This window comes from Janthinobacterium sp. JF4 (assembly GCF_059617925.1).
The window spans coordinates 55038-108389 of sequence record NZ_JCAQAV010000015.1; the positions used below are offsets into that span (position 1 = coordinate 55038).

General features: G+C 62.3%; 50 protein-coding genes and 1 riboswitch (1 of these 51 cut by a window edge). Of the genes, 16 read left to right on the forward strand and 34 right to left on the reverse strand.

Annotation, left to right across the window (positions count from 1 at the left end):
- The 3 genes in view from AC54AF_RS13785 to AC54AF_RS13795 are tightly spaced (at most 59 nt apart) and all read left to right on the forward strand, a layout consistent with a single transcriptional unit that may run on beyond the window.
- On the forward strand, positions 1-95 hold the 3' end of the coding sequence (locus AC54AF_RS13785; RefSeq protein WP_131688332.1) for an SRPBCC family protein. 1006 nt of this gene lie to the left of the window's left edge; the window shows 95 of its 1101 coding nt (coding positions 1007-1101); the start codon falls outside the window, past its left edge; it ends in the stop codon at positions 93-95.
- Positions 96-154: 59 nt separating this feature from the next.
- On the forward strand, positions 155-1078 hold the full coding sequence (locus AC54AF_RS13790; RefSeq protein ID WP_496636980.1) for a DMT family transporter: 924 nt from the start codon (positions 155-157) through the stop codon (positions 1076-1078).
- 13 nt (positions 1079-1091) lie between these two features.
- Positions 1092-1943, forward strand: a complete 852-nt coding sequence (locus tag AC54AF_RS13795) for a sulfurtransferase (protein ID WP_496636981.1) — start codon at positions 1092-1094, stop codon at positions 1941-1943.
- 46 nt (positions 1944-1989) lie between these two features.
- Here the strand turns inward: AC54AF_RS13795 and AC54AF_RS13800 are convergent, their stop codons facing one another.
- The 4 genes from AC54AF_RS13800 to polA all read right to left on the reverse strand — a co-directional run bounded on the left by AC54AF_RS13800 (position 1990) and on the right by polA (position 8767).
- Positions 1990-3726, reverse strand: a complete 1737-nt coding sequence (locus tag AC54AF_RS13800) for an ABC-F family ATP-binding cassette domain-containing protein (RefSeq protein ID WP_496636982.1) — start codon at positions 3724-3726, stop codon at positions 1990-1992.
- Positions 3727-3989: 263 nt separating this feature from the next.
- Entirely contained in the window at positions 3990-4748 is a 759-nt protein-coding gene (locus AC54AF_RS13805) for a ZIP family metal transporter (protein WP_131688328.1), read from the reverse strand.
- Between the two features lie 245 nt (positions 4749-4993).
- A complete protein-coding gene (locus AC54AF_RS13810) occupies positions 4994-5878 on the reverse strand; it encodes a dienelactone hydrolase family protein (protein WP_496636983.1) in 885 nt (294 codons plus the stop codon).
- Positions 5879-6007: 129 nt separating this feature from the next.
- On the reverse strand, positions 6008-8767 hold the full coding sequence (polA, locus tag AC54AF_RS13815) for a DNA polymerase I (protein ID WP_496636984.1): 2760 nt from the start codon (positions 8765-8767) through the stop codon (positions 6008-6010).
- A gap of 302 nt (positions 8768-9069) precedes the next feature.
- Between polA and AC54AF_RS13820 the strand changes: the two genes are divergently transcribed.
- The 3 genes from AC54AF_RS13820 to AC54AF_RS13830 all read left to right on the forward strand — a co-directional run bounded on the left by AC54AF_RS13820 (position 9070) and on the right by AC54AF_RS13830 (position 11298).
- Positions 9070-9465 (forward strand): hypothetical protein, encoded by a 396-nt coding sequence (locus AC54AF_RS13820; RefSeq protein ID WP_496636985.1) that lies wholly within the window; start codon positions 9070-9072, stop codon positions 9463-9465.
- Positions 9466-9547: 82 nt separating this feature from the next.
- Positions 9548-10504, forward strand: a complete 957-nt coding sequence (locus AC54AF_RS13825) for a homoserine kinase (RefSeq protein ID WP_496636986.1) — start codon at positions 9548-9550, stop codon at positions 10502-10504.
- A gap of 2 nt (positions 10505-10506) precedes the next feature.
- Positions 10507-11298 (forward strand): BPSS1780 family membrane protein, encoded by a 792-nt coding sequence (locus AC54AF_RS13830; RefSeq protein ID WP_131688323.1) that lies wholly within the window; start codon positions 10507-10509, stop codon positions 11296-11298.
- 155 nt (positions 11299-11453) lie between these two features.
- On the opposite strand, the gene AC54AF_RS13835 is transcribed toward AC54AF_RS13830, so the two are convergent.
- Positions 11454-13757: a UvrD-helicase domain-containing protein gene (locus tag AC54AF_RS13835; RefSeq protein ID WP_496636987.1), complete on the reverse strand. Its 2304-nt coding sequence runs from the start codon at positions 13755-13757 to the stop codon at positions 11454-11456.
- A gap of 115 nt (positions 13758-13872) precedes the next feature.
- Between AC54AF_RS13835 and AC54AF_RS13840 the strand changes: the two genes are divergently transcribed.
- Both AC54AF_RS13840 and AC54AF_RS13845 read left to right on the forward strand, forming a co-directional pair.
- Positions 13873-14148, forward strand: coding sequence for a hypothetical protein (locus tag AC54AF_RS13840; protein WP_496636988.1), 276 nt, complete (start codon positions 13873-13875; stop codon positions 14146-14148).
- A complete protein-coding gene (locus AC54AF_RS13845; protein ID WP_496636989.1) occupies positions 14145-14669 on the forward strand; it encodes a GNAT family N-acetyltransferase in 525 nt (174 codons plus the stop codon). Before AC54AF_RS13840 ends, AC54AF_RS13845 begins: the two co-directional genes overlap by 4 nt.
- Positions 14670-14682: 13 nt before the next feature.
- Here AC54AF_RS13845 and AC54AF_RS13850 read toward each other — a convergent pair whose 3' ends face one another.
- The 12 genes from AC54AF_RS13850 to AC54AF_RS13905 all read right to left on the reverse strand — a co-directional run bounded on the left by AC54AF_RS13850 (position 14683) and on the right by AC54AF_RS13905 (position 26460).
- Positions 14683-15537, reverse strand: a complete 855-nt coding sequence (locus AC54AF_RS13850; RefSeq protein ID WP_496636990.1) for a hypothetical protein — start codon at positions 15535-15537, stop codon at positions 14683-14685.
- Between the two features lie 185 nt (positions 15538-15722).
- A complete protein-coding gene (locus tag AC54AF_RS13855) occupies positions 15723-16829 on the reverse strand; it encodes an S-(hydroxymethyl)glutathione dehydrogenase/class III alcohol dehydrogenase (protein WP_102120082.1) in 1107 nt (368 codons plus the stop codon).
- Positions 16830-16929: 100 nt separating this feature from the next.
- Positions 16930-17562: an ANTAR domain-containing response regulator gene (locus AC54AF_RS13860; RefSeq protein ID WP_034749164.1), complete on the reverse strand. Its 633-nt coding sequence runs from the start codon at positions 17560-17562 to the stop codon at positions 16930-16932.
- Between the two features lie 79 nt (positions 17563-17641).
- Positions 17642-18253 (reverse strand): thiamine phosphate synthase, encoded by a 612-nt coding sequence (gene thiE / locus AC54AF_RS13865; RefSeq protein ID WP_496636991.1) that lies wholly within the window; start codon positions 18251-18253, stop codon positions 17642-17644.
- A 10-nt stretch (positions 18254-18263) separates the two neighbouring features.
- The gene (locus AC54AF_RS13870; RefSeq protein ID WP_496636992.1) at positions 18264-19019 is read right to left on the reverse strand and encodes a hydroxymethylpyrimidine/phosphomethylpyrimidine kinase; all 756 of its coding nucleotides are present in this window, start codon (positions 19017-19019) and stop codon (positions 18264-18266) included.
- 8 nt (positions 19020-19027) lie between these two features.
- A complete protein-coding gene (locus AC54AF_RS13875; RefSeq protein ID WP_496636993.1) occupies positions 19028-19822 on the reverse strand; it encodes a thiazole synthase in 795 nt (264 codons plus the stop codon).
- 25 nt (positions 19823-19847) lie between these two features.
- Positions 19848-20051, reverse strand: coding sequence for a sulfur carrier protein ThiS (thiS, locus tag AC54AF_RS13880; RefSeq protein ID WP_131688356.1), 204 nt, complete (start codon positions 20049-20051; stop codon positions 19848-19850).
- A gap of 20 nt (positions 20052-20071) precedes the next feature.
- On the reverse strand, positions 20072-21985 hold the full coding sequence (gene thiC, locus AC54AF_RS13885; RefSeq protein WP_496636994.1) for a phosphomethylpyrimidine synthase ThiC: 1914 nt from the start codon (positions 21983-21985) through the stop codon (positions 20072-20074).
- A gap of 79 nt (positions 21986-22064) precedes the next feature.
- Positions 22065-22180, reverse strand: a riboswitch (TPP riboswitch).
- A 105-nt stretch (positions 22181-22285) separates the two neighbouring features.
- A complete protein-coding gene (locus AC54AF_RS13890) occupies positions 22286-22543 on the reverse strand; it encodes a hypothetical protein (RefSeq protein ID WP_131688314.1) in 258 nt (85 codons plus the stop codon).
- Positions 22544-22596: 53 nt separating this feature from the next.
- Complete coding sequence (locus AC54AF_RS13895) at positions 22597-23403, reverse strand: response regulator (protein ID WP_131688313.1); 807 nt, start codon at positions 23401-23403, stop codon at positions 22597-22599.
- Between the two features lie 28 nt (positions 23404-23431).
- Positions 23432-25675 (reverse strand): PAS domain S-box protein, encoded by a 2244-nt coding sequence (locus AC54AF_RS13900; RefSeq protein WP_496636995.1) that lies wholly within the window; start codon positions 25673-25675, stop codon positions 23432-23434.
- Positions 25676-25719: 44 nt separating this feature from the next.
- A complete protein-coding gene (locus tag AC54AF_RS13905; RefSeq protein WP_131688311.1) occupies positions 25720-26460 on the reverse strand; it encodes a helix-turn-helix domain-containing protein in 741 nt (246 codons plus the stop codon).
- Positions 26461-26697: 237 nt separating this feature from the next.
- Between AC54AF_RS13905 and AC54AF_RS13910 the strand changes: the two genes are divergently transcribed.
- Complete coding sequence (locus AC54AF_RS13910; protein ID WP_496636996.1) at positions 26698-28782, forward strand: putative bifunctional diguanylate cyclase/phosphodiesterase; 2085 nt, start codon at positions 26698-26700, stop codon at positions 28780-28782.
- A gap of 9 nt (positions 28783-28791) precedes the next feature.
- On the opposite strand, the gene AC54AF_RS13915 is transcribed toward AC54AF_RS13910, so the two are convergent.
- Positions 28792-29841: a porin gene (locus AC54AF_RS13915; protein ID WP_496636997.1), complete on the reverse strand. Its 1050-nt coding sequence runs from the start codon at positions 29839-29841 to the stop codon at positions 28792-28794.
- A gap of 508 nt (positions 29842-30349) precedes the next feature.
- Between AC54AF_RS13915 and AC54AF_RS13920 the strand changes: the two genes are divergently transcribed.
- From AC54AF_RS13920 to AC54AF_RS13935, 4 genes are all read left to right on the forward strand, one after another.
- On the forward strand, positions 30350-33169 hold the full coding sequence (locus tag AC54AF_RS13920; protein WP_496636998.1) for a valine--tRNA ligase: 2820 nt from the start codon (positions 30350-30352) through the stop codon (positions 33167-33169).
- Positions 33170-33283: 114 nt separating this feature from the next.
- Complete coding sequence (locus AC54AF_RS13925; protein ID WP_496636999.1) at positions 33284-33739, forward strand: DUF2147 domain-containing protein; 456 nt, start codon at positions 33284-33286, stop codon at positions 33737-33739.
- Positions 33740-34016: 277 nt separating this feature from the next.
- Entirely contained in the window at positions 34017-36317 is a 2301-nt protein-coding gene (locus tag AC54AF_RS13930; protein WP_496637000.1) for a beta strand repeat-containing protein, read from the forward strand.
- 13 nt (positions 36318-36330) lie between these two features.
- The gene (locus AC54AF_RS13935; RefSeq protein WP_496637001.1) at positions 36331-37470 is read left to right on the forward strand and encodes an OmpA family protein; all 1140 of its coding nucleotides are present in this window, start codon (positions 36331-36333) and stop codon (positions 37468-37470) included.
- A 39-nt stretch (positions 37471-37509) separates the two neighbouring features.
- Here AC54AF_RS13935 and AC54AF_RS13940 read toward each other — a convergent pair whose 3' ends face one another.
- The 11 genes from AC54AF_RS13940 to tyrS all read right to left on the reverse strand — a co-directional run bounded on the left by AC54AF_RS13940 (position 37510) and on the right by tyrS (position 46768).
- On the reverse strand, positions 37510-37986 hold the full coding sequence (locus AC54AF_RS13940) for a YaiI/YqxD family protein (RefSeq protein ID WP_496637016.1): 477 nt from the start codon (positions 37984-37986) through the stop codon (positions 37510-37512).
- 35 nt (positions 37987-38021) lie between these two features.
- The gene (gene ruvB / locus AC54AF_RS13945) at positions 38022-39077 is read right to left on the reverse strand and encodes a Holliday junction branch migration DNA helicase RuvB (protein WP_496637002.1); all 1056 of its coding nucleotides are present in this window, start codon (positions 39075-39077) and stop codon (positions 38022-38024) included.
- A 6-nt stretch (positions 39078-39083) separates the two neighbouring features.
- A complete protein-coding gene (gene ruvA / locus AC54AF_RS13950; protein WP_034784779.1) occupies positions 39084-39662 on the reverse strand; it encodes a Holliday junction branch migration protein RuvA in 579 nt (192 codons plus the stop codon).
- Positions 39663-39709: 47 nt separating this feature from the next.
- Complete coding sequence (ruvC, locus tag AC54AF_RS13955; RefSeq protein ID WP_496637003.1) at positions 39710-40249, reverse strand: crossover junction endodeoxyribonuclease RuvC; 540 nt, start codon at positions 40247-40249, stop codon at positions 39710-39712.
- Positions 40250-40444: 195 nt separating this feature from the next.
- A complete protein-coding gene (gene purH, locus AC54AF_RS13960) occupies positions 40445-42031 on the reverse strand; it encodes a bifunctional phosphoribosylaminoimidazolecarboxamide formyltransferase/IMP cyclohydrolase (RefSeq protein WP_496637004.1) in 1587 nt (528 codons plus the stop codon).
- Between the two features lie 96 nt (positions 42032-42127).
- Complete coding sequence (locus AC54AF_RS13965) at positions 42128-42361, reverse strand: helix-turn-helix domain-containing protein (RefSeq protein WP_008445162.1); 234 nt, start codon at positions 42359-42361, stop codon at positions 42128-42130.
- 168 nt (positions 42362-42529) lie between these two features.
- Positions 42530-43582: a tRNA dihydrouridine synthase DusB gene (dusB, locus tag AC54AF_RS13970; RefSeq protein ID WP_496637005.1), complete on the reverse strand. Its 1053-nt coding sequence runs from the start codon at positions 43580-43582 to the stop codon at positions 42530-42532.
- Between the two features lie 162 nt (positions 43583-43744).
- On the reverse strand, positions 43745-44389 hold the full coding sequence (locus tag AC54AF_RS13975; protein ID WP_496637006.1) for a histidine phosphatase family protein: 645 nt from the start codon (positions 44387-44389) through the stop codon (positions 43745-43747).
- A 3-nt stretch (positions 44390-44392) separates the two neighbouring features.
- The gene (locus AC54AF_RS13980; protein WP_496637007.1) at positions 44393-45037 is read right to left on the reverse strand and encodes a YbhB/YbcL family Raf kinase inhibitor-like protein; all 645 of its coding nucleotides are present in this window, start codon (positions 45035-45037) and stop codon (positions 44393-44395) included.
- A 19-nt stretch (positions 45038-45056) separates the two neighbouring features.
- Positions 45057-45506 (reverse strand): D-aminoacyl-tRNA deacylase, encoded by a 450-nt coding sequence (gene dtd / locus AC54AF_RS13985; RefSeq protein WP_496637008.1) that lies wholly within the window; start codon positions 45504-45506, stop codon positions 45057-45059.
- Entirely contained in the window at positions 45503-46768 is a 1266-nt protein-coding gene (gene tyrS, locus AC54AF_RS13990; RefSeq protein WP_496637009.1) for a tyrosine--tRNA ligase, read from the reverse strand. Before tyrS ends, dtd begins: the two co-directional genes overlap by 4 nt.
- 154 nt (positions 46769-46922) lie before the next feature.
- On the opposite strand from tyrS, the gene AC54AF_RS13995 reads away from it, so the two are divergent.
- Together AC54AF_RS13995 and AC54AF_RS14000 are read left to right on the forward strand one after the other, a co-directional pair.
- Positions 46923-48290: a peptidoglycan DD-metalloendopeptidase family protein gene (locus AC54AF_RS13995; RefSeq protein ID WP_131688297.1), complete on the forward strand. Its 1368-nt coding sequence runs from the start codon at positions 46923-46925 to the stop codon at positions 48288-48290.
- A 138-nt stretch (positions 48291-48428) separates the two neighbouring features.
- A complete protein-coding gene (locus AC54AF_RS14000; RefSeq protein ID WP_496637010.1) occupies positions 48429-49520 on the forward strand; it encodes an anhydro-N-acetylmuramic acid kinase in 1092 nt (363 codons plus the stop codon).
- A 65-nt stretch (positions 49521-49585) separates the two neighbouring features.
- On the opposite strand, the gene erpA is transcribed toward AC54AF_RS14000, so the two are convergent.
- From erpA to rplM, 5 genes are all read right to left on the reverse strand, one after another.
- Entirely contained in the window at positions 49586-49948 is a 363-nt protein-coding gene (erpA, locus tag AC54AF_RS14005; RefSeq protein ID WP_029496047.1) for an iron-sulfur cluster insertion protein ErpA, read from the reverse strand.
- Positions 49949-50046: 98 nt separating this feature from the next.
- Positions 50047-50436: a bactofilin family protein gene (locus AC54AF_RS14010; RefSeq protein ID WP_071079490.1), complete on the reverse strand. Its 390-nt coding sequence runs from the start codon at positions 50434-50436 to the stop codon at positions 50047-50049.
- A 90-nt stretch (positions 50437-50526) separates the two neighbouring features.
- Positions 50527-51564: an N-acetyl-gamma-glutamyl-phosphate reductase gene (gene argC / locus AC54AF_RS14015; RefSeq protein WP_496637011.1), complete on the reverse strand. Its 1038-nt coding sequence runs from the start codon at positions 51562-51564 to the stop codon at positions 50527-50529.
- Between the two features lie 170 nt (positions 51565-51734).
- Positions 51735-52127 carry a 30S ribosomal protein S9 gene (gene rpsI / locus AC54AF_RS14020; protein WP_010393285.1) on the reverse strand — a complete coding sequence of 131 codons (393 nt, stop codon included), beginning with the start codon at positions 52125-52127 and terminating at the stop codon, positions 51735-51737.
- A gap of 9 nt (positions 52128-52136) precedes the next feature.
- Positions 52137-52565: a 50S ribosomal protein L13 gene (gene rplM, locus AC54AF_RS14025; protein WP_010393282.1), complete on the reverse strand. Its 429-nt coding sequence runs from the start codon at positions 52563-52565 to the stop codon at positions 52137-52139.
- Positions 52566-52790: 225 nt separating this feature from the next.
- Between rplM and AC54AF_RS14030 the strand changes: the two genes are divergently transcribed.
- Entirely contained in the window at positions 52791-53213 is a 423-nt protein-coding gene (locus tag AC54AF_RS14030) for an OsmC family protein (protein WP_496637012.1), read from the forward strand.
- Positions 53214-53352: the final 139 nt, after the last annotated feature.

Genomic DNA, 53352 nt, shown 5'->3' on the forward strand with positions numbered 1-53352 from the left:
CGCGCGGCGAAAACGAAGTGGGCCCTTACCAGTCCCCCATGGAAGACGGCATGCAGCACTTCCACGAGTGGTACCGCAACAATATCGAGCTGTAACTTGCAGAAGGGCCGCATTGCGCGGCCCTTTTTTTATCCTCTCATTTCCCAGGAATCCAATGCAATCATTGTGGATGCTGTTTGCCAGCTTTATGTTCGCCATCATGGGCGTGTGCGTGAAACTGGCGTCGGAGTTGTATTCGACGTCCGAAATCGTCATGTACCGCGGCATCATCGGCATGACCGTCATGAGCTGCACGATTTTGTACCAGGGCGGCAGCTTTAAAACCACGATGCCGGGCCAGCATCTGTGGCGCGGCGTGGTGGGCGTGATCGCCCTGTGGCTGTGGTTTTATGCCATCGCCATCCTGCCGCTGGCCACGGCCATGACCCTGAACTACATGGCGCCCATCTGGATCGCCGTGATCCTGCTGGCCGGCGGCTGGTGGAAAGGCATGCAACAGGTCGAGTGGCCGCTGGTGGCGGCCATTGCCATGAGCTTTGTCGGCGTGACCCTGCTGCTGCAACCCGTGTTCGAGACGGACCAGGCGGCTGGCGCCATCACGGCCTTGATTTCCGGCATGCTGTCGGCCCTGGCCTACCTGCAGGTGCGCAAGCTGGGCTTGCTGGGCGAACCCGAATACCGGGTCGTGTTTTATTTCTCGGTCGTCAATTTCCTGGCCGGCGTGATCGGCAACGTGGCCAGCGCTGGCGGCGGCCCCGTCGTCTGGCATACGCACACGAGCAGCTACGGCATCGGCTTGCTGGCCGCCATCGGCCTGTGCGCCACCATGGCGCAGATGGCCATGACGCGCGCCTATCGCCTGGGCAAGACCCTAGTTGTTGCGAATTTGCAATACACGGGCATCGTCTTCTCCAGCTTCTGGGGCGTGGTGATCTTTGGCGACCTGTTCGACTGGCACGGCTGGGCCGGCATCGGCATCATTCTCGCCTCGGGCATCGCGGCAACCTATTACAATACCCGCAACACGGCCCGTGGCGCCGCGATAGCGCGCACGGATCCCATCGCCAGCGAAGTATAAAGGAGCGTTCCTGATGTACACCACCTTGATCCAGGCCAGCGAACTGGCCAGCCACGTGAATGACAGCCACTGGGTCATCCTCGATTGCCGCCATGAGTTGCTCAACCCCACTGCCGGCAGCGATGCGTTTGCCGCCGGCCACATCCAGAACGCGCAGTTCGCCGATATCGACACGGCCCTGTCCGGCCCGAAGACGGCGCGCGGCGCGGACTTTACGGGTCGGCATCCGCTGCCCGACCGCAATACCCTGCTGGCCGCCTTGCGCGGCTGGGGCATCAATGACGACACGCAAGTGGTCGCCTATGACGGCCAGGGCGGCATGTTCGCCGCGCGCCTGTGGTGGCTGCTGCGCTGGGTCGGCCACCCGAACGTTGCCGTGCTCGACGGCGGCCTGGCCGCCTGGCAGGCGCAAGGCTTGCCCCTGGTCACGCCCTTGGCGCCCCGCCCTGTCGGCAACCTGACGGAAAAAGCCAGCCTGACGCGCAAGGTCAGCGTGCAGGACATCATCGCCAACCTGGAAACACAGGCGTTGACGGTAATCGACGCGCGCGCGCCCGACCGCTATCGCGGCGAAAACGAAACCATCGACCCCGTGGGCGGCCATATCCCCGGCGCGAAAAACCGTTTCTTCAAGGACAACTTGCAGGCGGACGGCCGTTTCAAGAGCGAGGAAGAACTGCGGCGCGATTTCGGCGCCCTGTTTGATGCACCGCAAGCGGCCATCATGCAGTGCGGCTCCGGCGTAACGGCTTGCCACAACCTGCTGGCACTGGAAGTGGCGGGTTTGCCTGGCGCAGCCCTGTATCCCGGTTCGTGGAGCGAATGGTGCGCCGCCCCGGCGCGGCCTGTGGCGACGGGTAACTAAAAAAATGGCGGACCATCTGGTCCGCCATTTTCTTACCGGTGGATAACTACGACGTTATCCCCAGCACCTGATTCAAGCGTTCCAGCTCCGCCTGCCACGCCTGCTGGCTGGCCGGCTTCTGGTGGCGCGGCTTTCTCGCCAGGTCTTCCGCCAGCAATTGCTCGAGTTCGCACAAGCGTTCCAGCTGCACGTCGATGTCCATCGGTACGGCAGACGCATGCTCCACGCGCGGCGCAGGCGTCAACGCCTGCCCATCCTCAAGACTCAGCCGTGCATACGCGCTGGCCGCGTCCGGCCACTCTTCCAGCTGGCCATCGGCTACCACCCAAAAACGGTTGCAAGCCGTCTCGATCAGGTCGCGGTCGTGCGACACCAACAGGCAGCCACCGGCAAAGCCGAGCAGCGCTTGCCCCAGTTCCGCCTTGCCCTGCATGTCCAGGTGGTTGCTGGGCTCGTCCAGCAGCAGCAAGTGGTAACTGGCCAGGGACAGTCCCAGGAACAGCAGCCGCGCCCGCTCGCCGCCGCTCAGGGTCGCCACCGTCTGGCCATGGCGCGCATACGGAAAGCCGGCCGCAATCAACGCCTGCTTGCGCGCCACCTGGCTGCGCGCGGCCTCGTTCTGCACGGCGAACGGATACAGGGCGTCGGACAGGTCGGCCGTATCTGCCAGCTGCTTGAGCGACTGGTCGTAGTAACCGATGTTTGCCGCCTTGTGGTAACGCAGGTCGCCGCGCTCCTCCTGCGCCTGTATCGCTTGCCAGCACAGGCGCAGCAGGGACGACTTGCCGCTGCCGTTGGCGCCCAGCAAGGCGACCCGGTCGCCCGGTTTCAGCCACAGCTGGCCGACCTGGAACAGCAGCGGCGAGGCGGGCACGGCGCGCACGTCGAGCCCGTCGAGCGCCAGCAACTGGTCGGCCGCCAGCGCCTTGCCGCGCAGGCTCAAGCGCCAGGGTGCGCCATCGCTGACGAACGACTGTTCATCCTGCAGCTTGTCGATGCGCCGCTGCATGCTTTTGGCCTTGCGCGCCATGCCGACGTTATCGTAGATCTTGCCCCACAGGGCCAGACGGGTGCTGCTGACGGCCAGGCGGTCGATTTCCTTCTGTTCGGCCGCATGCCGCGCAGCCGCGGCCACGTCCGCTTCGGCCAGCGCCGCCAGCGCGGGGCCGCACGGCAAGTCGAAATCGTACAGGCGGCTGTCGCGCAAGATCCAGCTGCGCGTGGCCACGTTGTCGAGCAGGCGCTGGTCGTGCGAGACGAGGATGAAGGCGCCGCGCCAGGCCAGCAGGAATTGCTCCAGCCACAGCAAGGACGGCAAGTCCAGGTGATTGCTCGGTTCGTCGAGCAACAGCACGTTCGGCTCCTGCAGCAGGGCACGCCCCAGCAGCAGCCGCGTGTGCTGGCCGCCGGACAAGGAATGCACGGGCACTTGCGCCGTCTCGTGCTCGAAGCCTAACTCGGCCAGCAGGCTATCGACCCGCCAATGCACTTCAGGCTGGTCCAGCACGGGCGCCAGCAAGGCGTCGTACAGACTCAGGCTGGCAAGTTCTGGCGGTAAATGCTGCTCCACGTGCTGCAAGCGGCAGGCACGGGCGTAGTGGATGGTGCCGGCGGTGGCGTCGCGCGTGCCGCCGAGCAAGCCCAGCAAGGTGGATTTGCCGCAGCCATTGTGGCCGATCAGGCCGATGCGGTCGCCCTGGCGCAAGGTAAAGGCGAGTTCGTTGAAGAGGAAACCGTCGTGGGTATCCAGTTGTAAAGCTTGTGTCGAGATAAGGGTAGTCATGGCTCTTGTCTTTGTTCGGGATGCAAGCATCCGCGTTAACAGGAGCGCTAACGACAACGGAGTACCAGGAAAGGACTCGTCTGGGAGGGTGACTTTGCTCTGGCCAGGTTATCGCAGCGCGATAGAACGTGGGCAAGAGCTGGCAAATGCGCTTAAAGAGCGTGCGCGCCACAAGGCGAGCAACAAGTTTTCTTCCATTATATTTTCCTCCTTTCTGTTCAAGTTGGTCAGAAAAACAATACTACACGCACACAGTCCGCACATCAACCGCCGTGTTTGTGCCGCGTCAAGAACAGCACGATGCACACGCCCAGTGCGATCAACAGCACTTGCGGAATGGTTTCGCGCAAGGTGGCACGGCGCTGCATCTGCGGCATCAGGTCGCTCAAGGCAATATAGATGAAGCCGGACGAGGCGAACACGAGCACATAAGGAATCAGGTTGCTGGCGCGGTCCAGAGTGAAATAGCCGAGCAGGCCACCGGCCACGGCCATCAGGCTGCACAGCAGGTTGAAGATGTAGGCGCGCAGACGCGAAAAACCGGCATTGAGCAGCACGATGAAGTCGCCGATTTCCTGCGGGATTTCATGCGCGATGATGGCCAGGCCCGTCACCAGGCCCAGCTTCGGGTCGGCCAGGAAGGCGGCGGCGATCAGGATGCCGTCCGTAAAGTTGTGCATGCCGTCGCCGACGAGGATCATCCAGCCGGCCTTGCCCGCCTCATGCTTGTCGTGGCCGTGCGCATGGTGGTGGCCATCGCCTTCGTGGTGGTGCGAATGGCGCAGGATGGCAAATTTTTCCAGCATGAAAAAGGCCAGCAAGCCCGCCAGCAGGGTGGCGAACAGGCTGCGCGGGTCGGCCTGCGATTCGAACGCTTCGGGCAAGGCGTGCAGCAGGGACGTCGACAACATGATGCCGACGGACAAGCTGACCATGCGCTCGACCACTTTGGACAGGAATGCAAACGAAAAGATCGCCGCCGCGGTAATGCTCAACACGCCCGCGATCGTGGTCGCGAGCAAAATGGATATAAGGACGGGATCGATGATTTTCTTACCTCAAAATGGCGCCGGGTCACTGGCGCCCGCGATGCCGGCGTCTGGCCTGATGAATGCGTTGTTATCTATTATTTAATTTTTTGCGCGTTTGGCGGCAGCGTAGCGCGATGAAGATGCAATTGTACTGCATTGGCGCGCAGCGGGCATTTTACAGCCCGCTGCGCCTTTCGCGCCAACTTCTGGAAAATGCGGTATTTTTCTGTTGCAGATCACGCCACGCCGTGCTGCCTGAACCAGGCCAGGCAGCGCGCGTAGCCGTCTTTCGCATCGGCCGCCACATAGCTGGGGCGGTAATCGGCATTGAAGGCGTGGCCCGCATCGGGATACACGACAAACTCGGATTGCTTGCCGCCCTTGGCCAGCGCCTCTTTCATCTTCGCGATCGATTCCTGGCTGATGCCCGTATCCTTGCCGCCATACAAGCCCAGCACGGGAACCTTCAAGGTGGCGGCGATATCGATGGGGTTCTTCGGCTGCAATGGATTGGGCTCGCCCACCAGGCGGCCATACCAGGCCACGCCCGCCTTGACGGCCGGATTGTGCGCCGCGTACAGCCACGTGATGCGCCCGCCCCAGCAAAAGCCCGTGATGCCCAGGCGACTCGTGTCGCCGCCGTTCTGTTTCGCCCACGCCACCACGGCATCAAGGTCCGTCATCACTTGCGCGTCCGGCGTCCTGGAGATGATGCCTTTCATCAACTCCGGGATGCTGGCCACCTTGGTCGGATCGCCCTGGCGCACGAACAGGTCGGGCGCCAGCGCCAGATAGCCCTGTTTGGCAAAGCGGCGCGCCATGTCGGCGATATGTTCATGCACGCCAAAGATTTCCGAAATGACCAGCACCACGGGCAAGCCCGTCTTGCCTTCCGGCTGCGCCGCATACACGGGCACGGCCTGGCCATCGACCATCACCGACATGCTGCCCGTGACGAGTCCGGCGGAATCCGTCTTGATGACGTTTTGCGCCGCCACGGGCAAGACGGCCACGGCAAAGCCCGTGCCCAACGCCACCTTCAGGAAACCACGCCGGCCATCCGGCCCGGACAGGCTGCTCTGGCCCAGCAAACTCTCACAATCGGTGATCATGTCGCTCATGCGTTTCTCCTGAAAGGTGTGTTGACAAACAATGTCGGCTTACGCTGCGCTAAGCCGACCTACGGTCATTGCTCAAGTAAACATGTAGGTCGGCTTAGCGGGGCATGCCCCGCGTAAGCCGACGCACCATCAATGCGCTTCGTCCCAGTTTTTACCGATACCTACCTCAGCCGTCAGCGGCACCTTCAGATCGGCCACGCCGGCCATCAGTTCCGGCAGCTTGCGCTTGACCAGTTCCAGTTCCGCGTCCGGCACTTCCAGCACCAGTTCATCGTGCACTTGCATGATCATCTTCGTCTGCAAGTTGTCCGTTTCCAGCCAGCCTTGCACGGCGATCATGGCCAGCTTGATCAGGTCGGCGGCCGTACCCTGCATCGGTGCGTTGATCGCCGCCCGTTCGGCGCCCTGGCGGCGCGGGCCGTTCGGCGAATTGATTTCCGGCAACCACAAACGGCGGCCGAACACGGTTTCCACGTAGCCGCGCGCCTTCGCTTGCTGGCGCGTGTCTTCCATGTACTGTTTCACGCCGGAAAAACGGGCGAAGTAGCGGTCGATATAGCTTTGCGCGGCCGTGCGGTCCACGCCCAGGTTGCCGGCCAGGCCGAACGCGCTCATGCCGTAGATCAAGCCAAAGTTGATGACCTTGGCGTAGCGGCGCTGTTCGCTTTGCACTTCCGCGGCCGGCACGCCGAAGATTTCAGCGGCCGTGGCGCGGTGAATGTCGATGCCGTCGGCAAATGCGCGCAGCATGGCTTCGTCGCCCGAAATGTGCGCCATGATGCGCAATTCGATCTGCGAATAGTCGGCCGAGACGATGTGGCTGCCGGGCGGCGCGATAAAGGCTTCGCGGATGCGGCGGCCTTCCGCGCTGCGGATGGGAATATTTTGCAAGTTCGGGTCATTTGACGCCAAACGTCCCGTCACGGCCACGGCCTGCGCATAGTTCGTGTGCACGCGACCCGTGGTGACGTTGATCATCTTCGGCAATTTATCGGTATACGTCGACTTCAGCTTGGCCATGCCGCGGTATTCGAGCAGCACTTTGGGCAATGGATAATCCTCGGCCAGCTTTTGCAGCACTTCTTCATCCGTCGATGGCGCGCCGGTCGGGGTTTTCTTGATCACCGGCAGTTTCAGCTTTTCAAAGAAAATTTCGCCGATCTGCTTGGGCGAACCCAGGTTGAACGGCTGTTCGGCCAGTTCATATGCCTTCTTTTCCAGTTCCAGAATTTTCACGGCCAGCTCGGCCGACTGGATGTTGAGCAACTCATCGTCGATCAGCACGCCGTTGCGCTCGATCTTTTGCAAGACCACGGCCGTCGGCAGCTCGATCTTTTCATAGATGAAGGTCAGCTTGTCATCGTTGGCCACGTTGCCCCACATGGCATTGTGCAAACGCAAGGTGATGTCGGCATCCTCGGCCGCGTATTTCGCCGCCTGCTCCACCTCGACCTGATTGAACGTGATCTGCTTGGCGCCCTTGCCGCACACGTCCTCGAACGGGATCGTCGTGTAGTTCAGGTGGCGCAGGGCCAGGCTGTCCATGTCGTGCTTCTTGTGCGATTCGAACACATACGATTCGAGCAGGGTATCGTGGGCGATGCCGCGCAACGTCACGCCGTGGTTGGCGAAGATGTGGCTGTCGTATTTCAGGTTCTGGCCCAGCTTGGGCTTGGTCGCATCTTCCAGCCACGGGCGCAGCTTCGCCAGCACGTGTTCGCGCGACAACTGTTCCGGTGCGCCCGCATAGTCGTGGGCCAGCGGGATGTAGCAAGCGGCGTGCTCGGCGACCGACAGGGAAATGCCGACCATCTGCGCCGTCATCGGTTCCAGCGAGGTGGTTTCCGTGTCCACGGCGCTCAAAGGCGCTGCATCGATCAGGGCGATCCATTTGTCGAGCTGCTCATCCGTCAGCACGGTTTCATATTCGGCGGCAGGCGCTGGCGTCGCATCGGCGAACATGTCGCCCGTCGTGTTGGCGGCAGCGCCAGCGGCCACGGGTGCACCGACGGGCGACATCGGTGGCGGCGTGGCGCCCAGTTCGCGCAGCAGTGCCTTGAAACCGTAGCGCTGGAAGAAGGCCAGCAGCGCTTCCTTGTCTTCGTGTTGCGCCACCAGCGAGTCGGCGATGCTCGTCATGTGGCCGGACAAATCGCAATCGGTCTTGACGGTGATCAAGGCGCGCGCCTGCGGCAGCCATGGCAGGGCCGTGCGCAGATTTTCGCCCACGGCCCCGCCCACACTGGCCGCGTTTTGCATGATGCCTTCCAGGCTGTCATATTGCGTCAGCCATTTGACGGCCGTCTTCGGGCCGCATTTCGATACGCCCGGCACGTTGTCGACCGTATCGCCGATCAGCGACAGGTAATCGATGATACGGTTGGGCGGCACGCCGAACTTGGCCAGCACGGCCGCTTCGTCGAGCTTTTCATTGCTCATGGTATTGATCAAGGTTACCTGGCTGTTGACCAGCTGCGCCAGGTCCTTGTCGCCCGTCGAGACCACCACGTTCATGCCGGCGGCCGCCGCCTGCACGGCCAGGGTGCCGATCACGTCATCCGCTTCCACGCCGTCGACCATCAGGATGGGCCAGCCCATGGCGCGCACGGCTTCGTGGATGGGTTCGATCTGCAGGCGCAGGTCGTCCGGCATCGAGGCGCGCGTGGCCTTGTACTCGGGATACATGTCGTCGCGGAAAGTTTTACCCTTGGCATCGAACACGCAGGCGATGTAGGCGGCCGGGTAATCGGCGCGCAGGCGGCGCAACATGTTGACCATGCCGTGCATGGCGCCCGTGGGATAGCCATCCGGGCTGCGCAGGTCGGGCAGCGCATGGAAGGCACGATAAAGATAACTGGAACCGTCGACTAACAGCAGGGTGTTTTGCATAATGCCAATAAAATAAGGTGAGCCGCGCCAGCCGGGGAAAGAGCGGCAGACGGGTGAAATATCGCCCAATTATCGCAGAGTTTAGGCCCGCGCCACCGGCCGCAACGCGTGCCGTTCCCGGCGTTTTTGCCGCCCTGGCGGCCCCGTGAGGGCGCGCGGGCCGCCGCTGCGGGCCTTTCGGCGCATTTAATCGGCCGTATTAAACAGCATTGCCTACCAGTTTGTTACAATGCCTTATAGATAAATTGACGGCATTACACCACTGCACGCGCTGCAGTCCCACACATGGAAGCGAACCCATCATGATGCGTACATCGACACTCTGGACATTCCTCGCCCTGCCCCTGCTGGCATGTTCAGCCATTGCCAGCGCCCAGACGCCGGCCAAACCGAGCGACGCGCCGCCGCAGCTGGAACGCATCGAGGAACTGGGCGAAGCGCCCATCACCGTGGCGCCGGCTGCGGCCAAGCAGCAGATTACCGAGAAACGCGAAGCAGGCGTGACGTCCGAAGTGAAAGTCACCAGTGGCGGCAGCACCTATTACATGAAGCCGGCCGCCGGCGCCGACCAGGCCCACGGCGGCGCCCTGCGCGGCCCGCAATGGAAAGTGCTGGAATTCGACCTGGGCAAGAAGAAACAGAAACAACGCGATGAAGAGGCAGCGGACGCGCCAGCACCGCCCGCACCAGCGAAGTAAGCAGCCACTCTCTTCTGCCCTGCCCCGGCCACCTGCGGGGCGGCCGGCTTTTTTTGACCTTTTGATCATTCCACTCTTCCCCATGGCAGTTTTTACCGCGCTACATCTGGACGATATCGGCCAGTGGATCACGCAGTTTCCACTCGGCAAACCTCTGGCGCTCAAGGGCATCGCCTCCGGCATCGAAAACAGCAATTTCTTCCTGAGCACGGAGCGCGGCGAGTACGTGCTGACGATCTTTGAAAACCTCAGCTTCGAGCAATTGCCGTTCTATCTGCAACTGATGCGCCATTTGGCGGACCGGGGCGTCCTGGTGCCGGCACCGATCGCCAATGCCGATGGCGAACTGGTGACGGCCTTGCAAGGCAAGCCGGCGGCCATCGTCAGCAAACTCGACGGCAGCTCTCAGATGGCGCCGCAAGCCGTGCATTGCGCGGCCGTGGGCGCCATGCTGGCGAAGATGCACCTGGCGGCGCAGGACTTCCCCCTGCAGCAGCCGAATTTGCGCGGACTGGACTGGTGGAACACCACCACGCCGCTGGTCTTGCACCACCTCGATGATGCCAAGGCGCATTTGCTGCGCGCGGAAATCCACTTCCAGGACGCGTTTGCAGCCTGCGCCACCTACAAGGCCATCCCGCGCGGTCCCGTGCATGCCGACTTGTTCCGCAACAACGTCATGTTTGACGGCGAGCGCCTGACAGGCTTTTTCGACTTTTACTTTGCCGGCTGCGACACCTGGCTGTTCGACGTGGCCGTCACCGTCAACGACTGGTGCGTGGACCTGGACACGGGCGTGCTCGACACGGCAAGAGTGCGCGCCCTGCTGGACGCCTACCACGCCGTGCGCCCGTTCACACATGAAGAAAAGACGGCATGGCAGCCGATGCTGCGCGCCGCCGCGCTGCGTTTTTGGCTGTCGCGCCTGTACGATTTTTACCAGCCGCGCGAAGCGGAAATGCTGACCCCGCACGATCCCACGCATTTCGAACGCATTCTGCGCGAACATATCGCCACACCTGCTCCGGAACTGTTTTAAACATGGAAAAATTACCTGCAAGTACAGGTTGGCAATGGGTGAAACAGGGCTTCGCCCTGTTTCGCAAGCAACCTGGCGGCATGTCGATGCTGTTTCTCGGCTATATGTTCTGCATGCTGGCCGTCAGCATCGTGCCTGTGCTCGGCCAAATGCTGCCCGTCATCCTCGTCCCCGTATTTTCTGTCGCCTTCGTGCAAGGCTGCCTGCATATCGACCAGGGCAAGCGCGTCTTGCCCAGCCTCTTGATCTCGGGTTTCCGCAAGCCGGCGTTTCCCTCCCTGTTCGGCCTGGGCGTGCTGTACATCCTGATGGCCATTGTCGCCATCGGCGCGTCGACCCTGGTGGACGACGGCTTGCTGTGGAAACTGGTCACCGGGCAGCTGACGGAAGAAGCGGCGCGCGCCGCCATCCCCGAATCGCGCCTGGGCCTGGGCATCCTGCTGGCCATCGTGCTGTACGTGCCGGCCGCCATGGCCTTCTGCTTTGCCGCGCCGCTGATCTACTGGAGAAAAACCGGCCTGGGCAAGTCGCTGTTCTTCAGCTTTTTCGCCGTCTGGCGCTCGCTGTCGGCCTTCATCGTCTTCGCCGCTACCTGGTTCGCCATCAGCGTCGTCACCAGCCAGTTGCTGGCCGTCATCTTTGGCCGCACGCCGCTGATGATGCAGCTGATGATGCCGCTGTCGATGATACTCACCATCATCATGCATTGCTCGTTCTACGCCGCCTACCGCCAGATCTTCGGCTTGCCCGTCGATGAGAGCAAGACGGTGTCGCTGGACAAGACCGGCGAGTGATCGCCGGCCATATGTGAAAAGGGCAGCCTGCGCAGGCTGCCCTTTTTTTATTTGCCGAATGCCTTGCAATGCCACACGAAGGTCGGATTAGCGGGGCCGAAGGCCACGCGTAATCCGACAACATTGTTAGCGCCCGCGTTGGTGTCGGATTACCTTCACAGCCGTTCCAGCTTGGCGATGCCGAGATCGAGCACCTTCATGCCGTGCTGGCCAAAATTGATTTGCGCGCGCGCATTGCCGCCACCGCCTTCGATGTTGACGATCACGCCTTCGCCGAACTTGGCGTGCGCCACCGATTCGCCGATGCGCCAGCCGGAACCGGGGGCTTTTTGCGCGATCTTTTGCGCAATCGCATTGTCCGAACCGAGGCTGGCCACCTTGGGCGCCTCGTCCCAGGCCGACTTGCGGTTGCCGAACCAGTTCGCCTGCACCTTCGGCGACAGCCATTTCAGCGACTCTTCCGGCAATTCGTCGAAGAAGCGCGATTTCATGTTGTAGCGCGTCTGGCCGTGCAGCATGCGCGTCTGCGAAAAGCTCATGTACAGCCGCTTGCGCGCGCGCGTGATGGCCACATACATCAGCCGGCGTTCTTCTTCCACGCCATTGTCTTCCTTCGAGCTGCTTTCGTGCGGGAACAGGCCTTCTTCCAGGCCGGTAATGAACACGTTGTCAAATTCCAGGCCCTTGGCCGAGTGCACCGTCATCATCTGCAGCGCATCCTGGCCCGCCTGCGCCTGGTTATCCCCCGCTTCCAGCGACGCGTGCGAGAGGAAAGCGGAGAGGGGCGACATCACGGCCGGCAGCGGCGCGTCCGCATCCAGAATCTCGATGCCATCCTGGTTGACGACGGGCGCGCCCGACTGCGCCTGGGCGGCTGGCCCCAGGTGGGCCGGTGCCGCCTGGCCGAAACCTTCTTCGGAAACGAACTGGCTGGCCGCGCTGACCATCTGCTCCAGATTCTCGATGCGGTCGGCACCTTCCTTTTCATTCTGGTAATGCTGCAGCAAGGTACTCGCTTCCAGCACCACGCGCACCATTTCCGGCAAGGATAGTTGCTGCGTTTCGAAGCGCACGCCTTCGATCAGTTTCACGAAGCCGGCCAGCACGCTGCCCGCCTTGCCCGCCACATACGGCACGGATGCGTATAGCGAGATGCCGTACTGTTCCGACGCAGCCTGCAATTGCTCGATCGAGCGCATGCCGATGCCGCGCGTAGGGAAATTGACCACGCGCAAGAAGGCCGAATCGTTGTGCGGATTGTCCATCAATTGCAAATAGGCAATCGCGTGCTTGACCTCGGCGCGCTGGAAGTAGCGCTGGCCACCATACACGTGGTACGGAATGCTGGCTGAAAACAGCGCATGTTCGATCACGCGCGACTGCGCATTCGAGCGGTACAAAATCGCGATTTCGCTGCGCGAAGCGCCATCGGCGATCAGGCTTTTCGCCTCTTCGATGATCCACTGCGCTTCCTGCAAGTCGGAACTGGCTTCGTACACGCGCACCTGCTCGCCATGGCCCGCGTCCGTGCGCAAATTCTTGCCCAGGCGCTTGCTATTGTTCGCGATCAACACGTTGGCGCTGTCGAGGATATGGCCGTGCGAGCGGTAGTTCTGCTCCAGCTTGATCAAGTTCTTTACCTGGAACTCGTGCTCGAAGGCGCTCATGTTGCCGACATTCGCACCGCGGAACGCGTAGATGCTCTGGTCATCGTCGCCGACGGCAAACAGGGCGCCGCCATCGCGGCTGCCGTGGCCGGCCAGCAATTTCAACCAGTTGTACTGCAGGTTATTCGTATCCTGGAACTCGTCCACCAAGATGTGGCGGAAGCGCGCCTGGTAATGTTCGCGCAGCGGCTGGTTGCGGCTCAGCAATTCATACGTGCGTAGCAGCAATTCCGCAAAATCGACGACGCCTTCGCGCTGGCACTGGTCGTCGTACAGCTGGTACAGCTCGACCATCTTGCGCTCGTGCGCGTCGTACGCTTCCACGTCCGTGGCGCGCAAGCCCTGGTCCTTGGCATTGTTGATGAAATACATCACCGTCTTCGGCGGGAATTTTTCATCATCGATATTGTTTGCCTTCAACAAGCGCTTGATCACGGACAACTGATCCTGCGAATCGAGGATCTGGAAGGTCTGCGGCAAGGCCGCATCGCGGTAATGCGTGCGCAGCAAGCGGTTGCACAGGCCGTGGAAGGTGCCGATCCACATGCCGCGCGTATTGATCGGCAGCATGGCCGACAGGCGCGTGAGCATTTCCTTGGCCGCTTTATTGGTAAACGTCACGGCCAGGATGCCGGGCGGCGATACCTGCTGGGTCTGGATCAGCCACGCGATGCGGGTGGTCAGCACGCGGGTCTTGCCCGAACCGGCGCCCGCGAGGATCAGCGCATGCTGGGCCGGCAGCGTCACGGCGGCCAATTGTTCGGGATTGAGGTTGTGAAGAAGATTTTGCATGCCGTGATTATACCGGCATGGCTAAAAATACTGTGCATTTGTCCAGCGGTCGCGCCGTATGCGCCGCGTGCGCGCTACAATCGGCATCACTGCACAGCTGACGAAAACGATGCCCATGACACCTCCCAGCCACCTCGATGGCGCCCGCGTACTGGCCTGGGCCTGGTCCGACCAGCCCTTCGGCCACGTCACCAGTGAACACGGCGCCGTCCCCATCGCCATCCACGGCCTGGCCATGTGCCGCTACGGGGACGAAGCGCACGTCTACCGTTTCAGCTGCGATGCGCGCTGGGAAACCGTGCAGGATGACGTGCATGCCAGCGAGGACGACGCCAGGGGGCAGTTGCCGGCGCAATACCGCGCCGTGGCCGCCGTGTGGAACACGCCATGAGCGACGCCATCCGCGCGGCCACCCGCGCCGACCTGCCGTTGCTGGCCCAGGTCGAGCGCAGCGCAGCGGCCCTGTTTGCCCAGGCCGGCCCCGAACTGGCGTGGCTGGCGCATGGTGAACCCTTGCCACTGGACACCTTGCAGGCGCTGCAGCAGGATGGCGGCGTGTGGGTGGCAGCCGATGGACAGGATGCGCCAGCGGGTTTCCTGGCCGCCCAGCCGCTCGACGGCCAGTTGTTCATCGTGGAATTGTCCGTTGCACTGGCGCAGCAACGGCAGGGACTGGGCGCGCGCCTGCTCGACACGGCGGCGGCCCATGCCCGGGCGCTGGGCTGCGCCAGCCTGACACTGAGCACGTATCGCCACCTGCCTTGGAACGCGCCCTACTATGCGCGCCACGGTTTCAGCGAAATCGAGGCCGCGGCGCTGGGCGCGGGGCACGCGCTCAAGCTGGCGCGCGAAGCGCAGGACGGACACGACCCGGCGCGGCGCTGCCTGATGCGCAAGCCACTGGCCCGCTGATTCAGCACATTCTTCAGCGCACGAGCTTGGCCTTGCCTTCGCTGAGTGCCTGGGCGATCACCTGGCGCGTGGTCTTGTCGGCTGCCTTGCTGGCCTTTTCCTGCTGGCGTCCCAGCGCTTCCATTTGCTTGCTCAGGGTTTCCATCGGCTTGCCGCGCTGATCCATCTGGCGCGACAGCGCATCCACCTTGTCCGCCTCGCGCTCATGCACGTCGGCGATGCGGTCGTTGATCTCTTCCATGGCGTCCTGCGCATCTTCCATCTGCTGCTGCAAGCGTTCCACCTCGCGCCCGGCCGCGCGGCGCGCCGTCTCCGTGCCCGCCTGCGCCTGGCGACGCGCCGCCGCTCCCATCTTGCGGCCCAGTTCCTGCTGCTGGCGGCCCAGCGCCTGCAACTGCGCCACATCGCGCGCGCCGCCGTTCGCCTGCGCCGCGCCATGGGCGCCCATCTTGCTGCCCAGCTCACCCATCGCCTTGCCATGCTCACTCATCTGCTTGCCCAGGCCGCTCATCTGCAAGCCCCGCTGCTGCGACGGCTTCCAGGCGTCGCGCACGCGGGCCAGCAGCGCGGCATCCTGCGTCACATAACCCTTGCCCTGGTCGCGGAACCACAGGAACTGCCCCTTGAGCGAGCGCTGCAGCTGCTTGATCTGCTGCCCATCGACATCGGTGCCGGCCATGGTGACGCTGTCCTCGCTGCTGTCGACGAGCGCATAGCCGTCGCCGCTGCCCATGGAAATATTGATCTGCTTGCTGGGTGCGGCCGGCGACGCGGGCGGCTGCGGCGGCTGCGGCGGCTGCACGGCCAGTGCGCTGCCGCCAAACAGGATACCGGCCAGGCTGAGGATCAAACGGTGGGAAGTGGACATGGCTGCCTCGTCGCAAAAGTAGTGGAGCGTTGACTCTAGCGGCAAGCGAACCTGGCCTCCAGCGCGGTGCGACAGGCTGCAAAAAAGCCTGCCTGGACGGCCAACACAGACGATGGATGGAAGCCGGGCAAAAAAAAAACGGAGGCCGCAGCCTCCGCAAAAACGCCGTGGTACGGCGTAAATTATTAGTACAGCACGACGGAGCGGATCGATTCGCCGCTCTTCATCAGGTCGAAGCCCTGGTTGATGTCGTCGAGCTTCAGGCGGTGCGTGATCAGGTCGTCAATGTTGAGCTTGCCTTCCATGTACCAGTCGACGATCTTCGGCACGTCCGTGCGTCCCCGCGCGCCGCCGAAAGCGGAACCTTTCCACACGCGCCCCGTCACCAGCTGGAACGGGCGCGTGGAAATTTCCTGGCCCGCCGCGGCCACGCCGATGATGATGGACTGGCCCCAGCCCTTGTGGCAGCACTCGAGCGACTGGCGCATGGTGGTGGTATTGCCGATGCATTCAAAACTGTAGTCGGCGCCGCCGTCCGTCAGCTGCACGATGGTATCGACAACGTTGTCCACCTCGTTGGCGTTGACGAAATGCGTCATGCCGAACTTGCGCGCGATGGCCTGGCGCGCCGGGTTGATGTCCACGCCGATGATTTTATCGGCGCCGACCATCTTCGCCGCCTGGATCACGTTCAGGCCGATGCCGCCCAGGCCGAACACCACCACGTTGGCGCCCGCCTCGACCTTGGCCGTAAACAGCACGGCGCCCACGCCCGTCGTCACGCCGCAGCCGATGTAGCAAACCTTGTCGAACGGCGCATCTTCGCGGATCTTGGCGAGAGCGATTTCCGGCACGACGATGTAGTTCGAGAAGGTGGAGGTGCCCATGTAGTGGAAAATGGGTTTGCCGTCGATGGAAAAGCGCGACGTCGCGTCCGGCATCAGGCCGCGGCCCTGCGTGGAACGGATCGACTGGCACAGGTTCGTCTTTTGCGACAGGCAGAATTTGCACTGGCGGCATTCCGGCGTGTACAGGGGGATGACGTGGTCATCCTTTTTCAGGCTTTTCACGCCCGGGCCCACGTCGACGACGATGCCGGCGCCTTCATGGCCGAGAATCGAGGGGAAGATGCCTTCCGGATCGGCGCCTGACAGGGTGTAGTAATCGGTGTGGCAAATGCCGGTGGCCTTGATCTCGACCAGTACTTCGCCCTCGCGCGGGCCGGCCAGGTCGACTTCCTCAATGGTCAAAGGCGCGCCCGCCTTCCATGCAATCGCTGCTTTGGTTTTCATGTGTGTCCTGTGTATGGTTGAACCAGGCGCGCCAGCGCGCCGTATCGCCACATCATAACAAGGCAGGCGCCGACGTGCCACGCCGACGCCGGTGCAACGCTTACTTGGTTTTCGCGCGATTGAGGAAGGCGCCGTGCAGGCCGTTCAGGGTTTCCTCGGCCAGCAGCAGCTGGCTGGCGATTTCATTGATCTTGCGGCGGCTGGAGCGGGCGTGGTCGCGCAGCACTTCGAACGCCGTGTTGCGGTCCGTCTGGAATTTTCCCATCAAGAGGCCCACGGCCAGACTCGTTTCGCGGCCGGCGGCCAGGGCCGCGTTCAGGTTCAGTTCGGTACGCCGCAGCTGGCGGATTTCATCGGCGCGCGCCAGGCCCGCTTCGAACGCCGGCATCAAGCGGCCCTCGTCGACGGGTTTCACCACATAGCCGACGGCGCCGTAGGCGGCCGCCTGCTTACCCGATTCGCTGTCGCCGCTGCCGGACAGGAACATGAACGGCACGGCCGTTTCGCCGTGCAGGCGCTTGGCCAGTTCCAGGCCGGACATGCCCGGCATATGGATGTCGAGCAAGGCTAAGTCGGGCTCGCGCTGGGCGATCAGCTGCAGCGCCACTTCGGCCGAATGGGCCAGGGCCGTCTCGTAGCCGGCATGGCGCAGGACTTCGCCGAGGAATTCCAACAGGAGCTGGTCATCGTCAACGATCAGGATAAGGCGTTTCGCGGCGGCTGGCTGGCTCATGGGTAAAGGGACCTCGGTAATGAATGATGTTCTTATTATATGCCGATTATTCTCCCAAACCAGCCTTGCACGCCCATGCTCATGCCGCGAACAAGTGATTGAATTGCTGCACCGCAATATCTATATCGTCTGCTTGATAGACGCTAGTGATGGCCGCCACCATGTCGGCCCCACGCGCCACCAGCGGCGCCGCGTTCTCGGGTGTCATGCCGCCGATCACCACGCAGGGCAAGGCGATCTCGCGCTTGGCCTGCAGCACGATATCGAGCGGCGTCGTCACCGGATATTTTTTCACCAGCGACGGATAGAAGCCGCCGAAGGCCACATAGCTGGCGCCGCCCGCCTCGGCCGTCCGCGCCAGGGCCAGGTCGCCATAGCAGGAGGCGCCGATGAGCTTATCCCTGCCCAGACGCGCGCGTACCTGCGCCACGGACGCATCCGTTCCGCCCACGTGCACGCCGTCCGCGTCGAGCTCTTCGCACAGTTCGATAAAATCGTTGATGATGAAAGGCACGCCATACTTGCGGGCCAGCGCCAGCAAGGCGCCAGCCTGTTCACGCCGCTGCTGCGCCTCGGCGCTCTTGTGGCGATATTGCAGCAGGGCCACGCCGCCGTGCAAAGCCTGTTCCGTGATATCGAGCAGGCGGTCGGTGTCATCCCAGTTCGGGGTGACCAGATACAGTCCACGCATGATGTTTTCCTTATTGAATGAATCGTTGCGGCATCAGCTGGCCTGGCGCAATCGCGTATGCGCCGGCCAGGGCCGCATGGCAATAGCGTTGCGCGCCATCGAGCGCCTCCTGCATCGGCAGGCCTTGCGCCAGGCGCGCGGCGATGGCCGACGCCAAGGTGCAGCCACTGCCGTGGAAGGCGCCGGGCAGGCGCGGCCAGCGCCATGTCTGCTCCCCGCCTCCGGCATCAAGCCAACGGTTGAGCACTTCCTCACCGTCGCCATGCCCGCCCGTCACCAGCACGTGCTGGCAGCCTTGCGCGCGCAAGTTTTCTGCGCCGCCGAGGGCCGCCGCTTCCGGCCCGTTCGGTACGATGACGGTCGTCAGCGGCAGCAAGGGCGCCAGTGCCAGCACGGCATCGTCCCGGCTGAGCACGTCGCCATGGCCGCTGGCCAGCACGGGATCGAGCACGACGGGTAAATCCGGCCGCTCCAGGCGCCATTGCGCGATCAGTTGCGCAATGACGGCCGCATTCGCGGCGCTGCCGGGAATGCCGATTTTCACGGCATGAATCGCCATCTTGTCGGTCAGGGCCAGCGCCTGCCGGCGCAGCAGCTCCGGCGCCACCGGCTGCACACCAAACACGCGGTCGTTGTCCTGCACCGTCAAGGCCGTGATGACGGGCAAGGCATGCGCGCCCTGCGCGGCAATCGCCACGATATCGGCGGCGATGCCGGCGCCGCCCGACGGATCGGCGCCGGCAAACACCAGCACAGTGTGGCGCATCGGCACCATCACGCCAGGCGGCCCGCCATCGGCGACGATGGCGAGGCGGCGAATTTGCGCGGCATGCGCCCCGCCAAAAAAGCTTCGCGCCCGGCCCGCACGGCCAGCTTCATCGCATGCGCCATGCGCACGGGGTCGCGCGCGCCGGCAATCGCCGTGTTCATCAGCACGCCATCGCAGCCGAGCTCCATGGCGATGGCCGCATCCGACGCCGTGCCCACGCCCGCATCGACGAGCACCGGCACCTTCGCCTGATCGATGATCAGCGACAAGTTCCACGGATTCAGGATACCCATGCCCGAACCGATCAGGGAAGCGAGCGGCATGACGGCCACGCAGCCGATGTCTTCCAAAATCTTCGCCTGGATGGGGTCATCGCTGCAGTAGACCATCACGTCAAAGCCATCCTTGACCAGCGCTTCGGCCGCGACCAGGGTTTCCGGCATGTGCGGAAACAGGGTCTTCTCGTCGCCCAGTACTTCGAGCTTCACCAGATTGCGCCCGCCCAAGAGTTCCCGCGCCAGCTGCAAGGTGTAGACGGCGTCTTTCGCGTTGTAGCAGCCGGCCGTGTTCGGCAATATCGTGTACTGGTCGGGCGGCACGAAATCGAGCAGGCTGGGCGCGTTCGGATCCTGGCCGATATTGACCCTGCGGATCGCCACCGTGATGATCTGTGCTTCCGCCGCGTCCGTCGCTTCGCGCGTCTGCGGCAAATCCTTGTACTTGCCGCTGCCGACCAGCAGGCGCGACTGGTACTGTTTTCCCGCGATGGTCAGCAGGTCGTTGTTTGTTGCGGTATGCATGTGCTTTTCCTTGTCTGTTTTCAACTTAACCGCCGCCGATGGCGCGCACGATCTCTACCTGGTCTTGTGTCTGCAAGACCTGTGCGGGCCACGCCTTGCGCGGCACGACGTTGCGGTTGACGGCCAGCGCCAGCGCCTGGTTTTCCAGCGACAGGGCGGCGATCAGCTGGTCGAGGGTTTGCCCGGTCGGCACCTGGTGCGGCGCGCCGTTGAGCGTGATCGGTATCAATGCAGTCATCACGCTCTCCTTCAGACCTTGCGGTACAGCTCGGCGCCGTTCTTGATGAATTCGATGGCTTTCACCTCCATCCCCTGCTGGAGCGCCTTGTCTTCCGCGATGCCCATGCCGGCCGCGTATTCGCGCACTTCCTGCGTGATCTTCATCGAGCAGAAGTGGGGGCCGCACATGGAGCAGAAATGCGCCACCTTGGCCGAATCCTTGGGCAAGGTTTCATCGTGGAATTCGCGCGCCTTGTCCGGGTCCAGGCCGATGTTGAACTGGTCATCCCAGCGGAATTCGAAGCGCGCCTTCGACAGGGCGTTGTCGCGGATTTGCGCGCCCGGATGGCCCTTGGCCAGGTCGGCCGCATGCGCCGCAATCTTGTAGGTGATGATGCCGTCCTTGACGTCGGCCTTGTTGGGCAGGCCCAGGTGTTCCTTCGGCGTCACGTAGCACAGCATGGCCGTGCCATACCAGCCGATCATGGCCGCGCCGATGCCCGAGGTGATGTGGTCGTAGCCGGGCGCGATGTCCGTCGTCAGCGGTCCCAGCGTGTAGAACGGCGCTTCGCCGCACTGCTCCAGCTGCAAGTCCATGTTTTCCTTGATCAGCTGCATCGGCACGTGGCCAGGGCCCTCGATCATCACTTGCACGTCGTGCTTCCAGGCCACCTGCGTCAGCTCGCCCAGGGTCTTCAGTTCGCCCAGCTGCGCCTCGTCGTTGGCGTCGTAGATGGAACCGGGGCGCAAGCCGTCGCCCAGCGAGAACGACACGTCATACGCCTTCATGATTTCGCAGATGTCTTCAAAATGCGTGTACAGGAACGATTCCTGGTGATGCGCCAGGCACCATTTCGCCATGATGGAGCCGCCGCGCGAGACGATGCCCGTCAGCCGCTTGGCCGTCATCGGCACATAGCGCAGCAGCACGCCCGCGTGGATGGTGAAATAATCGACGCCCTGCTCGGCCTGTTCAATGAGGGTGTCGCGGAAGATTTCCCAAGTTAAATCTTCGGCCTTGCCATTGACCTTTTCCAGCGCCTGGTAAATCGGCACGGTGCCGATCGGCACGGGGCTGTTGCGCACGATCCATTCGCGCGTCTCGTGGATGTGCTTGCCGGTGGACAGATCCATCACGTTGTCGCCGCCCCAGCGGATGGCCCAGGTCATCTTCTCCACTTCCTCGCCGATCGACGAGGTGACGGCCGAATTGCCGATGTTCGCGTTGATTTTCACCAGGAAATTGCGGCCGATGATCATCGGTTCCACTTCCGGGTGGTTGATGTTGGCGGGAATGATGGCGCGGCCGCGGGCGATTTCCTCGCGCACGAATTCGGCAGTAATTTCGGCCGGGATGCTGGCGCCGAACGACTGGCCCGGGTGCTGGCGGCCCATCAGCTCGGCCAGGCGCTCGCCCATGGGGCCGGAAGCCTTGAGCTCGCGCAAGTATTCCTGGCGGCGCATGTTTTCGCGGATGGCGACGAATTCCATTTCCGGCGTGATGATGCCGCGCCTCGCGTAATGCATTTGCGTCACGTTCTTGCCCGCAATGGCGCGGCGCGGCTTGCGGTGCAGGTTGAAACGCAGCTCGGCCAGCTTCGGGTCCGCCAGCCGGGCGATGCCGTAGTCGGAGGTGGGGCCGGGCAATTCCTCCGTGTCGGCGCGCTCCATGATCCACGGCAGGCGCGGCGTATCGAGGCCGGAGCGGATGTCGATCTGCACGTCCGGGTCCGTGTAGGGGCCGGACGTGTCGTAGACATAGATCGGCGGATTCTTTTCGCCGCCGAACGACGCTTCCGTGTCGGACTGGCGGATCTCGCGCATGGGCACGCGGATGTCGGGGCGGCTGCCTTCCACATAGATCTTGCGCGAATTGGGCAGCGGCGCGATGGCGGCTTCGTCGACCGTGGCGGTGGCGGAGAGGAATTTCGGGTTGGCGTTCATTTTGGCTCCTTGGCTAGACTATTTTTAAGCCTGGAGCCAGCTAAGGAGGTTCGGCTGCGCGCACGCGGAAAAGCGGGGTGCGTTCATCCTAAAGCTTCCCTTCGCTGGCATTATCCAGATCAGGTTCGGAGGGTATTTCTCACCCGCGCTTGCACTGTGTTTCCACAGCGAAAGGCAGGACCCCTAGCGTTTGCCGCCTTGCGGCAGCGAGCCAATTATACGCGGTTCACGCCGCGTGGCCAGATGATTTCTTGACGATGTCGTGTTTGTGCACCTGCTGCAATGCAGCAGATGCGGCGCCTACTTTTTCTTGCCCCAGCGCCAGCCGGTCGGTTCGCCCTTCAGCTGGCAGATGAAAATGAGCACGGCAACGATGGCCACTTCATAGACGATGTAGCCCACCAGCATGGTTTGCGGCGGGAACAGGAAAGCGCCGCAGGCGAACAGCGCCAGCGCGGCCAGGAATACCAGCCAGCCCTGCCAGGTGATGGGCAAGCCCCAGCCCCAGCCATAGGTCTTGGCGGGGAACCAGTATTGCGGTGGTGATTTGTCAGCCATGATGCTTTCCTTGTCGATATGGATGGCAGCAAGTATAAATCAACGGTCGGCAATCAAACAGTGCGATGGCGCTCCGTGACATCGAGGCCGATGCCGCGGTAGCCGATGAAGCGGCTGCCCGTATCGAACATCGGTTCGCCGCTGACCTGCAGGTACTGCGTGCTGCCGTCGAGGTTGGCGCGGCTGTAGATAAAATCGAGAAACGGTTCGCGCGCGGCAATTTTTGCATCGAGCAGCGCGCGCTCGGCCGCGTTCCAGCGCTGCGGTTCTTCCTCGCTGCCGATGCCCAGCATTTCAGCCACGGGGCCGGAAAAGCGCGTCAGATTACCCTGCGCATCCTGTTCCCAGTACCAGTCGGACGACAGTTCCGTGAAGCGCTGGAAACGCGCTTCGCTTTCGCGCAGCTCCGCCGTGCGTTCTTCCACCATTTGTTCCAGCGACTTGTTGTATTCGGCCAGCTTCTGGTACAACAAGCGCACTTCCAGCATGTTGTGGATGCGCGTTTTCACTTCCACCAGGTCGAAGGGCTTGCTGACGAAGTCCTTGGCGCCGGCCTGCAGCGCGCGCAACTTGTGGCCGGGCTGGGCCGTGATCACCAGCACGGGCAGATAGCTGCCCGCCTCGATGTCGCGCAAGCCTTCCATGACTTCGAAGCCATCCATTTCCGGCATCTGCAAGTCGAGCAGGATCAGGTCGTAGCGGTGCTGCTGGTGCAGCGCGCGCACGGCTTGCGGGTCCATGGTGGAGGTGATGCGCGTATAGCCGGCATTGCGCAGCACCTGTTCCAGCAGCATGACGTTCGCCTCCTGGTCATCGACGATGAGAATGCTGGCGTTCAGGATCTCGGTGGCTTGAAGCATGGCGGTATTCCTAAAAATAAGTGCTGAATTAGCGTACTGCGTGAATGTCGTCGGCCAGGCCGTGCGCGGCCGCATGGTGCAGGGCCACGTCGAGCGCATCCATGAATTCGACGACCTTGATCGGCTTGGTCAGGTAGCGGAAGAAGCCCGCTTCCAGGCCTTTCTCGATGTCGCGCGGCACGGCGTTGGCCGACAGGGCCATCACGGGAATATGGCTGGTGAGCGGGTCATCATGCAGGATATGCAAGGCGCCATAGCCGCTGATGCCAGGCAGGTTGATATCCATCAAGATCACGTCCGGCTGATACGTGCGCGCCAGGTCGATGCCCAGGTGCGCATCGATAGCCGTCAGCAGCTTCAAATCGCTGCGGCGGGCGATCAATTGCTCCACCAGCGCCAGGTTGGCGGGATTGTCTTCCACATACAGCAAGGTGCGCTGGATTTCCTGATTTTCCTGCACCACAGGCAAGACTTCGCCCTCCTCCAGGTGCAGCTCAGGCGCGCGCGAGGCCTTGAATTCCACCCAGAAGGTGGTACCCAGGCCCACCGTGCTATCGACGCCAATCTCACCGCCCATCAGTTCGACCAACTGCTTGGTGACGACCAGGCCGATGCCCGTGCCCTCTTCCGTGCTGCTTTCCTGACCCAGGCGGTTGAAAGGCTGAAACAGCTGACTCATCTGTTCGGCATTCAGGCCGGCGCCGCTGTCGGTGACGCTGGTGCGCACTTTGTCGCCGCGCTGGCGGCAATCGACTTTCACGCTGCCGCCGCTCTGGTTGTACTTGATGGCGTTCGACAGCAGATTGATCATCACCTGCTTGACGCGCGTACGGTCGGCATGCACATAGAAAGCCTGGCCGCAGCGGGGGAAATGCATGCTGATGCCGCGCTTTTCGGCCTGCGGCGCGATCATCGCCTGGCAATCCTGCAGCACGTCGAGCAAGGACATCGCTTCTTCCGACATGGTGACCTTGCCCGACTCGATCATGGCCAGGTCGAGGATTTCATTGATCAAACGCAAAAGATACCAGCCGCCCTTGAGGATCTGGTCGATCGAGCGCTGCTGCGGCACGCTCGGCGCCGGCGTCTCGGACGCCATCAGCTGGGCAAAGCCCAGCACGGCGTTCAGGGGCGTGCGCAATTCATGGCTCATGCTCGACAGAAACTCGGACTTGGCCAGGTTCGCCTTTTCCGCCGCCTGGCGGGCCTTTTCCATTTCGATATTCGTGTCTTGCAAAGCCAGTTCGAACTGCTTGCGCTCCGTCACGTCGCGGGCGGCGGCAAATACGCCCTGCAGCTTGCGGTTGCGGTCGTGGAAAGTCGAGGCGTTGTATGACACCACCGTCTGCTTGCCGTCGCGCGCCAGGGCCGTCAGCTCGTAATTGGTCAACTTTCCTTCACGCAACACGCGCGCGATGGCTTCCTCGGCCCGTTCCGGTTCCGTAAAGTAATTCTTGCACGGCGCGCCAATCAATTCGTCGCGCGTGCAGCCCGTCAACGCTTCCATTTGCTGGTTGACGTCGCTGATGATGCCGCGCGGATCCGTCGTCATCAGGGCGTCGATATTCGATTCGATCAGCGAGCGCGTATAGAACTGCTGTTCGCGCAAGCGCTGATCCAGCAGCGCCTGTTCCGCTTCGACCTGCTTGCGCGCCGTGTTGTCGGTGCCGATCAGCAAGTAACCGATGACCTTGCTCTGCGCGTCGCGCAGGGCCGTCACGGAAACCATGGCAGGAAAACGGCTGCCATCCTTGCGGATATACGTCAGTTCATACACGTCTTCGATGCCGCGCGAGGCCTTGAACACGAGCGCTTCCACGCCGGGCGTGATGACGGTGTCGAGTTCGGCACTGAGGGCGGCGGCGCGCGCGATGATTTCTTGCGCGTCGGAAATGCCGGCCGGCGTCAGCTTGTCGACCACGTCGCTGGCTGCATAGCCGAGCATGCGTTCGGCGCCCACATTGAAAATCTGGATCACGCCCTGCGCATCGGTGGCGATGCAGGAGAAATTGGCGCTATTGAAAATCGCATCCTGCAAGGCGCCCGCCTTGAGCAGCTGACGCGGCAGGCTGGCCGCCACCGTGCGCCGGTACAGCGCCGCCAGCAGCATCAGCAACAGGAAGACCAGCGCGTCAATGACGCATGCCGTCTCGAACGGTGCGCGCCAGGCCAGCACGCCGACGGCCAGCAGCACGATGGCACTGAAGGAAAACGCCAGCGCCATGGGCCAGCGCGAAGCGACGCCGGTGGGAATTTTTTCAACAGATTGCATGAGGTAGCCTGGGCTGTGACAACGATAGGAAGGAAATGCGGTGATCAGGAACCTTGGCGCTGGCGCACGTCCGATAGCAGGCGCGTGAATTCCTTCTTCACCACGCCATAGCATTCGCACACATGGCCTTCGAGTCCGGCGCGGTCCAGCACGGAGATATGGCCGCGCCGGTAGCTGATGAAGCCGCGCGTCTGCAGGCGCCCGGCCGCTTCCGTCACGCCTTCGCGGCGCACGCCCAGCATGTTGGCAATCAACTCCTGCGTCATCGTCAGCTCGCGGTTCGGCAGGCGGTCCATGGTCAGCAGCAGCCAGCGGCACAGCTGCTGCTCCACCGTATGGTGGCGGTTGCACACGGCCGTTTGCGACATTTGCGTGATCAGGGCTTGCGTATAGCGCAGCAGCAAGCGCATGACGGGACCGGCGCGGTCGAATTCCTCCATCAGCAGATGGGCCTTCAGCCGGTAGCCGACGCCGCCCGTCTGCACGACGGCGCGGCTCGGCGTCGAGTTCCCGCCCATGAACAGCGACACGCCCACGACGCCTTCATTGCCGACGCCGGCAATCTCCGACGAGCCGCCGTTTTCCAGCAGGTAGTGAATGGAAACGATGGCCGTGGTGGGGAAATACACATGCTGCAGCTTGTCGCCCGAATCGTAGATCACATCACCGAGCAGCATGGAGACCTGCTCCAGGTGGGGGGCCAGGCGCGCGAAATCGGCGTCAAGCATGGCGGCGAGCAAATGGTTTTGATTCGGGTTGTGCAGCTGGGCATGCGGACTCGACATGGGCAATTTTCCTGGTTTCCAGTCGTCAGCTAGGGGATCAATGAAAGGCGGCCGAACGAGGGGCACCATATAGTGCAGCGTAACACAGCGCTGCCACAGTGCCCCGACTATATTTCTTGTCGGCATCGCCGTCCGTTCGCCAGCGAACGGACGGTCAGGCACTCCGCGCCCTACAGTCAGTCACTGTCAGGGCTGCCGTATCACGGATCGGCGCCGGCACTGCTACCGGACGCCATCATGCAATCATTCTTCAAACGTATCTCCATTTCCGTTTCCACCTCGGCCCTGATCACCCTGGCGGTCGGGCTGTGCCTGACGGCCCTGTGCTACGCCTCGGCGCGCCAGATCGAGTCGGAAAGCACACGGCTGCTGCTGCAGTACCACACCAGCGGACACACGCTGCGCGCCGCCATGCTGCCCGCCAACGGCATGAGCCTGGATGCGAACCATCGCGGTTCCCTGTACGTGCTGCTGGGCGGACTGCTGTCAAGCCTGCTGGCAACGGCGTATGTGTTTCAGCTGGTGTCGCGCAATTCCGTGATTGCGCGCATCACGGGCGAACGCACGGCGGCGCTGCAGTTTGCCAATTTGCGCCTGTCTGAAGACATCGCTGCGCGCATGCACAATGAAAAGTCATTGCGTTTGCGCGAACGCATCATCGAAGTATCGGCCAACGCCATCATCCTGTGCAGCGCCGACGCGCCGGGCTATCTGATCGAATACGTCAACCCCGCCTTCGAGCGCATCACCGGCTATGCGGCCGGCGAAGTCATCGGCCAGCGCCTGGAAGACTTGCAAGGTCCCGAGCAAGGGCGGCAAGACATGCACGCGATTACGGCGGCCCTGCGCGAACAGCGCGAAGGCAAGGCCATCGTGCGCAATTTCCGCAAGGATGGCAGCAGCTACTGGAGCGAGCTGTTCGTCGCACCCGTGCGCGACGATGGCGATGGCGCGCTCAGCCACTTTGTCGTGGCGCAATACGACATCAGCACCGTCATGCGCTTCGAACAGGAGATGGAATTCCAGGCCAGGCACGACATCCTGACGGGCCTGGCCAACCGGGCCCTGCTGCGCGAACGGCTGGAGCTGGCGATGGCCGTGACGCGGCGCAGCGGCCTGCCCCTGTGGGTGGTCTTCATCGACCTCGACCGCTTCAAATTCGTCAACGATACCCTGGGCCATGATGCGGGCGACCTGGTGCTGAAAAGCGTGGCCGTGCGCCTGCGCGACGCCACGCGCGAAGTCGACACGGTGGCGCGCCTGGGCGGCGACGAATTCGTGCTGCTGCTGCCCCAGCATGGCAATGGCGAACCGGGCGCCGCCATCCTGCAGCGCATCCAGGATGCCGTGGCGCAGCCGCTGCAACTGGGCGAGTATGAATTCTTTCTCAGCTGCTGCATGGGCGTGGCCGTGTATCCCGACGATGGCCAGAATGCAGACACCTTGATCAAGCACGCCGACATCGCCATGTACCGCGCCAAGGAACAGGGACGGGGCCAATGGCAATTCTATGCCTCGGGCATGAATGCGGGCACTCTGGAGCGGCTGGGGCTGGAGAGCGAATTGCGCCACGCCCTGGAGCGCGGGCAGTTTCACCTCGAATACCAGCCTCAGCTGGACTTGGCCAGCGGCAAGGTAGTGGGTATGGAAGCGCTGCTGCGCTGGCACCATCCGCAGCTGGGACGCATTCCGCCTGCCAGCTTCATCGGCCTGGCCGAGGAAATGGGCTTGATCACCCCCATCGGCGACTGGGTGCTACGCACGGCGTGCGCCCAGACGCGCGCCTGGCAACTGGCCGGCCATGGCCCGCTGCGCCTGGCAGTCAACCTGTCGGCGCGGCAATTCAAGCAAAGGAATCTGCTGCACGCGGTGGCGCAGGCGCTGGCCGAGACCGGCCTCGACGCCGCCCATCTGGAACTGGAATTGACGGAAAGCATGGTCATGCATAACGTGGAGCAAGCCACGGCCATCATGGCCAACCTGAAGGCGCTGGGCGTGCAACTGTCCATCGACGACTTCGGCACCGGCTATTCCAGCCTGGCCTATCTGCGCCACTTCCCCATCGACGTGCTGAAAATCGACAAGACTTTCGTCAGCGACATCACGCACAGCGACGACGATGCGGCCATCGTGCGCGCCATCATTTCGCTGGCGCACAGCTTGCGCCTGAAAGTGATCGCCGAAGGCGTGGAAACGGCGCAGCAGCTGGCCTTCCTGCGCCAGCAAGGCTGCGACCAGATGCAGGGCTACCTGTTCAGCCGACCCCTGGCCGCCCCCGCCTTCGAAGCGCTGTTGCACGAAGGCAGCATGCTGCCCGCTTAGCGTGACGGTTTAAAACGCGTGGCGCAGGCCGATGTTGAAGGCGCGGTTGCCGCTGCCCACTTCCGTCGCATTGCCCACCATGTAGGCGGCGTCATTGCGGTTGCGGATGTGCGCGTAGGCAAGATACACCTTGCTGCGCTTGGACAAGGCATACGTGGCGCCGATGGCCAGCTGCTGCGCATCGCGGTTGGCAGCATCGCGGTCGTCCTTGTGGATGAACGAGGCCAGCAAGGTCGTCGCGCCAAGCGGCACGGACACACCGACGATGGCGTCGCGGCTGTCGCTCGATTGCGCCGGGGCCTGCGCTGCGCCATACGGATTTTCCGCAAAGAACATGGTGCTGCCATCGCCCGTGTTGCGACCATAGCCGGCAAACGCGGTGGCCACGCCAAAGTTGTAGTTACCGGCCAGGATGGTGTTGTTGACGTCGGCCTTGCCCGGCTCGCCGCCACGGCTCTGGCGCGCCAGGCGCAAGGTCAGGGGGCCGTTGACATAGCCGAGGGCCAGGCCCAGCGAGCGTTGATCTGCCGCCATCCCCGTGTGTTCGCCGGCACCATACATGACGGTGCCAGTCACGCCGCGCCACTCCGGCGACGTGTAGCGCACGGTATTGTCGATGCGCGTGGCCGAATAGCCGGCCAGGTTGGTCGAAGCACCGGCCATGCCGCCCTCAAACGGGTCGGCCACGTCCGTCAGCGCCTGGCTTTGCAGGTTGTACTGGCGGCCCACGGTCAGCATGCCCAGAGGACTGTTGAGGCCGACAAATGCCTGGCGGCCAAACAACTGGCCAGCCTGGTCGGAGCGGCCCGTGTCGCTCAGCACACCCGCTTCCAGGGTGAACACGGCTTGCAAGCCATTGCCCAGGGATTCCGTGCCGCGCAGGCCGAGGCGCGAGCCGGCCGACACGCCGCTGGTGAGCTTGCTGATACCGCGCTCCTGCACCAGGCCCGCATCCATCAAGCCATACAGGGTGACGGACGACTGGGCGTGGGCGGCAGGCATGGCGCCCACGCTGGCGATGGACGAAACGAGGCCGAGGGTGATCGAGATTTTTTTCATGCTGGTTTCCTTGTAAAGGCAAAACCGGGAAAGCGCGCGGCCATGGCGCGGCCGCAGGCGTCAAGGCGCGCTGTAGTTACGTGCCGTATCGAAAGACGACGGGCCAGATAACGACATTCCTGGCTAAGCTGTGGCGGCGCGGCCGGCAAAGACGATGGCGCGCGCTATTCCGCCGTGAATGGTGCACCGCTGGCGGTGCGCGTGGCTCAGGCGCCCGGCCCGAAGGGGACGCGCTGAAGGTGGCTGGCATCGCAGATGCGCTGGCCTTGAGACGCGGACGGGTGTTGGATATGAAACTTTGATGCCACCGCGTCTGCTGGCGCCGTCCGCAAGGATGAGGCAGGAGGCGCCGAGGCCGGCATTATAGCATCGGCAGCGCGCCTATCCCCGTTTGATTGCGGGAAAACGGTCCGCAAAGCCGCCAAAACACTGAAAAAGACCTGTTGCCACGCTGCAGGCGATGCCGTGTCATCTATAATGGTTCCTTTTGCCAATCACACGCCAAATCATGGAATTAGCCAAGTCTTTCGAGCCCGCCGACATTGAACAATTCTGGCGCACCGAGTGGGAACAGCGCGGTTACTTCGCCGCCACCCTCGATGCCGGAAAACCTTCCTTCAGCATCCAGTTGCCGCCGCCGAACGTCACCGGCACCCTGCACATGGGCCATGCGTTCAACCAGACCATCATGGATGGCCTGACCCGCTACCACCGCATGCTGGGCCATAACACGGCCTGGATACCCGGCACCGACCACGCGGGCATCGCCACGCAAATCGTCGTGCAACGCCAGCTGGACGCGCAAAAGATTTCGCGGCATGACCTGGGCCGCGAAAAATTCGTGGAAAAAGTGTGGGAATGGAAAGAAAAATCCGGCTCCATCATCACCGGTCAGATGCGCCGCCTGGGCGCCTCGGCCGACTGGCAGCGCGAATACTTCACGATGGATGAACCGCGCTCGAAAGTCGTCACCGACGTCTTCGTGCGCCTGTTCGAGCAAGGCCTGATCTACCGCGGCAAGCGCCTCGTCAACTGGGACCCCGTGCTGGGCACGGCTGTGTCCGACCTGGAAGTGGTGTCCGAGGAAGAAGACGGCTCCATGTGGTACATCAAGTACCCGCTGGCCGACGGCAGCGGTTTCCTGACGGTGGCCACCACGCGTCCTGAAACCATGCTGGGCGACGTGGCCGTGGCCGTCGATCCGACGGACGAGCGCTACACGGCGCTGGTGGGCAAGATGCTGAAACTGCCGTTGACCGACCGCGAAATCCCCATCATCGCCGACGAATACGTCGACAAGGAGTTCGGCACCGGCTGCGTCAAGATTACCCCGGCGCACGACATGAACGATTACGCCGTGGGCCAGCGCCACAAACTGGCGCAGATCGTCATCCTGACGCTGGACGCGAAGATCACCGACGACGCGCCCGAGGCCTACCGCGGCATGGACCGCTTCGCCGCGCGCAAGCAGATCGTCGCCGACCTGGACGCGCAAGGCTTGCTGGAACAGGTCAAGCCGCACAAGCTGATGGTGCCGCGCGGCGACCGCACGGGCGTCGTCATCGAGCCGATGCTGACGGACCAGTGGTTCGTCGCCATGAGCAAGCCGGCCCCGGAAGGCACGTTCTTCCCGGGCAAATCGATCGCGGAAACGGCGCTGGACAAGGTCGCCAATGGCGAAATCAAGTTCGTGCCGGAAAACTGGAGCACCACCTACAACCAGTGGCTCAACAACATCCAGGACTGGTGTATCTCGCGCCAGCTGTGGTGGGGCCATCAAATCCCGGCCTGGTACGACGACAAGGGCAATATCTTCGTTGCCAAGACCGAAGGCGAGGCACAAGCCAAGGCGCAGGCTGCCGGCAGCACGGGCCCCTTGAAACGCGACGACGACGTGCTCGACACGTGGTTCTCGTCGGCGCTCGTGCCGTTCTCGACCATGGGTTGGCCGGAAGAAACGCCAGACATGAAGGCCTTCCTGCCATCGTCCGTGCTGGTGACGGGTTTCGACATCATCTTCTTCTGGGTCGCGCGCATGGTCATGATGACGGCGCACTTCACGGGCAAGGTGCCGTTTGAAACCGTCTACGTGCACGGCCTGGTGCGCGATTCGACGGGGCAGAAGATGTCCAAGTCGAAGGGCAACACCCTGGACCCGATCGACCTGATCGACGGCATCGACCTGGAAGGCTTGATCGTCAAGCGCACCACGGGCCTGATGAACCCGCGCGATGCGGAAAAGATCACCAAGGCGACGCGCAAGGAATTCCCGGAAGGCATTTCGGCCTACGGCACGGACGCCGTGCGCTTCACCATGGCCAGCTATGCCTCGCTGGGCCGCAACATCAATTTCGACCTGGGCCGCTGCGAAGGCTACCGCAACTTCTGCAACAAGATGTGGAACGCCACCCGTTTCGTCATGATGAATACGGAAGGCAAGGATTGCACAGCCAATGACGCCGACCTGTCGCAAGCGGATAAATGGATCATCTCGCTGCTGCAAAAGGCGGAGCTGGACGTGGCCAAGGGCTTTGAAGACTTCCGTTTCGACAATATCGCCGCCACCATCTACAAGTTCGTCTGGGACGAGTATTGCGACTGGTACCTGGAAGTGGCCAAGGTGCAAGTACAGCAGGGCACGGAAGGCCAGCAGCGCGCCACCCGCCACACCCTGCTGCGCGTGCTGGAAGTGGTGCTGCGCCTGGCCCATCCGATCATCCCGTTTGTCACGGAAGCGCTGTGGCAGAGCGTTGCGCCGCTGGCCGGCAAGCTGCCGAAGGCCGAAGGCGAGCCCAAAGACGTGTCGATCATGATGCAGCCGTATCCGATCGCCAACACCGACAAGATCGATGAATCGGCCGAAGCGTGGATGCAGCACCTGAAAGCCTTGACGGACGCGACGCGCAACCTGCGCGGCGAAATGCAGATCTCGCCTTCCGTGCGCGTGCCGCTGATCGTCGAAGCGGGCAATGCGACGGAAAAGGCCGCGCTGGCCTCGTACGCGCCCTACATCCAGTCGCTGGGCAAGCTGGCCGACGTGCAGATCGTCGATACGCTGCCGGACTCGCCAGCGGCCGTCGCCATCGTCGGCACCACCAAGCTGATGCTGAAAGTGGAAATCGACGTGGCGGCCGAACGCGAGCGCCTGGGCAAGGAAATTGCTCGCATCGAAGCGGAAATTGCCAAAGTGAATGGCAAATTAGGCAATGAAAGCTTCGTCGCGCGCGCCCCGGCCGCCATCGTTGCGCAAGAAAACGAGCGTTTGCTCAGTTTTTCGGCCACAATTGAAAAATTGCGCGAACAGTTTGCTAAACTAGCCAGCGCATAAGGCAAGTTTGGAAAGATTGCGCGGCGTCACCCGTGACGCCGCGCAGGATGGCTGGTCTTGCCTTGGTATATACACTGTTCGTGACCCGATCAAGAAAACCAATGGAGACTAGCAATGCATAAACTATTCAAAGCAAGCGTACTGGTGGCCGCCCTGGCCATCACCGGCAGCGCCACCGCGCGCGACGGCAACTACACCCCCGTCGGCACATGGAAAACCATCGATGACGCCACCGGCAAGCCCAAAGCCATCGTGCGTATTACGGAAAACAACGGCGTTTTGCAAGGCAAGATCGAAAAGCTGTTGCGCGGACCGGATGAAGACCAGAATCCAAAATGTGACAAATGCAAAGATGCCAACAAGGACCAGCCCATCATCGGCCTCGTCATGCTGACGGGCCTGAAACAGGACGGCAATGAATGGAGCGGCGGTCAAATTCTCGACCCGGCCGACGGCAAGGTCTACAAGACCAAGGCGGAATTGATCGATGGCGGCACCAAGCTGAAATTGCGTGCCTATGTGGGCATTCCCATGATCGGACGCACGCAAACCTGGCTGCGCGAAGACTAAGCAGCGCACGCCCTGTTCGAATGAAGCCGGCGTTGCGCCGGCTTTTTTGTGTCTGTTTTCCGCACTCGGCCGTTGTTTTTCAGGCCGAATCGCTCCCTTTTGCGGCCGTTCGCAGCCAAAGACAAGCTAAGCGCGCCAGCGCACATACCTCCAGTTTCCAAAATGAAATAGTGCATGCCTGTGACGCCATCGCCCTGTAGCGAAGGGCGGCATGGCTCTGCAGGATGACCTCATCCGCGGATGCCCGGCAGTGACTGCCATGCTCAAAGGAACGCAAATGAACCTCTTCAAACGATATCTGAACCCGCTGCTCGTCTCGGCAGGTTTGCTGGCCATGGCCGCCCTGGCCGGCTGCGGCGGCGGCGACCAGGGACGCGATCCCATCCTCGGCTTGCCGGCTGCCACCTTGTCCAGCCTGGCAGTCACGCCAGCCACGGCCACGGTCGCCATCGGCGCGGGCCAGCAATTCACGGCCATCGCCACATATAGCGACGGCTCCGCGCAGGACGTCAGCGCCAAGGCGGCCTGGACGTCGGGCACGCCTGCGGCAGCCAGCGTCAATGCCAGCAGCGGCATCGCCGCCGGCGTGAGCGCCGGCAGCAGCAGCATCAGCGCCACGTTTGGCGGCAAGAGCGCGGCGGCCCAGTTGACCGTTTCCCCGGCCACCTTGACGGCCATCGCTCTCACGCCGCTCGCGCCATCGATCGCCATCGGCGGCACGCAGCAATTCGCGGTGACCGGCAGCTTCAGCGACGGCGCCACGCGCGACATCACGGCCGTGTCGGCCTTTGCCTCTGCCAATCCCGCCACGGCCAGCATCACTGCTGGCGGTCTGGCGCTCGGCAAAGTCGCCGGCACCACGCAGATCACGGCCACCGCGGGCGCGCTCAGCGCCAGCACCGTGCTGACCGTCACGCCCGCTGTGCTGCTGTCGATCGCCGTCACGCCGCAAAACCCCACCGTGCAGATCGCCGCGACGCGCCAGTTGGCCGTCCTTGCCACCTATTCGGATGGCACGACCGCTGACGTGACCGCCAGCAGCGCCTTCCTTGCCGCCACCCCGGCTTCGGCCAGCGTCGCCAGCAATGGCCTGGTCACCGGCGTTGCCTTTGGCACCAGCGTCATGACCGCCAATTTCGGCGGCAAGAGCGCCAGCACCACCGTCAACGTGCCTGCCGCCACCATCGTCAGCATCGCCGTCACGCCTGCCACCGCCAGCGTCGCCATAGGCGCCCAGCAGCAATTCATCGCCACCGCCACTTATTCGGATACTTCGACCGCCAACATCACCGCCAGCGCCCTGTGGACCAGTTCAGCGCCTGCCACGGCCACCGTGCTCAATACGGGCATAGCGACCGGCAATGCAGTCGGCATCGCCAACATCACGGCCACTTCAGGCGCCCTGTCGGGCAGCGCCGCCCTGACGGTGACGGCGGTGGTTGTGCCGCCCGTAGTGCTCGCGTCGATCGCCGTCACGCCGCAAAACCCGACGGTGCAGATCGCCGCGACACGCCAGTTGGCCGTCATTGCCACCTATTCGGATGGCTCGACCGTTGACGTGACCGCCAGCAGCGGCTTCCTTGCCGCCACCCCTGCTTCGGCCAGCGTCGCCAGCAATGGCCTGGTCACCGGCGTCGCCGCAGGCACCAGCCAGGTCACTGCCAGCTTCAACGGCATGAACGCCAGCACCACCGTCAACGTGCCTGCCGCCACCGTGGTCAGCATCGCCGTCACGCCAGCCACTGCCAGCGTCGCCGTCGGCGGCCAGCAACAATTCATCGCCACCGCAACGTATTCGGACACCTCGAACGCCATCATCACCGGCAGCGCCACCTGGAGCTCGGCTACGGCGACAACGGCAACCGTCCAGAATACGGGCGTCGCCACCGGCGTCGCCACCGGCACCAGCAACATCAGCGCCACGTTTGGCGGTCAAACAGGCAGCGCGCTGCTGACCGTCACCGCCATCCCCCCAGTCCTGAACCCGATCATTCTGGGCCGCGCGGCGCCGTTTGGCGTGCTGGCCGGCACCTCGATCACGAACAATTCGGGCGGCACCACCCTGATCACGGGCGACGTCGGTGCGCCTTCGCAAACGGTCGATCCGACCCAGGCGGCAGGCTTTACCAACTACAAGTCGGGCGCCATCCTGGCCGGCGCCATGACGGACCTGCAAGCGGCGATCACGGACGGCAATAGCCGCACTTGCGACGTCAGCTTTGCCGGCGGCATCGACCTCGGCGGCCAGACCTTCGGTCCTGGCGTGTATTGCTATGCGGGCGCCATCAGCATCACAGGGACGCTGACACTGAACGGTCCCGGCGTGTATATCTTCCGCACGGCATTGACGCTCGATTCGACCGTCAATTCGGTGGTTGCCCTGAACAATGGCGCCACGGCCGACAACGTCAGCTGGCTGCCCGTCGGCCCGACCACTCTGGCCGCGAACAGCGTCTTCAAGGGCAATATCCTGGGCCAGTCGGCCGCCATCACGGTGGGCGACAACACGACCTTGCTCAATGGCCGCGTGCTGACGGCCGCCGCCGTTACCCTGCGCAACAACCAGATCACCAAATAATCGGGACATGACCATGACTATCGCACACACACTGGGCGCCCTGAGCGTAATGGCTGGCGCCTTGCTGGCAGCGCAAGCGGCACAGGCGCAAGACAACACCTTCATCAACCCGGACTGGGCCAACAGCGCCTGGTACATCGGCGCGGGCGTGGGCCAGTCGCGCGCCACCATCGACGAGCCGCGCCTGCGCGCCAGCCTGGCCGCCAACGGCGAAACCGTCACCGGTTTTACCAAGGACCAGCGCGACACCGGCTATAAACTATTTGTCGGCCGGCAACTGAACCAGTATGTCGCCGTGGAAGCGGGCTACTTTGACCTGGGCAAGTTCGATTTCCAGTCAACTACCAGCGGCAACGGCGCGCTGAACGGGCAAGCGGCCTTTCGCGGCGTGAACCTGGACTTGCTGGGCCAGCTGCCGCTGTCGCAGCGGCTATCGTTGCTGGGACGTGTCGGCATGCACTACACCAAGACCAACACGGAATTCAGCGGCAACCGCCTGCTCGGTTCGACCAGTACCCATGCCAGCGAGCGCAAGCTCAATGCCAAGCTGGGCCTGGGCCTGGAATACAAGTTCAGCGAAGCGCTGGCCCTGCGCGGCGAAGTCGAGCGGTATCGCCTGAACGACGCTGTGGGCAACCGTGGCGATGCGGACCTGTATTCCGTCAGCCTCGTGTATAAACTGGGCCGCCCGGCCAGCGCCACGCCGGCCTACCAGCCGGCACCCGAAGTCGCCCCTGTCGTCGCCATGCCGGCACCGGTGATCGTGGCCGCACCGGCGCCGGTCCCCGTGGCGGAAAAAGTGTCGTTTGCTTCGGAGGCATTGTTTGATTTCGATCAATCGACGCTCAAGCCGCAAGGCAAGGCCGCACTGGACCAGCTACTCGGTCAGTTGACGGGCATGGATCTCGAAGTCATCGTCACGGTCGGCCATACGGATGCTGTCGGTTCCGACGCCTACAACCAGAAACTGTCGCAGCGCCGGGCCGAAGCCGTCAAGGCCTATCTGGTGGCGCAAGGCGTGGAAACGAGCCGCGTCTACACGGAAGGCAAGGGAGAAACGCAGCCCGTGGCCGACAACACGAGTGCCGCCGGGCGCGCCAAGAACCGCCGCGTGACGGTGGAAGTCGTGGGCACGCGAAAAGTCATGCGCTAAGTTTCATGCAGACGTAAAAAACCGGCAGCGCCGGTTTTTTTACGTCTGCCGCACCGCCACCGCCGGCTTGCGGTGGTGCTTGCTCAGATGCCGGTCCAGACTGTTGGCGAACTGTTGCCGGTCGGACTGGCTGAAGGCGGCCGGGCCGCCCGTGTCGACGCCGCCGCTGCGCAATTCTTCCATGAAGGCGCGCATCGTCAGTTGCTGCGCGATATTATCTTTCGTGTAAAACTCGCCGCGCGGATTGAGCGCAAAGCCGCCCTTGGTCAGCACGTCGGCGGCCAGCGGAATGTCGCCCGTGATGACGAGGTCGCCCGGGTTGAGCAGCCGGACGATTTCCTGGTCGGCCACGTCCGCGCCGGACGGCACTTGCACGGTGCGGATAAAACGCGAGGGCGGCACGCGCAAGCCCTGGTTGGCGACCAGGGTGAGCGGCAATTCCAGGCGGTCGGCCACGCGGTACAAAATTTCCTTGATGACGCCGGGACAGGCATCGGCGTCAATCCAGATCTGCATGCCGGGCGGCTGTCCGCCCTGGCTGCCGTCCGCCATCACGGTTCCCACGCTTCGCCGCCGGGGCCCATGCGCGGCGCGCTGACGCCGAAGTGCAGGTAGGCGGCCGGCGTGGCGACCCGCCCGCGCGGCGTGCGCTGCAGGAACCCTTGCTGTATCAGATACGGCTCCAGCACGTCTTCGATGGTATCGGCCGCTTCGCCGATGGCCGCCGCCAAATTCCCTATGCCGACGGGACCGCCGCCGAACTTGAACAGCACGGCTTCGAGCAGCTTGCGGTCCATCACGTCGAAACCGGCGGAGTCGACATCGAGCATGGCCAGCGCGCGGTCGGCCACCACCTTGGTGATCTCGCCATTGCTTTTGACTTCCGCGAAATCGCGCACGCGGCGCAACAGGCGGTTGGCGATGCGGGGCGTGCCGCGGGCGCGCTGGGCGATTTCAATCGCGCCTTCCGGATCGATGGGGGCCTTCAGCAAGGCCGCGCTGCGCGTGACGATCTTCGTCAACTCGCCCGTATTGTAAAACTCCAGGCGCGCGACGATGCCGAAACGGTCGCGCAGCGGGTTGGTCAGCATGCCGGCGCGCGTGGTGGCGCCGACCAGGGTAAACGGTTGCAGATCGAGCTTCACGGAACGGGCAGCCGGGCCTTCGCCGATCATGATATCGATCTGATAATCCTCAAGCGCCGGATACAGGATCTCTTCGACCACCGGCGACAGGCGGTGGATTTCATCGATGAACAGGACGTCGTTCGCTTCCAGGTTCGTCAAGATCGCCGCCAGGTCACCCGGGCGCTCGAGCACGGGGCCGGAGGTCTGGCGCAAATTGACGCCCATTTCGCGCGCGATGATGTGCGCCAGGGTCGTCTTGCCCAGGCCCGGCGGGCCGAACAGCAAGGTGTGGTCGAGCGCTTCCTTGCGCTGGCGCGCAGCCGTAATAAAAATTTCCAGCTGGTCGCGGATCTTTTCCTGCCCCACATACTCGTCGAGCTGCTTGGGGCGCAAGGCACGTTCGATCGCCTCTTCGTTGTGCGAGATGGGGGCCGCGTCGATGATGCGCTGTTCCGCGAAGCTGTCGGTCTGGATGCTCATGCCTTATCAGCCTTTCGACAGCGCTTTCAGCGCCAGTTTGATGCCGTCCGAGACGCCGCTGCCGGCCGGCACGTTCTTCACGGCGGCCAGCGCTTCCTTGTCCGAATAGCCGAGCGCGACCAGCGCATTCAAAATGTCCGATTGCGCATCCGGCGCCGCATGCGCGCCCAGCGGGCCAAGATCGGCACCGATCTTGCCCTTCAGTTCCAGCAGCAGGCGTTCCGCCGTTTTCTTGCCGATGCCGGGCACTTTCACCAGGCGGCCGGAATCCTGCAAGGTGATGGCCTGCGCCAGGTCGGCAATCGTCATGCCGGACAGGATCGACAAGGCCATGCGGGCGCCCACGCCCGTGATCTTGATCAACTGGCGGAACACGGCCCGCTCGGCCGCGTTGCCGAAGCCAAACAGCAAATGCGCATCTTCGCGGATGGCCTGGTGCGTGAACAGCACGACTTTTTCGCCCACGTGGGGCAAGTTGTAAAAAGTGCTCATCGGCACGTCGACTTCATAGCCGACGCCCTGGCAATCGACCAGCAATTGTGGCGGATTCTTTTCAAGCAAAATACCGGAGAGACGGCCTATCATCGCGTGTTCCTAATGTTGTGTATATATATGGGGGCCATATGGCGCACCTAGCCTACCAGACGGCCGCGCTTCATGCGCAAGCCCTGCAGCTGGGGCGCCAGCGCGCCGAGCATGGCCAGCGCATCGATGCTGTTGGCGTGGCAAATGGCCACGCCCAGGGCATCGGCCGCATCCGTGCCGGGCAAGCCGGGCAAGGACAGCAGCCGCGACACCATGTCCTGCACCTGCTCCTTGGCCGCCTTGCCGTGGCCCGTGACAGCCTGTTTCACTTGCAGCGCCGTGTACTCGGCCACCGTCAAGTCGGCATGGACGAGCGCGCAAATGGCCGCGCCGCGCGCCTGGCCCAGCAGCAAGGTCGATTGGGGGTTGACGTTGACAAACACTTTTTCGATGGCCGCGCAATCGGGCTGGTAAGTGCCGACGATTTCGCTCACGCCTTGCAGGATGATCTTCAGGCGCGGCGGCAATTCCCCTTCGGAGCTCGTCTTGACGGTCCCCGACGCGATATAGCGCAGCTTGTTGCCGTGTTTTTCAATGACCCCAAAGCCGGTCGTGCGCAGGCCAGGATCGATGCCAAGAATAATCATCGCCAGATTCTATAATGAATACGGCAGGCACCGGTGAATAACCGGTGCCTGCCGTTTAACCACCTTCAAAGAAGGTGGGATAAACCGTAGCGAGCGGCGATGCGGCGTGGCCGAGAAGCGCAACTGTGCTGTAGCACAGTGAGCATCGCAGGCCGCGCCGCGCCCCGCGCCGCGCCGTAGGTTTAGACCGCCTTCTTAATGACGGAAATGACGCGTGCCCGTGTAGAGCATGACGACGCCGCGCTCGTCCGCTGCATCGATCACTTCCTGGTCGCGCATGGAGCCGCCCGGGTGGATCACGCAGGTCGCGCCCGCGTCGACGACGACGTCGAGGCCGTCGCGGAACGGGAAGAAGGCGTCCGACGCCACGACGGAACCGGTCAGGCTCAGGCCGGCATTTTGCGCCTTGATCGAGGCGATGCGGGCCGAGTCGATGCGGCTCATCTGGCCAGCGCCCACGCCCAGGGTCATGTTATTGCCGCAGAAGACGATGGCGTTCGACTTGACGAATTTCGCCACTTTCCAGGCGAACATCAGGTCGGACAATTGCTGCGGCGTAGGCTGCAGCTTGCTGACCACGCGCAAGTCGCCGATGCCGACGTTTTTCGCATCCGGCGATTGCACCAGCAGACCGCCACCGACACGCTTGAAGTCCATGGCGTTGACGCCGGAACCGAGCGGGATTTCCAGCATGCGCACGTTTTGCTTGCTCGACAGAATCTGTTTCGCTTCGGCGGAGAACGACGGGGCGATCAGCACTTCGACGAACAGCTTGGCGATCTCGCCGGCGGTGGCGCCGTCCAGTTCGGTATTAAACGCGATGATGCCGCCAAAGGCCGAGGTCGGATCCGTCTGCAGGGCGCGCGCATACGCTTCCGCCGCATTCTTGCCCAGCGCCACGCCGCATGGGTTCGCGTGCTTGACGATGACGCAGGCAGCGCTTTGCTCGAAGCCGCCCAGGCTCTTCACGCATTCCCAGGCCGCATCGGCATCGGCGATGTTGTTGTACGACAATTCCTTGCCTTGCAGCTGGCGGTAGTTGGCCAGCGCGCCATCGATGGTGACCAGGTCGCGGTAGAACGCGGCGCTCTGGTGCGGGTTTTCACCGTAGCGCATGTCTTGCACTTTCTCGAAGGCAACGTTCAGGATTTGCGGATAGGCGCCGCGCTCGGCGTGCACCTTCGTCGGGCCCAGGCTGGTCAGGTAGTTGGTGATGGCGCCATCGTATTGCGCCGTATGCGCAAAGACTTTTTTCGCCAGCATGAACTTGGTGTCATAGCTGACATCGCCTGCCTTGCCATCGCCCGAGCGCATTTCCGCCAGCACGGCGTCGTAGTCGGTCGGATCGCAGATGACGACCACGTCCTTGTGGTTCTTGGCCGCCGAACGCAGCATGGTCGGGCCGCCGATATCGATGTTTTCGATCGCGTCTTCCAGCGTGCAATCTGCCTTGGCAACCGTACCCTGGAACGGGTACAGGTTGACCACCACCATGTCGATGGTCGGCATGTCGTGCTCGACCAGTTTCGCCATGTGCTCAGGGAAATCGCGGCGCGCCAGGATACCGCCATGCACTTTCGGGTGCAGGGTCTTCACACGGCCATCGAGCATCTCCGGGAAACCCGTGTAATCGGCAACTTCCGTGACAGGAACACCGTTGTCTGCCAGCAATTTGGCGGTGCCGCCGGTGGACAGGAGGTTGACGCCGAGGGCGGACAGGGCCCGGGCGAAGTCGAGAACGCCGGTCTTGTCGGAAACGGAGAGGAGAGCTTGTTTGATCATGGCTGTGGCTAGGTGGTTAAGTGTTCTTGGCGAATGGCGCAGGCCCGGTGCGGGGCTGCGGCGGATTCAAATCTTGGCGTCACTTGCATGCCGGCATTACAGTAAACCGTGCTCCTGCAATTTCTTGCGCAGGGTATTGCGGTTGATGCCCAGCATCTGCGCGGCGTGCGACTGGTTGCCATCGGCGCGTGTCATCACGACTTCCAGGATGGGCTTTTCCACGGTCAGCACGACCATGTCGTAGATATTCGATGCTTGCTGTTCGCCCAGGTCATTGAAGTAATCTTCTAGACTTTTCTGTACGACTTCCTGAATGCTTTCTTTGCTCATTTGTATGCTTCAACCGGCTGAACACCTGGCCATCCGGTGCCGCGCCGCTCATGCGGTCCGCGTGCTGCCGTCTTGCCTCGGTGTTGTAATTAATATTGCATGACGCTCTGTATAGGCGCTCGCCCTTGTACTGCTGGTAACTGATTTACCCTATGTATTGCTATCTGCTCATGCTGCCGTGGCCGTAGGTTTGATCACATCGATCAGGCCACTTTCACTCGATTCGGAGAGGCGGTATTGTAACCGTTCGCCAAATTTCCATTGCGACTCAAAAAATTGATCGACGGCCAGCAATTGCGCCTCCGTCGACTCCAGCAAGTTCATTTGCTGCCGGAACGCTTCGCCGCCTGCCAGATCCTTCACATACCAGCCGATGTGCTTGCGCGCCGTGCGCACGCCGAGAAATTCCCCGTAAAAAGCGTAATGGGCGCGCAAATGCTCGTCCATCAAGGTACGCACTTCATCCACGTAGGGCGCCGGCAGCAAGGTGCCGGTGCGCAAAAAATGGTCGATCTCGCGGCAAATCCACGGGCGGCCCTGCGCCGCGCGGCCGATCATGACGGCATCGGCGCCCGTTTGATCCAGCACAAAGCGGGCCTTTTCCGGGCTGGTAATGTCGCCATTGGCCACCACGGGGATGCCCACCGATGCTTTCACAGCTGCAATAGTTTCATATTCGGCATCGCCCTTGTAGCCATCGGCGCGCGTGCGGCCGTGCAAGGTCAGCATCTGGATGCCGGCTTGCTCGGCGATGCGGGCAATGGTCAGGGCATTCTTGTTTTCGCGGTTCCAGCCCGTGCGAAATTTCAGGGTGACAGGCACGTCGACGGCATTGACGACGGCGTGCAAAATCTTTTCGACCAGGCTTTCGTTTTGCAGCAAGGCCGAACCGCACCAGCTGTTGCACACCTTCTTCACGGGGCAACCCATGTTGATATCGATGATCTGCGCGCCCCGGTCCACGTTGAACTTGGCGCAGTCGGCCAGATCTTGCGGATCGGCACCGGCGATCTGCACGGCCTTCGGCTCCATTTCGCCGTCGTGGTCCGTGCGGCGCGCGCTTTTTTCCGTCGCCCACAGGCGCGGATTCGACGCCGCCATCTCCGACACGGCATAGCCTGCCCCCAGCTGCTTGCACAACTGGCGGAAAGGCCGATCCGTCACGCCCGCCATGGGAGCGACGAAAACGTTGTTGCGCAGAATGTGAGGGCCGATTTGCACTGAAGAACCTGGAATGGACGGAGGAACCTGCTATTTTAACCGATTCCCTGCCTAATTAATAAGCACTATTTTTTTTGCTTCAGTACGCCTGGGCAGGCGCCGCGCTTGTGCAGCACAGCAAAATGGGGAACCGGCGAGCCGCTCCGGCTGCTCGCCCGCCCCTTAACCCAATTCGTCCATCGCGGGCGCGCTCAGATGTTCGACATTTCCCCAGTGCACTAAATGCAGCTTGCCGTCGGCATACGAAAAACGGTTGACGCTGGCATTTTTGACCTGGAAGTCACGCGGACTGTCGAGCGTCATGCCGACCGCCTCGCGGTAGGCGCACTCAAGCACGCCGCCGTGCGCCACGATGGCAATCGTCTGGCCGTCATACTGTCCGGCCCAGCGGGCGATGGCGCCGTTCGCGCGCGCATAGAACTGGCGAAAACTTTCGGCCTGGCGCTCGCCCGACGGCATGACGGCATCGATCTGGCGCGATTGCCATTGCGCATATTCGTGCGGATAGCGCGCGGCAATATCCGCGTACAGCAAGCCTTCGAAAGCGCCATAGCAGCGCTCGCGCAGCAAGGGGTCGCTCTGCACGGGCAAGTCTTTCACGTCGGCCACGGCTTGCGCCGTCTGCTGCGCGCGCTGCAGATCGCTGGCGATGATGGCGGCCAGCGGTTCATCCGTCAGCGCCTGCCCCAGTGCCCCCGCTTGCGCCAGGCCCGCCTCGTTCAGGGCGATGTCGATATGGCCCTGCAGGCGGCGGCCCGCATTCCAGGCCGTTTCGCCATGGCGTATCAATAAAATCGTGGTGCTCATGCGTTATTTCTTCAGGGTAAGTGCCAACTCGGGATGGAGCGAGTAGGCGACGACGAGCTGGGCTTCGTCGAGGATGTGGCCGTACAGGGCCGCATGGGCTTGCTGGCCCGTGAAACGCTCGGGCAAGATCAATTGCGGCACGTCGAGCGCATACAGGCGGAAAATATAATGATGGATGCGCTCGTCATTCCACGGCGGACATGGGCCATCGTAGCCGTAGTAGTCGCCGGCCATGTCCGGGTCGGCGGCAAACCAGCCCGTGTAGTCATTGAGGCCCTGGCGCAATGGCAGCGCACCGCCGCTGGCGGCAGGTTTGCCGCGCGGCGTGATGCCGCTGGAAAACTCGCCAGCGGCAATCGCGCGCATGGCCAGGGGAATATCGAGCAAGCTCCAGTGATAGAAGTCGCCGCGCGGCGCCGTCAGCGGCAGGGCCTGGTCATCGCGGTTGGCCAGGCTGGCGTCTTGCGGGGCATCGGGGTCGATGCAGAACAGGGCCAGCGACTCGGTGCCGTTCGGCACCTCGTCCCAGGCCAGATGGGGGTTGCGGTTGCCGGCGAGGCGCACGCGGCTGGCCGGATCGATTTCGGCAAAGGCATGGTCGGCCGGCATCAGGCCGCCATCACGAAACGTCTCGCTCCACAGTTTCATCGCTTGCTCCTCTTTATAGTTATTGTTTTGCACTCACTTGCAGCCAGAACGTGACGGGCCCGTCGTTCGTCAGCGACACCTGCATGTCGGCGCCGAACTGCCCCGTTTGCACGGTCGCATGGCGACTGCGCGCCTGCTCCACGAAATGCGTGAACAGGCGCAAGCCGTCCTGCGGCGCAGCGGCCGGCGTGAACGACGGGCGCGTGCCCGATTTGGTGTCTGCCGCCAGGGTGAACTGCGGCACCAGCAGCAAGCCGCCAGCCACGTCCGTCACGCTGCGGTTCATCTTGCCCGCCTCGTCGGCAAATACGCGATAGCCGAGCAATTTGGTCAGCAGGGCGTCCGCTTCCTTCTCCGTATCGCCCCGCTCGGCGCACACGAGCACCATCAGCCCGGCGTCGATGGCGCCGATGGTGGCGCCGGCAACGTCGACCTTGGCCTGCGTAACGCGCTGCAGCAGCGCGATCATGCCGTCAAGGTGACGCGCGCAAAGCTGCGCTTGCCAACTTGCAACACGAATTCGCCTGCGGCCACTTGCAGAGCCTTGTCGCTGATGACGGTGCCGTCGATGCGCACGCCGCCCTGGTCGATCTTGCGCATGGCTTCCGATGCGGACGGGCACAGGCCTGCCTGCTTGAGCAATTGCGGGATGCCCAGCGGCGCGCCAGCCAAGGTCACTGCCGGAATGTCGTCGGGAATGCCGCCCTTCGAGCGGTTGACGAAGTCGGCCAGCGCATCTTCGGCCGCCTGCTGCGAGTGGAAACGGGCGACGATTTCTTGTGCCAGCGCAACTTTGGCGTCGCGCGGATTGCGTCCGCCTTCCACTTCGCTCTTCAGCTGGGCCAGTTCGGCGATCGAGCGCCACGACAGCAGCTCGTAGTAGCGCCACATCATGACGTCGGAAATACTCATCAGCTTGGCGAACATGGTGTTGCCCGGTTCCGTGATGCCGATGTAGTTGTTCTTCGACTTGGACATTTTTTCCACGCCGTCCAAACCTTCCAGCAGAGGCATGGTCAAAATACACTGCTGCTCCTGTCCGTACTGCTTTTGCAGTTCGCGGCCCACCAGCAGATTGAATTTCTGGTCCGTGCCACCCAGTTCCAGATCCGATTTCAGGGCCACCGAGTCGTAGCCCTGCATCAGCGGGTACAGGAATTCATGCACGGAAATAGGAATGCCGCCCTGGAAGCGTTTGGTGAAGTCGTCGCGCTCGATCATGCGCGCCACCGTATAGTGAGAAGCGAGCTGGATGATGCCGCGCGCGCCCAGCGGATCGCACCACTCGGAGTTATAGCGGATTTCGGTCTTGCTGGCGTCCAACACTAAAGATGCTTGCGCGAAATACGTCATCGCGTTAATCTCGATCTGTTCACGGGTCAAAGGCGGGCGCGTGACGTTGCGGCCCGAAGGGTCGCCGATCATGGATGTGAAGTCGCCAATGAGGAAAATGACTTGATGGCCCAGGTTTTGCAGCTGGCGCATCTTGTTCAGCACGACAGTATGGCCCAGATGCAAGTCGGGTGCAGTCGGGTCCAGGCCCAGTTTGATGCGCAGTGGAACACCGGTTTTCTCGGAGCGTGCTAATTTTTGCGCAAATTCGCTTTCGATCAAGAGTTCGTCGACGCCACGCTTGGTAATCGCGAGGGCTTCTTGTACTCTGTCCGACAGTGGAAGCGCGGACTGAGCGGCGTTAGCCTTTGTAGGCGATGCGGTGGTGTTGATTTCCATAAAATTTGACTGTAGATCTCAAAATGGTAGTAGGTTTGCGGAGTTTGCTATAATGTTCGATCCCATCAATCTTGCCGTATGAAAACGAACCAAAATAACAATAACAAAGAGCACTAGTTCACGAATCGTTCAAGGGCAAATTTTAACTGATTGCATGAACCCTATACATAAAATCACAGGCTCACGCTTGTACACACAGCTGACGACGACACGCAAGGCGCGCATTATTGGCGCCTCCGCAGTGCTGCTCGCCGTGGCCGCCTTCGGCGCGGTCGCCGTGTCGCCCATGGCGCCCGACGCTTCCGACCTGCCGGTCACGTCCATCGCCCAGAACCTGGAAATGCCTGACCTCGCCTCGCAGATTGCCGCGATGGAACAGGTAGACCAGAATTTCACCCACGAAGAAAAAGTCCGCGCTGGCGATACCCTCGCCACCCTGCTGACCCGTCTCGGCGTGGATGATCCGGCGGCCGCCAATTTTATTAAAACCGACAAGATCGCGCGCGGCGTGATGTTGCTGAAATCGGGCAAGCGCGTGCAAGCGCAAACGACCGAAAACGGCGACCTCAACTGGATGCGCGCCACGCTCGTCGACGGCACGGACAAATCGGTCAAGAACATCCTGATCACCCGCAAGGGCGACAAGTTCGTGGCCACGGAAGTAGCAGCCCAGCTGGAACGCCGCGTTGAAATGCACGCGCGCAAGATTACTTCCACCCTGTTCGCCGCTACCGACTCCAGCCTGGACGGCACCCGCCTGCCAGACTCGATTTCCGCGCAAATCGTGGAAATGTTCTCCACCAATATCGACTTCCGCTCCGACCTGAAACGCGGCGACGCGTTCAATGTTGTCTACGAAACGTTCTGGCAAGATGGCGAATTCGTCCGAGCGGGCCGCATCCTGGCCGGTGAATTCACCAACCGCGGCACGACTTACCAGTCCGTTTGGTTCGAAGACCCAGCCAGCAAGCAAGGCGGCGGCTACTACAGTTTCGACGGCAAGTCCCTCAAAAAAGCCTTCCTGAAATCCCCCCTCGAATTCTCCCGCATCTCGTCCGGCTTCTCCATGCGCGTGCACCCGATTTCCGGCAACTGGAAAGCGCACAAGGGCATCGACTTCGCTGCAGCGACGGGCACCCCTATCCGCGCTTCGGGCGATGGCGTGGTCGATTCCGTCGGCATGCAAAACGGCTATGGCAATGTTGTTGTCCTGAAACACTGGGCCAACTACACCACCGCTTACGCGCACATGAGCCGCTTCGCTTCGGGCCTGAAAAAAGGTCAAAAAGTAAGCCAGGGCGATGTGATCGGCTATGTCGGTACCACTGGCTGGTCCACGGGCGCCCATTTGCACTATGAATTCCGCGTCGGCGGCGTAGCGAAAGACCCAAGCAAGCTGAACGTACAAGCCCAGGCGCCGCTGACGGCTGCCGAGCTGAGCCGCTTCCGCATGGTGTCGGCTGACATGATGCACCGCTTCACCCTGCTGCGTCCGAACGACACGGCACTGGCGTCGCGTTAAGCAACACTGCCTTCGGGCAATAGATAAAGGCACCGCCCATGCAGATGGCCGGTGCCTTTGTTTTGTCCCGCGTGCTTTTGCGTACGGCACAAATGCGGCACAATGCACTACTTCACTGACGCATTCAAGGAAAACCCCATGCTGTATATCGGTTTGATGTCGGGCACCAGCCTCGATGGCGTCGATGGCGCGCTGGTCGACTTTTCCGACGAGGGCACGCGCAGCCTGGGCGATGCGTACATTGCCTTTCCCGCCAGCCTGCGCGACGACCTGATGGCCCTGCAAAGTGCCGGCCAGAATGAAATCGAACGCGAAGCGCTGGCGGCAAATCAACTCGTGCGCCATTACGCCGATTGCGTCGCCCTGCTATTGAGCGACGCCGGCATCGGCCCGGACGCCATCGCCGCCATTGGCGCGCATGGCCAGACCATTCGCCACCGCCCTGAGCTGGGCTTCACGCGCCAGCTGAACAACCCGGCCCTGCTGGCCGAACTGACGGGCATCGACGTCATCGCCGACTTGCGCAGCCGCGACGTGGCGGCCGGCGGCCAGGGCGCGCCGCTGGTGCCCGCTTTTCACCAGGCCATCTTCAATGTGCCCGGCCACACGCGCGTGCTGGCCAATATCGGCGGCATCAGCAATATCAGCGTGCTGCATGCGGACGGCACGGTGACGGGCTACGACACGGGTCCAGGCAATGCATTGATGGATGGCTGGGTCTTGCAGCACCTGGGCCAGCCCTACGACGCCAACGGCGCCTGGGCCGCCACGGGCAAGGTCATCCCTGCCCTGCTGGCGGAATTGCTCAATGATCCGTATTTTGACTTGCCGGCGCCGAAAAGCACGGGCCGCGACCTGTTCCATGCGGGCTGGTTACAGGACAAGCTGACCTGCCATCCGCAGGCCCAGCCAGCCGACGTGCAGGCGACGTTGACGCAGCTGACGGCCGCCAGCCTGGCGCACGCCATCGCGCGCGACGGCGCGCAGGCGGAAAACGTGTATGTGTGTGGCGGCGGCGCGCAGAACGCCAGCCTGATGGCGGCCCTGGCCGCCGAATTGCCGGGCATGGCGGTGGCATCGACGGCAGCCCTGGGCGTGGCGCCCAGCCAGGTCGAGGCGCTGGCATTCGCCTGGCTGGCCTGGCGTTTTACACAGCGCAAGCCGGGTAACTTGCCGGCCGTGACGGGCGCGCAGGGCTTACGGGTACTGGGCGCGCTGTACCCGCGCTGAGCCGGCGCAGAAACACAAATAGCGGATCATCGATCCGCTATTTTCTTGCTTGCCCAGTTTAGTATCTAAACGGAGAAAGACGAACCGCAACCGCAGGTGGAAGTCGCGGTAGGATTTTTAATCACGAACTGCGCGCCTTCCAGGTCATCCTTGTAGTCGATTTCCGCGCCGACCAGATACTGGTAGCTCATGGAATCGATCAACAGCTGGACGCCGTTCTTGACCATGGTGGTGTCATCTTCGTTGACGATTTCGTCGAAGGTGAAGCCGTACTGGAAACCGGAACAACCACCACCCTGCACGAAAACGCGCAATTTCAGGTCGGGATTACCTTCTTCTTCGATCAACTGCGCGACTTTTTCGGCGGCGCTATCGGTAAAGATAATGGGTGAAGGGATCACATCTTGCATTTCAGCGACGGCATTCATATCAGACACTCCTACTAGAAAACATTAACTCATTATAGACTGTTGGCGCAAGTCGCGCTCATGGCGCCCTCGCTGTCAGCAGTCGCTGTTGTTCTGGATCACATTTCCGAGACGGCCAGGTGCAGCACGGGATCCGCACTGTCGTGCCGGCTGAGCTTTCCTTGCACCAATGCGCCGCTGTGCATTTCCAGCACCTTGTAATAGACCTCACCTACAATGCGGGCTTTTGGCTGGATTTCAAGCATTTCGGACACATACACGGGGCCATTGATCTCGCCGCTGACGACCAGACTCGAACAGCGCACTTCGCCATCGATGCGGCCCGCTTCACCCAGCACCACATGCGTGGGCTCGCCCGGCTCGCCCGTGACGTTGCCGCGCACATGGCCGTCGATGCGCAAGCCGCCGCAAAACAGCAAGTCGCCCTCGATCCGCGTGGAAGCGCCGATCAGGGTATCGATGGGGTTTTTCGCGTTGCGCTCGAACATGAACGTCATCCTGTCGGGGTACGTGGCAGTCCAATTTATCACAGGTCCGGCAAAAAGGCGCCGGCCCCGCGCAAGCACCCGCGCCGATCGTTACGGCAGCAGGGCGATGTGTTGCAAACCGGCCGTTTCTTTCAGGCCAAACATCAAGTTCATGCATTGCACGGCCTGGCCCGAGGCGCCCTTGACCAGATTGTCCTGCACCACCAGCACGATGACGGTATTGCCGCCTTCGGGACGGTGCAAGGCCAGGCGCAGCATGTTCGAGCCGCGCGTGGAACGCGTTTCCGGGTGCGAACCGAAGGGCATCACGTCGACGAAAGGCTCATCCTTGTATTGCTCTTCGAACAAGGCTTGCAATTCCTCATTGCTGACGTCCTTGTTCAGCTGCGAGTACAGGGTCGAGTGCATGCCACGGATCATCGGCACCAGGTGCGGCGTGAAGGTCAGCGCCACTTTCTCATCCGTGAAACGCTGCAGTTGCGCCGTCGTTTCCGGCAGGTGGCGGTGACCAGCCACGCCATAGGCCTTGAAGCTGTCGCTGCTTTCCGAGAACAGGATGCCGATTTCCGCCTTGCGGCCGGCGCCCGACACGCCCGACTTGCAGTCGGCGATCAAGCCGCCCGCGTTGACCAGGCCCGCCTTGAGCAGCGGGTAAAAGCCCAGCTGCATGGTGGTCGGGTAGCAACCTGGATTGGCGATCAGCTTGGCTTGCTTGATGTCTTCGCGGTTCAGTTCCGGCAAGCCGTACACGGCCTGCTCGATCAGCTCGGGCGCCGTGTGGGGAATCTTGTACCATTGCTCGAACTTGGCCTGGTCTTTCAGGCGGAAGTCGGCGGCCAGGTCGATGACTTTCACGCCGGCAGCCAGCAGCGCTGGTGCTTGCGCCATGGCAACACCATGCGGGGTGGCAAAGAAAACCACGTCGCACTGTTCCAGATTCGCCTTGTCCGGCGAGGAGAATGCCAGTTTTACATGGCCACGCAGGGAAGGATACATGTCAGCCACGGGCAAGCCATCTTCCTTGCGCGAGGTAATCGCCGTCAACTCAACATCTGGATGGGTGGCCAGCAAGCGCAGCAATTCCACGCCCGTGTATCCAGTGCCGCCGACGATGCCAACTTTGATCATGTTCTTTCCTTGTGTATAGATTGCATAAAGATGAGGGGAAACGCTCCCCCTGCGGGTTTTCCGCGTATTTTACAGCGCAACGGCGCATCCCGCTGAAATGCAAAAAAGCCGCGGGACCGAAGTCCAGCGGCTTTTCGACCAGCACCCCGGAAGGTGCTGTAGCGTAGAAATTAACGCTTCGAGAATTGCTTTGCGCGACGTGCTTTGCGCAGACCAACTTTTTTACGCTCGACTTCACGTGCATCGCGGGTCACGAAGCCGGCCTTCGCCAGTTCCGGTTTCAACGCTGCATCGTAGTCGATCAGAGCGCGGGTGATGCCGTGACGAACTGCACCAGCCTGGCCCGACTCACCGCCGCCATGGACGTTGACTTTGATGTCGAAACGCTCGACATTGCCGGTCAGTTCCAGTGGTTGACGGATGACCATCAGACCCGTTTCGCGCGAAAAGTATTCGTTTGCTGGTTTGCCGTTAACAACGATCAAGCCTGTGCCAACTTTGATAAAAACCCGAGCCACTGCACTTTTGCGACGGCCGGTTCCATAATTGTAATTACCGATCATGTCAGTTCCTTAGAGAACAAGTGCTTTAGGTTGCTGAGCAGCGTGCGGATGGGAACCTTCCGCGTACACTTTCAGCTTCTTGATCATTGCGTAGCCGAGTGGGCCTTTAGGCAGCATGCCCTTGACCGCTTTCTCAAGCGCGCGACCTGGAAAACGCTGTTGCATTTTCTGGAAGTTGGTTTCATAGATGCCGCCTGGATAGCCAGAGTGACGGTAGTAAATTTTCTCAGTAGCTTTGGTACCGGTCACACGCAGTTTGCCTGCGTTGATGACGACGATAAAGTCGCCGGTATCGACGTGAGGAGTAAATTCTGGTTTGTGTTTGCCGCGCAGTCGGAGTGCCACTTCGCTGGCAACACGTCCGAGGACTTTGTCCGTCGCGTCAACCACGAACCAATCGCGCTGGACTTCATGTCCTTTAGCGGAAAATGTTTTCATGTTGACTTCCTAATAGATTACACGCTCAAATGGTGGTTCCGCCGATGCTGCCGTGCGGACTCTGCCTTATTTACTTTTCCTGAGCGAACGGAAAGCCGACAAGTATAAGCGGCTTTGCCTTGCCGCGTCAAGCCGCAATGCAGGCCGGCTGCGGGCCGGCGGGCGGCACATGGATGGGCATTCCTCTATTACAATACAAAACGCTTACAATTTTCGGAGAGTACGATGGAATGCAAAGTCAGCTGGAATGGCCCGTCGGGCATGAGTTTTCGGGCAGAAACGGGTTCCGGCCACCTGGTGGCCATGGATGGCGCGCCCGATGGCGGCGGCCACAACCTGGCGCCACGCCCCATGGAAATGGTCTTGCTGGGCACGGGCGGCTGCACTGCCTATGACGTGGTGCTGATCCTGAAACGGGGACGCGAAGCCGTCAGTGGCTGCGAAGTGACCCTGAAGGCCGAGCGCGCCGAGACCGACCCGAAAGTGTTTACCAAGATCCACTTCCACTTCACCGTGCGCGGCAAGTCCCTGAAACCCACCGCCGTCGAACGGGCCGTGGCCCTGTCGCATGACAAATATTGCTCGGCGTCGATCATGCTGGCGAAAACCGCGGAGATCACCCATTCCTTCGAAATCATCGAGGAGTAGGTCGGGTAGGTCGGATTAGCGCGCCAGCGCGTAATCCGACAACACCATTGACGTCAACAATATTGTCGGATTACGGCCTGCGGCCTAATCCGACCTTGTATTATTCCTCTCATGCGGTTGGTGGTGTTGCGAACAACAT

Bases quoted from the DNA above. Each gene is read 5' to 3' on its own strand.
- AC54AF_RS13855 (WP_102120082.1), bottom strand. From the start codon at position 16,829: ATGAAAACCAAAGCAGCGATTGCATGGAAGGCGGGCGCGCCTTTGACC.
- ruvA (WP_034784779.1), bottom strand. From the start codon at position 39,662: ATGATAGGCCGTCTCTCCGGTATTTTGCTTGAAAAGAATCCGCCACAA.
- AC54AF_RS13910 (WP_496636996.1), top strand. From the start codon at position 26,698: ATGCAATCATTCTTCAAACGTATCTCCATTTCCGTTTCCACCTCGGCC.
- argC (WP_496637011.1), bottom strand. From the start codon at position 51,564: ATGATCAAAGTTGGCATCGTCGGCGGCACTGGATACACGGGCGTGGAA.
- AC54AF_RS13790 (WP_496636980.1), top strand. From the start codon at position 155: ATGCAATCATTGTGGATGCTGTTTGCCAGCTTTATGTTCGCCATCATG.
- AC54AF_RS13995 (WP_131688297.1), top strand. From the start codon at position 46,923: ATGAACCCTATACATAAAATCACAGGCTCACGCTTGTACACACAGCTG.
- thiE (WP_496636991.1), bottom strand. From the start codon at position 18,253: ATGCGTGGACTGTATCTGGTCACCCCGAACTGGGATGACACCGACCGC.
- AC54AF_RS14010 (WP_071079490.1), bottom strand. From the start codon at position 50,436: ATGTTCGAGCGCAACGCGAAAAACCCCATCGATACCCTGATCGGCGCT.
- AC54AF_RS13825 (WP_496636986.1), top strand. From the start codon at position 9,548: ATGGCAGTTTTTACCGCGCTACATCTGGACGATATCGGCCAGTGGATC.
- rplM (WP_010393282.1), bottom strand. From the start codon at position 52,565: ATGAAAACATTTTCCGCTAAAGGACATGAAGTCCAGCGCGATTGGTTC.
- AC54AF_RS13965 (WP_008445162.1), bottom strand. From the start codon at position 42,361: ATGAGCAAAGAAAGCATTCAGGAAGTCGTACAGAAAAGTCTAGAAGAT.
- AC54AF_RS13890 (WP_131688314.1), bottom strand. From the start codon at position 22,543: ATGGCTGACAAATCACCACCGCAATACTGGTTCCCCGCCAAGACCTAT.
- AC54AF_RS13975 (WP_496637006.1), bottom strand. From the start codon at position 44,389: ATGAGCACCACGATTTTATTGATACGCCATGGCGAAACGGCCTGGAAT.
- thiC (WP_496636994.1), bottom strand. From the start codon at position 21,985: ATGAACGCCAACCCGAAATTCCTCTCCGCCACCGCCACGGTCGACGAA.
- AC54AF_RS14000 (WP_496637010.1), top strand. From the start codon at position 48,429: ATGCTGTATATCGGTTTGATGTCGGGCACCAGCCTCGATGGCGTCGAT.
- AC54AF_RS13930 (WP_496637000.1), top strand. From the start codon at position 34,017: ATGAACCTCTTCAAACGATATCTGAACCCGCTGCTCGTCTCGGCAGGT.
- ruvB (WP_496637002.1), bottom strand. From the start codon at position 39,077: ATGAGCATCCAGACCGACAGCTTCGCGGAACAGCGCATCATCGACGCG.
- AC54AF_RS13850 (WP_496636990.1), bottom strand. From the start codon at position 15,537: ATGTCCACTTCCCACCGTTTGATCCTCAGCCTGGCCGGTATCCTGTTT.
- AC54AF_RS13905 (WP_131688311.1), bottom strand. From the start codon at position 26,460: ATGTCGAGTCCGCATGCCCAGCTGCACAACCCGAATCAAAACCATTTG.
- AC54AF_RS13915 (WP_496636997.1), bottom strand. From the start codon at position 29,841: ATGAAAAAAATCTCGATCACCCTCGGCCTCGTTTCGTCCATCGCCAGC.
- AC54AF_RS13800 (WP_496636982.1), bottom strand. From the start codon at position 3,726: ATGACTACCCTTATCTCGACACAAGCTTTACAACTGGATACCCACGAC.
- dtd (WP_496637008.1), bottom strand. From the start codon at position 45,506: ATGATCGCGCTGCTGCAGCGCGTTACGCAGGCCAAGGTCGACGTTGCC.
- AC54AF_RS13870 (WP_496636992.1), bottom strand. From the start codon at position 19,019: ATGCGCCACACTGTGCTGGTGTTTGCCGGCGCCGATCCGTCGGGCGGC.
- AC54AF_RS13980 (WP_496637007.1), bottom strand. From the start codon at position 45,037: ATGAAACTGTGGAGCGAGACGTTTCGTGATGGCGGCCTGATGCCGGCC.
- polA (WP_496636984.1), bottom strand. From the start codon at position 8,767: ATGCAAAACACCCTGCTGTTAGTCGACGGTTCCAGTTATCTTTATCGT.
- tyrS (WP_496637009.1), bottom strand. From the start codon at position 46,768: ATGGAAATCAACACCACCGCATCGCCTACAAAGGCTAACGCCGCTCAG.
- AC54AF_RS13900 (WP_496636995.1), bottom strand. From the start codon at position 25,675: ATGCAATCTGTTGAAAAAATTCCCACCGGCGTCGCTTCGCGCTGGCCC.
- erpA (WP_029496047.1), bottom strand. From the start codon at position 49,948: ATGAATGCCGTCGCTGAAATGCAAGATGTGATCCCTTCACCCATTATC.
- AC54AF_RS13845 (WP_496636989.1), top strand. From the start codon at position 14,145: ATGAGCGACGCCATCCGCGCGGCCACCCGCGCCGACCTGCCGTTGCTG.
- AC54AF_RS13875 (WP_496636993.1), bottom strand. From the start codon at position 19,822: ATGCATACCGCAACAAACAACGACCTGCTGACCATCGCGGGAAAACAG.
- ruvC (WP_496637003.1), bottom strand. From the start codon at position 40,249: ATGATTATTCTTGGCATCGATCCTGGCCTGCGCACGACCGGCTTTGGG.
- AC54AF_RS13925 (WP_496636999.1), top strand. From the start codon at position 33,284: ATGCATAAACTATTCAAAGCAAGCGTACTGGTGGCCGCCCTGGCCATC.
- AC54AF_RS13810 (WP_496636983.1), bottom strand. From the start codon at position 5,878: ATGAGCGACATGATCACCGATTGTGAGAGTTTGCTGGGCCAGAGCAGC.
- AC54AF_RS13935 (WP_496637001.1), top strand. From the start codon at position 36,331: ATGACTATCGCACACACACTGGGCGCCCTGAGCGTAATGGCTGGCGCC.
- AC54AF_RS13840 (WP_496636988.1), top strand. From the start codon at position 13,873: ATGACACCTCCCAGCCACCTCGATGGCGCCCGCGTACTGGCCTGGGCC.
- purH (WP_496637004.1), bottom strand. From the start codon at position 42,031: ATGATCAAACAAGCTCTCCTCTCCGTTTCCGACAAGACCGGCGTTCTC.
- AC54AF_RS13895 (WP_131688313.1), bottom strand. From the start codon at position 23,403: ATGCTTCAAGCCACCGAGATCCTGAACGCCAGCATTCTCATCGTCGAT.
- AC54AF_RS13835 (WP_496636987.1), bottom strand. From the start codon at position 13,757: ATGCAAAATCTTCTTCACAACCTCAATCCCGAACAATTGGCCGCCGTG.
- AC54AF_RS14030 (WP_496637012.1), top strand. From the start codon at position 52,791: ATGGAATGCAAAGTCAGCTGGAATGGCCCGTCGGGCATGAGTTTTCGG.
- AC54AF_RS13860 (WP_034749164.1), bottom strand. From the start codon at position 17,562: ATGAGCCAGCCAGCCGCCGCGAAACGCCTTATCCTGATCGTTGACGAT.
- rpsI (WP_010393285.1), bottom strand. From the start codon at position 52,127: ATGATCGGTAATTACAATTATGGAACCGGCCGTCGCAAAAGTGCAGTG.
- AC54AF_RS13795 (WP_496636981.1), top strand. From the start codon at position 1,092: ATGTACACCACCTTGATCCAGGCCAGCGAACTGGCCAGCCACGTGAAT.
- AC54AF_RS13940 (WP_496637016.1), bottom strand. From the start codon at position 37,986: ATGCAGATCTGGATTGACGCCGATGCCTGTCCCGGCGTCATCAAGGAA.
- AC54AF_RS13920 (WP_496636998.1), top strand. From the start codon at position 30,350: ATGGAATTAGCCAAGTCTTTCGAGCCCGCCGACATTGAACAATTCTGG.
- AC54AF_RS13830 (WP_131688323.1), top strand. From the start codon at position 10,507: ATGGAAAAATTACCTGCAAGTACAGGTTGGCAATGGGTGAAACAGGGC.
- AC54AF_RS13820 (WP_496636985.1), top strand. From the start codon at position 9,070: ATGATGCGTACATCGACACTCTGGACATTCCTCGCCCTGCCCCTGCTG.